This is a genomic window from Mycoplasma sp. NEAQ87857, assembly GCF_009792315.1.
Taxonomy (GTDB): domain Bacteria; phylum Bacillota_I; class Bacilli_A; order Mycoplasmatales; family Metamycoplasmataceae; genus Mycoplasmopsis.
Window position 1 is genome coordinate 230,686 of record NZ_CP045542.1, and the last position, 57,671, is coordinate 288,356.

The window sequence follows — 57,671 nt, forward strand, 5'->3', positions numbered from 1 at the left end:
ACCAATTAAACCTATAATTTTACCTTGTTCAATAGTTAAATTCACATCATTTAATACAGCTTTATTTTGATATCCAATAGTTAAATTATTTATTTTGATCATAATGATTGATTAATAACATTTCAAAATTCCTGCTCAGAGTCATTGATTACTTTATAACCATTAAACCCTTGAGTAGGTCCTCAAGGATCATTGATTTGAGTAAAAGCTAATGCAATTGCATCTGCCACTTCTTTTTTTATCCCCTTTGCAAACACACCTACATTATATGGTAATTTATCAGTTACTGTTAAAAAGCTTATTCTTCCAAATTTAGAATCTAATGGATATTTATCAGGATTTTTAACTTTGTTATATCCATAAAATCCTTCGTTTTCAAAGTAAATTTTAACATCACTATTTGGTTCGCTTAATTTTGCTGCAATTGCATCTCCTTGAGCCATTAGTTGTTTTAAAGAGATAAATTGATTAGGAAAATTCTTTTTTAATAATGCTTGAGGAAGTATATATTTACTTCCGCTAGAAGATTTACCTATTCCTAGTTTATAACTAATGAACTTTTTATAATCTTTATTGTTTCAAGCTTCAATAATATCTTTTGTATCTTGCTCATTAGCTAAAATAGTAATTAAACCTCTTTGATAAGGTACGTTTTGATGATCATCATAAGCTCTAGTATAAATAGTGCCATTTCAACCCATACCATTCTCTTTATCATTTCATTGTTCTCTAGGTATTTTAGTAAATACTTGATATTCATTTTTAGCTATATTTTCTAAATCCTTTAAAGTTTGATTACTTGCATTAACATCACCTTTAAATTTTTTAGTTAATGTTTGGAGTTTAATTAATAAACCACTTTGTTTTATTTCTTGTTCTTTAGAATATAAGCTTCCTGTAGATACAAAAGCAAAATCTATTTCACCTTTATTTAGCTTATCTCTAATTGAATCATAATTACTATCACTAGTATTAATAATTTCAATTTTAAATTTTTGACCATTGTTTTTTAATTGATTATTAAGTAATGTGGTTAATTGTTGAGTTAAATCTTTATTTTGATCACCTAAATCTAAATTAAGCTTATATACTTGCTTTTCATTAATGTTGTCGTTTGAATTTTTTGCACAAGAAAAACTAACTACTGATGTAGTTATAATGGTACTTGTTGCTAAAAAATATTTAATAATATTTTTAAATTTCTTCATAAAAATAAAAAAACCTTTCTAAATGAAAGGACAAGAAAAAAATGAACTCGCTACGCTAGTATTAACTAGATCAGCTAATAAGAGTATTTCTCAACTTGAATTTAATTCAAGTACCCCTGTCCTTGATAATATTATAATAAATTTTAGAAATCTTATTAAGCTCTATAAAGAAAAATTACCTAAATTTTATTTTATGTAATAGCTCAAAATAATGAATATTTTAAGTTTATAATATTAATATCATTAATAAGCATATAGGAGGTTATTGTAATGAAAGTTAAAGAATTAGGTCAAGTATGAACACCTAAAAACATAGTTGATAAAATGATTAATTTAATAACAGTAAAATCTCCTAATTTAATACTTGAACCAAGTTCTGGAACAGGTATGTTTTACAATGAATTAATTAAGAAATTTAACAATGTTATTGGTGTTGAAATAGATCCATCAATTGCTCATAAAAACGCTATAATAGCATCATATTTTGATACAAACTATCAACCAGATGTAATAATCGGTAACCCTCCTTATGTGGATTTTAAAAATATACAAAATCTTCCAAAATCTAATTTTTTAATACATAAACCAAATCTTTATTTATTTTTTATTGAAAAAGCACTTAATGACTTAAAACAAAATGGAGAACTTATATTTATAGTTCCATCAGCTGTTTTTACTTCAACAAGTTCTTATAAATTAAACGAAAAAATATATAAAGAATATTCAATAACTTATTTTGAGTTAATTGATGAAAACGTCTGACAAAATGCATCAGTTCCTACTGCAATTATAAAAATAATAAAGACTAAAAATCACATAGATAAAATTAATTATTTTTATTCAAATGGAAAAATTTTGTTTGGTGATAAACCTAAACAAATGGATGGAATAATGATGGTAAAAGTAGGTGGAGCAAGTGGTTTTAATTCATCTTTGAAAAAAGGTGATGTTCCTTTTGTTGTATCTCATACCGAAAGGACTAAACAGTTAAATTATATTGAATACCAACCTAAAGATTGAATAAGAGCTGTACCTAAACCTCCTAAAGATTTTACTTATCAAATTTTTGTAAATTGCAAAACAAGAAATAAAAATCCTTTTTATATTTTAGAAAATGAACCTGCTAATTTTATAAATTATGATGCATCAGTTTTATGTTTATTTGTTAATTTAGATTTAAATGAAACTAAAATGCTTGTTAAGAAATTAAACAATATAAATTGAGAAATGTTAGGAATAAAAAGAAGTGGAAGATTCCACTTCTCACAAAGCATATTGTCAGCTATAGTTTCTAAATAATAAATTTATTTTTTAAAATCAATAAACACATCATGAAATTCATTTAAGATATTTGCTCTTCTTTTTATTGATTCGTATAAATTACCTAATAAAAACTCTTTAGACTCTTCAAAAGTTCTTTCAATTCTTTCGTCATTTTCAGATCATTTACATTGAAATGGTAGATTATTGCCGTTAGGTGTTAATGTCTTTAATCTCTTTAAAGAATTAAATACTATTTTTTGAGTATCAGATTTATCGAAAATAATGAAATAATAGTCTGTATTGTTGCTTTTAATATTGGCTGATAATAATTTGAAATATTCATTTCAATTATTTGGACAATTCTCACTTGTTAATCCTGTAAGAGCAAAAAATAATCCTTCTTTTGAACTAATGTTATCAGCTGATCCTATATTAAAATTAGAAATCTTTATATTGATTGGACAATAGAATGAATTGTCATTATTTTTAATAATAATGTCATATCAATATCTTGCTCTTGGTTGTTCATATATTTTTAACTCTCAATTCTGGAATATTTCTATTTCTTTATATGAACTTAGAATTAAATTGATAATTTCTTTTTCGTTTTGGATTGAATTAACCCTTCCATCAATATCATCTGTTGAAAAATGAAACTTCTTGGTTTTTAAATAATTTATTAGTTTTTCAATAACTAAATCATAATCATTAATGGTGTATTTCTTATTATTCATATAAAAATTATACTATTTTAAATTGCTTAAATATCGCTGTAATAACAGCAATATTTAAGATTATTACATTAATTATTACTGTTAATAGGTAATATTATTAAACAAAAATTTACAATATATTCTTAATATCTAATACACAATTGATAAGGTATTGGTTGAATTTAGTAAAATTATTATATGAAAGCAAGATTTAAAGAAGTACCACTAACGTTAAATTCAGTTGCATTAGGAACAATTGGGCTTGCAGGTGCTGCTGATTTATTAATACAAAAAATTCCTAATTTAAATGAAGTTCAGGCTTTTAGATTCACTTTGTTTGTCTATATTTTTTGTATTGCTCTTGCGTTGTTTTATATGATTATTAACGCTATCAAACACATTTATTACTATAAAAGTGTTAAAGAGAATCTTAAAAAACCCAATACTATTGGCTCATTTGGAATTAATTTTTTATCAACCTTAGCAATTAACAACGGTATTAGTTGAATTATTAATAAATGTGCTAGCGATGAAATTAAACATCAATTATTGTATATACCTAATTTAATAGTAATATTAGTTGTTATTGCACAATTTATTTATTCAATTTACTTCATTAAAAATATTTTAATGAAACCAGCTAATTGACAAGGAGAAGTTTTTACAACCTGATTTGTACCTTTGGTAGGTATATCAATTTGTATTACACATATTCAAAACTTAGGGAATATACTTCCGTTATTATTTTTTCAAATAATATGATTTTGAGCTTTTGCATTCTTTATTTGATTTTTTCCTTTAGTTTTATATAAATTCTTTTTCAAACCTCATCCAAATAGTGCAGATATTCCTTCAATGGCAATATTTGCTTCTCCAGCAAATTTAATGGCATTAGGTTTTTTAGTAGCTTTTGATCCTTCTAGCACAGTTAAAACAGTGTTTAATAACCAAATCTTTTATAATATTATTTCTGTTTATTTATTTTGTTTATCTTCAGTAGGAATAATGATTTATATGGTTATATTGGCTAAAACTTTAAGATTACATAGATTAAAAATGTCTTGAAGTGCTTTAACCTTCCCTGCAAGTATTTCTGCAATAGGTACTTTAAAATTTGCTGATTTATTTTTCCATTCAAGCAATACTAACTTTATAGGAATTAATGAATTCTTTACTGCTGTTGCTGTGGTTTTATTCACTATTTCTTTATGTGTTGTAGCTTTTATTAATATTATTTATTTAGAACTGTTATTTGAAAAGTTAATTTCTAAAAAGAAATTCAAATATTAAAAAAATGATAACTTCAAGTTATCATTTTTTAATAAATTTCTTCTTTGTCAAAATCAATATTTTCTTGATTGGGTTGATGTTTTAATTCATCTAAAAGCACACTATCGCTTTCATTAGTGTTATTATCATCTTCAGTAGAATTTAGTGTTAATAAAATTTCTTTACCTTCAAAAACACTTGTAAATACTTCTAATTCAGTGGTTTGGGTAGTAATAGGATTGACTAAATCTTCAAAATAAATATTTTGAGCTTCATATTTTTCAACATTTAAACTAGTTCATTTTTGGTATTGTTTTAATGATGAATAAATGTAATGATTATCATTGATATAAAAAATATCATCATAAATAAATAATCTTGTATCTTGAGTATCAACATTAGGTATTTTATTACCATCAATTAATTTTTTAACCCAAGGATTTACTGCTCTTTTTAATACTGCTTGAGTTCTTCCACCTTCTAATTGTGAATAATTATCAAAAAAGTGTACTTTATTAAAGTATTTTTTAACTATTCCTAAATGAGTAGTAATAAAAACTAAATCAAAATGATGCTTTTCACTTAGTTTAAATAATATTTTTAAAAAAGCTAATCGCACTTCTTTATTTAATTCATGCTTATCATCTACCACAAAAATAATTTTTATTTTATTTAAAATATCTTTAAATAATTTTAACTTAGTTTTATCAACAAATTGTAATTCGTTGTATGGTTTTAGATAACTACCTAAAGGTAAAGAAATAGTGTTTAAAACTTCAATAAAATTCAATATAGTTACATAACCTTGAATAAACTTAGATTTCTTTTTTGTTCTAATTGAACAAAAATCAGATACTGTATAAACAAAATCACTCATTCATAAAGTATTTGTAAAGAAATCATAATACCTTTGAAGCATAATAAACGCTTGAGATTGATATACTTCATTTTTTTCAGGTAATCTTTCAATAATTTTATTTAAAAATTTCTTTAAATTATGAATTTCTTTTTGAGTGTTTGATAAATTAGTATTAATTCTACTTAATTTCAGTTCTTTAGATTTAGCTATTTTATTAAATAATCTTAATTCAGATTTTTTATTTCAAGCTAATTCAGCATTAGCGTGTTTAATTTTTTGTTGAAATTCACTTGCTAGAACTTGTGATTGATAATTAGGTAATTGCTTAAATTTTTTATGTTTTAATTCTTTAATTTTTTGTTTTAAGCCATTAATAATATTAATATATTTAAGATATTGTTTATGCGAAATACCAACAAATTCAGATATATTAAATTGAAATTCACTATTAATAATTCACTTTAAATGTTTTAATTCTTTAGCTTTGTTTTTATTAAAGAAAATATTGTTATTAATAAATATTTTAATTTTATTGGTCAATTCTCTATTTAAATGAAGTAATTCTTCTTGACCTAAATACATTAATTTATGATAATTTTTCTTTAATAAATGCAGCACTTTTTTCTTGGTAAAAATATCTTTATATATTTCAATAGTATGACTAGGATTGTAAATATTTACTTTTTTAATTTTTAAAATATTAATTTCTTTTTGTGTTTTAGAAATGAAATAATTTAATAATTCTGTGGTTTTAGTTTTAATTTTATTTAAATGCTCTTTATAAAATTTAATTTCAATTTTGTAATCTCTAATTTTTAAATCATTAGCTATTTTTTGTAATGAACTTGAATTAATTGCGTTCATATATTTAAGCTTTAATTCACTGTCAAAAATTAATTTCTTTTGAACATAGCTTGTAGTAGTTTCATAAGTTTCTAATAAATTAGAGTGATTTTTATCTATATCAAGATAAAAATCAATATATGATTTAAATAAATCTTCTTGATAAACTTCTACTATTTCAATTAATCTTTGAAATAGGTCCATTAATCAATTATAATTAACACTATTTTTATTATTTTTAATTTCATTAATTAATAATTTCACACCTTTAATAAAGTTTTTATTAACATCCATAATCACTTGACCATGAGTAGTTAATAAATTAAAAAAAGTATTTTTTAATAATGGTTCAAAATTATTAACTAAAAATTTAGCTTCATTTCTTTTTTTCTTATCAAATCGTTTATCTAAGCAAAATTGATAAATCTCATAAATAGGTAAATCATTATTTTCGTTTTGGATAATATCTTTAAATTTTAAACTGGTAATTTTATTAAAAATAGTATCCTTATCTAAAATAATTTTAGTTTTATTAACATTATCAGAGTTTTCAAAGAAAACTAATGACAAGTTTTTGTTGTACATTAAATTAGCTCAAAAAGTATCAAAATTTAAAAATTTATTATTTTCATTAATGAATAATGCTGTTTTATCATTCTTGTATAAGTGAATTGAAGGAACAGACATAAAAACTTTTTTACCTTCAGATTCTTGTTCAATAAAAAGATTGCTAATTGATAAAATTCTATTTTTATATTCTTGCATTCTCATCCTTAATATGATAAATTCGCATTTTTATTGATTAATTTTGCTACTACTAAATATGAGTAATAAATAACAAAAACATTAAATCATATTTTAATTGGACTAATTAAAATATGTTGTGAAATTCAAGTATATATGTTTGATAAATCACCATTTCCTAAAGTATATAAATCTCCAATAGATAATAAAGGAATATTAATTAATTCTAAAAATGATGAAAAAACAATAATTGGAACAAAAATTTTGTATTTTTTTAATGACATTTTAAATCTAGCTACCACAATAAATATAATCATAGCACCCATACCAGCAGTCATTAATGCTACTAAAGCTCATCTATTTTTTACAATTCCATTGCTAATTCATTCATCTTTAGTTAAATAACCAACATAAATGAAAATAAAGCTAATAACAATTGAAATAAATAAAACACCATTAATTAAATAAATATTAGCTAATAATCTATCTGAACCATTTTCACTAATAAAAGTTTTTTTATTATTTAATGTAATTATTTTTTGAGCGTATTTAACTTCTGCTTTTGTATCTTCTTTGCTTTCAGCGATTCTTAATTTTGAGGCTAATTTATGAATTTTTAAATTAATATTATTAATTCTAAATGTGACAGAAAAAGCATTATTAATAAACTGCATAAAATACATTCCAAAAATACCTGAAACTAAACCATTTATTGCAGTTGCTAAAGAATAAATTGGACTATAACCTACTGGTGGAACGAATAAAAGTGAAATTAAATCACTTATAAATCCAACCAAAAATCCAATTAAAGGACCAAAAATAAACCCGGTAATTTTTACTGGTAATCCAATAAAAGCAAATTTATATGACGAAATATTAACCCAAGGGATAATTTGTGATGAAACAGTAGTGAAAGCTACTGAAATTGCAATTAAAATTGCAACAAAAACCATTTTTCTAATGCTTCATTTAGGAAAAATGCTAAAATCACTCAATTTCGCTTTTTGGATAATTTTATTTATTTTATTCATAATTAAATTTTATTATTAATAATGAAAAACTTAAATAATTCATTAATTATTTATTTGACCCTTGATTTGATTTTTATTAAGATCAATATCAATAATATTTGCTTTTATTATTTGTCCTGGATAATAAGAATCATATATATCATTATCATTTAAATTTAACTTACTAATATGAATAAATAAGGTTTGCTTAATTCCAATATAAACAAAAATTCCAAAATCTGTTACATTTTGCACAGTTCCATCAACAATATCACCAATATTTAAATTATCTATAGTTAAAATAGTATCTTTTAAAATAAATCCAGTTTTATTATTATCAAATATTTTATTAGGATTTTCTAAAGCACTAATAATAAGTTCTATTTCATATTTTCTATCAGGATATTGCTTAAAAATTTCTTGTTTTAAAGCTGAATAATCTTGATTTTTATCATTGATTTTAATCTCATATTGCTCAATTAACTTATTAGCAAAATCATAAGAATCAGGATGAATTGCAGTTTTATCTAAATAATTATCTGAATCAAAAATTCTTAAAAAACCTATAGCTTGCTCATATGCTTTTGGTCCTATTCCTTTAACTTTTAATACTTGTTTACGATTTAAAAAGTTACCATTTTCATTACGATATTCAACAATATTGCTTGCAGTTTTTTCACTTAATCCTGCAATATACACCAAAATATATTTACTAGCACTATTAAGATCAACACCAATTTGATTAACTACTTTTTGAACTTTGAAAGATAAATAACTTTCAAGCTCTTTTGCATTAAGATCATGCTGATATTGTCCTACACCTATAGATTTAGGATCTATTTTAACTAACTCATTTAATGGATCAATAAATTTTCGACCGATATTAATTGCACTTCTTTGTTCAACATCTAAATTCGGAAATTCTTCTATTGCAATTTTAGAAGCAGAATAAACACTAGCTCCAATTTCTGAAACTATAGCATATTTAACACTTAATTTATGTCCTTTAATTACTTTTGCAATAAAAGCTTCAGTTTCTCTTGAAGCTGTTCCATTACCTATGACTATAATTCCAATTTGATACTTCTTAACTAGTTCTATTATTTTTTTACTTGAATTAATATAATCATTTTTAGGATAATTAGGATAAATTTTATCAACAGCTAATAATTGTGATTTATTTGATAAAGCAGCAATTTTACATCCATTAACAAAAGCAGGATCGATAGCTAAAACATTGTATTCTTGCATTGCAGGAGCTTTTAATAAAGTTTCTACTGAATTAGCAAATATATTAATTGCTGATTTTTCTGCTTTAGCAAATAATTCATTAAATATTTCTCTTTCTACGCTTGGTAAAATCAACCTTTTTAAAGCATCATTAATCGCATCTAAAATATTATTTTTATTTTTACGAGTTTTATCAAATATTTTTAATGCCATAGTCACAAAATAATCTTGTTTATACTCAAAATTAAGCTTAATTATATTTAATTTCACAGCACGATTAATCGCTAAAATTTGATGATTTTTAATTCAATTAATACTTGAATTAAAATCATAATAATTTTCAAACTTTTTATTATCATCTAAATCTTGATTTTTTAATTTAGTTGTTAATTTACCATATTGATAAATATTTTTCTTAATTTGTTCTCTTAAATCATTGTTTTGAGAAATAATTTGTGAAATTATAAAATTAGCTTGTTCAATAGCAAATTCTACTGTTTTTATTTCTTTAGATAAATATTTTTTTACTGCTATTTGAGGATTAAATTTAAAATTAGTATTATTTAAAATTTCATTAGCTAAAGGTTCTAAACCTAAAGCAATAGCCATAGAAGCTTTAGTTACTTTTCCAATTTTAAAAGGTTCATATAATGCTTCTAATTCATTTTTTGAAGTAGTTGAATTGATTTTTTGTTCTAATTCTTTAGTTAATAATTTTCTTTCATTTAAAATCTCAATAATGCTTTTTCTACGTTTATCTAATTCAAATTGATATTTATAAACTTGTTCAACTTGGTAAATTTGTTCTTCATCTAATCCATTGGTTACATCTTTTCTATATCTTGCTATAAATGGTACAGTATCTCCGTTTTCAAGCATTGTTAAAACAGTTTGTACTTGTTTTGGTTTAATATTTATTAATTTTGCTACTTCTTCTATTATCATTATTTTTTCCTATTATTTTTTTAAATTTTTTCATTTCTTTTTTGTTTTTAATTTTAATTACACTAAATATATCTTCAATTTTTTGGATATTAACTACTGGTAAAAATTTTTGAGATTCATTAATTATTAAATTAATTTCATTTCTAATATCTTTAATATTAGTTAATCTAACATGTGTTTCAGAGTTTTTAATATCAATTATTGTGGTATCAGCAAACACAATAATTGATGCTGTAGGTATTTCTTCACCTATAACATCATAAATATGTTGAATATGCTTCTCATTTTGTAAAATTGGATTTTTGACTTTTATTTTTTTATGTTTACCTGAGCTTAATGTTAAAAATTCATTTTGAGATTCTCCGGAAATAGTTCCATCATAAGCTTTATATTCTAATACTGCAATCATAGATTGAGTAACTAATAGTCCATCAAATTCAAACATTTTTGATTTAAATGAACAAACTCCTCCAGGTATATAAATGATATTCTTATTTTTAATTTCTTTTTCTATTATCTCTTGAACAAATTTTTCAAATAAAAAACCTACACTCTTGTCATTTTTAATTTTAAAAAAGAAACGTCATATAGCAAGAGCGATTAATATGACTAAAATAAGAGAATATACAACCAACATAATTATTGTTATATCGTTAGTAGGTAAAATAATTGATGACTCTTTACTAGCTGATTTTATAAGTGATAGTATCATTTTTCCTTTCTCTACAAAAACAAAAAAGACCAAATTGGTCTTTAATCATTTTTAGAAGTAGTCATATTTTGACTCTTATAGTTTTTGTAATTAATAATTTTTACAACAAGTGGGTTAACTAAGTTTTGAGTTAATCCTTGAACAAAAATGTAAAATACTGGAGCAAGTAAGTCAGCGATTAACATTGCAGCAGTTCCTAATACAACTCCTTTAAAGTATTCTTCATTTGCATATTTGGTTAATGAATCACCTGGAATACCAAATCCTAAGTCTGGATTTGCTGATGCAATTGCATTAAATGCATGACCACCTGAGTTATGGAATACTAATGCAGGAATTTGTTGAGCTAAACCTCTAGCTGGGTTAATGGCAGCAGTTCCTCCTAAAAGTCCCATTCAAACACTCATTGAAATAATGAACATAATGAATAAATCTCTATATTTGTTGTTAATATTTGGTGAGAAGATAGGGAATAATAATACTCCTGTCATAACTAATTCAACAAAAACAATTCAAGCTACCCCAGCAGTTAATGATGAATGATTAGTTGTTGTGCTAAAAGCTTTTTTAGCAGCACCTAAAGCATCAATTGGTGAGTTTTCAATACCTACACCACTAGTAGCATGACCTATACCATAGATTATAAATCCAGCAGTTATACCACCAAGAAATTGAATAACTATTTTATAAATGGTGTAATATCCATTGTTGGTTCCGTTTAAGTATCTAAACAAACTAACTGAAGGGTTTAAATCACAACTTCAACGAAGGAAGATGAATAAAACTAATCCTACAGCTACAAAACCTGCGTAAAATCCAACAATAATTGGATGAAGTAAATATTCTTCAATTACTTCTTTACCTACATAAATACTTAATCCCGCAAGTGCTAATGATAATAAAATAGTACCAATGTATTCAGATACACCATGAATTAATCAAGTTCTTAAATCTTTAGGTTTTTGAGCATTTTCTCTTCTTTCTTTAGTTAATTTGTAAAAAGAAAAGAAACTCTTAAAAAATGTTCAAAAGTCTTTAGCAGCTCCTTGCTGTTTTGTCTTATCCATTTTTTACCTTTCCATTTTCCATAATAGATAAAGCGTTTGTAAAATCACCTTTTTCAGCAGCATCAGCATTGTCTAATGTTGCTTTAGCAATTTGTGTTAAAGCTAAATCTGTTAAGAAAGCTTGGTGAGAAGTAATTAAAACATTTGGCATTTCAATTAATTCTTTTCATTCTGGGTCTAATTCTTTTAAATCATCAATTCTAGCTGAAACATCTTCGTAGAATCTACCTTCTTCACGTTCAAGAACATCAGTAGCTAATCCACGTAATTTTCCACTTTTTAGTCCTTTTAATACAGCTTTAATATCTAAAATTTCTCCTCTAGCTGTATTAATAATGATTGCACCTGGTTTAATTACTTCAATAGCTGCATCATCAATTAAATATCTTGTTGATGGTAATAAAGGACAGTGAATTGAAATAAAATCACTTTGTTTTAATAAATCTGTAATAGAAACAAATTCAATTCCTAATTGATCTGCTAATTGTGGGAAGTTTTCTTGTGCAAAAGCGTCAAATACAATAACTCTTGCTCCTGTTGCTTTAGCGATTTTAATAAATGTCTGACCAATTTTACCTGAACCAATAACTCCAATAGTTGAGTTTCCTACACAACGTCCATCTAATCCGTTTAATGAAAAGTTGTATTTTTTAACTCTATCATGAGCTACTAATAAGTTTCTGTTTAAGCATAATAAATCAGCCATAGCAAATTCACCAATACTTTCAGCTGAATAGTTAAAAATTCTAAATACTTGAATTCCTAATTCATTTGCTTTTTTAAGGTCAATTTTATTGTATCCCATTGATCTTTGGAATCAGAATTTAACACCTAATTTAGATAAAACTTCTAAAATTACTTTATCTCCATAAGTATTAACAAAACCGCAAACTGCATCATATCCTTTAGCTAATTTAACAGTATCTAAATTTAAATTTTCTTTGAAAAATGTAATCTCGTGTCTTCCTTGATTATATTCTTCGAAATATTTGATGTCATAATCTTTTGCATCAAAAAAAGCTATTTTCATATTAATCTCCTAATTAGTGTAATTAATAATATATTATTTTATATTATAAAGTTTTTATTTTTAAAATAAGTTATATGTGATTTTATAAATAAAAACAATGGAATTAATTCCAAAATAAATTTAGTTCATTTTTAGTTCACTTTTTATAGAAAATTATTTATAAATTAGGAGCAAAAAAATGAACGAAATAATTTTATATTTAACCCATACATTAAAGGGTAATAGTTATTTAATTTATGAAAAACTTAAAAACATAAATATTATTGATCCAGATAAAATCAAGTCTTTAAATTTGCTTTATAAGCAATTTAAAATTAATTGATTAACTATTTTAGACAAAAATTATCCTATTAAACTTTTTGAGCTAAATTATCCACCTTTTGTAATTTTTTATCAGGGAAATTTAGACTTATTAAATCACAAAAATATAATTTATATTGCTGGAGATAATGTTGATTATAATGCCTTAAATTTTGATGATTTAAATAGCATTAAAAATGATTGTGTATTAATAACAAATAATTTTAAAAATAGTATTGAACCTAAAATTATTGATTATTTTAATCAAAATAATGGAAAAATTATTTACATCGCAAAAGAAGGTTTAGATACATTTAAAATAAACAATTTTAACCCTAACAATAATTTAATTTTAAGTGTTTATCCTTTATTTACCCATCCTAAAAAAGATTATTTTAAAGAAATGAATCTATTAATAAGTTGTATTGCAGATTCTTTACTAGTTTTAAACATAAAAGAACAATCATCAATCTTATCTTTAAGCTCTTATTTTCAAGATTTTAATAAAGAAATTTATTATTTATGCAAAACACCAGAAGAACATGCAATTAATAAATTAATACTTAATGGAGCTAGGGTGATATCTGGATTTTATAATTTAATAAGTATATAAAAAATAGCCTTTAAGGCTATTTTATATAATTTATTTTTGTCTTTCAGGGTATACAGAAACATACTTTCTGTTTCTTCTGCTTTCGTATTTAACATATCCTGTTATTAATGCAAATAATGTATCATCTCCACCACGTCCAACATTTGTCCCAGGCAAAATTTTTGTTCCTCTTTGACGATAAATGATTGAACCTGCTGTTGCAAATTGTCCGTCACCTAATTTAGCACCTAAACGTTTACTGTGTGAATCACGACCGTTACGGGTAGATCCACCGGCTTTTGTGTGTGCCATTTTCTAATTAACCTGCAATTCCTGTAATTTTTACACGTGTATATGGTTGACGGTGACCTAATTTTCTTTTGTGAGTTGATTTTGCATTATGACGGTAAACAACGATTTTTTTCGCTTTACCTTGTTTTTCAATAACACCTGTTACGATAGCATTTTCTAAGTAAGGTTGCCCAATTTTTTCATCAATAAGTAATACTTTATCAAATTTTACTTCTTGACCTTCTTCACCTTCGATTTTTTCGATGAAGATTGTTTCACCTTCTTTAACTAAAAGTTGTTTCCCACCTGTTTCGATAATTGCTAACATGCAATACCTCCATAGTGTGGCTCGTCCTTAAGGTGGTAATATAACACTTTAAAACCTTTTTGGAACGGTTACATGAAGTAACGTGTTAATTATATACTATTTCATAAGTTACACAAACTTAATTTATTCCAATATTTCTTATAAAATAATGGGATAAATTAAGTTTTTATTTAAGAAAACACAACTAAATTTAGTTGTGTTTTGTGGGTTAAAAAGTAATATAGTTATCAACTGTAGGTTTTACAACTTTAGGTGTAGGCATTTCTCATTTATATGTGGCATTTTTATCTTTTATTTCACCTGTAGGTGCAGTAGCTGTTTTAATTAATCCTACAATTGGTGTAACAGCTGTTGCGATTGCTCCTATAGCAGTAATAAGTCCTGTGATTGCAAAACCTGGTGTTAAATCGTTTAATTGTTTGTTATCTAGTTTCTTTAATTCATCTATTTTCATAATGTCCTCCTAATATTTAAATAGAATTTAAATAAATAAGAACAAAAAAAGAACAATAAAGCTTATTGTTCTACAAATTGTGTATTAAATTTTCCTATAATTTTATTAACTTTAGTCATATTGATTCAAATATTAGGATCGATTAACTTAAAGTCATGAATTAAGTTATTACTTTCTAATAATAAAACTACAGTTTCAATTTGATATGAATATTTTCCTGTATAACCTGATTTAAATCTTACTATTCTATAACTATGTCAGTAATTAATAAGTTTAAAGTAAGCGATGATTTTATGTGGTTCACTTGAAATAATTGTTAGCTTAATCTTTTTATATTTAGGATAAAGTAGATTAACTACTATAGTTGAAAATAAGATATAAATAAAGGTTGATATCTCTCTCATTCCAATAATAACATGACCATAGTTAGGCTTAACAAACGCATAAATAATTAAAAAGGTTATTGCACTTGTTATAGCAACTATTGACAAGATATTTCCAACACTTTTTTTGCTTTTTGTTGAAAAATAATAAGCAATAATATCAGTTCCACCAGTAGAACCTCCTGCTTTTCAAGATAAAGCAATTCCGCTTCCAACTAAAGTGGCTCCAATAATTCCATAAACTAAAATTGGTCAAGTTTTACCTGTGTGATATCAATATTGTAAAGCTTCAGGTGTAGAAATAATTGGTTGTTTTGAAGGAGGAGTATCTAAAATGAATTTAAGTAACTCATAACCACTTTTATTAGTGTGAAATTCTGCTTGTAAAGTTGGAACTAATCTATTTCATTCATCAGTTGAAATTCTTCCTATCATTCCTGAATTATATGATTCTTGGAATTTATCAGCAGAATTAATAATAATTGCATTTGTATCTTGAAATGGTGGTTTATATAAATACTCTCTTACATCATAAGGTTCAATAGGTACTAGCTGTATTTTACTTGTAAAAAAGTTTTGAACTGAATTAGTAGTAAAAATAAAGTTAATTCCTATTTGCATTATCATAAACGCTATTGTTAGCCATAAAAAACTCTTTTTGATTTTTCAACCGAAAATCAAAAATAAAGGAACATTTAATGCTAAATAAATCAAAGCAAAATAAGGTCTAATATGTGGAAAAATATATTGTAAAATCGTAGGAATACCTGTAATCCCTGAAGGAATTGTATCTGCACGACTTAAAAACATTTGAATTCCACCATTAAATATTAAAGCAGCAATAAATAATAAAAATAATCTTAAACCATATCTTTTCCAAAATAAAGTAAAGGTTAATTTAGCTTTTTTATTATTTGATAAATATTGACCCATTTTATATTTAATAATTTCAGAGGTTTCTTCAATATTTTTATTATCTAGTTTATTATCAAAATTAAGATTATTCACATAACCAAAACTATCTAAAGTTGCATTATTTTTTTTAAAATGTTGCAAGTTTTTGTATTTATCTAAAATATTTTTAGTTGAAATTTCAACCTTTTTAATTTTGATTTTCTTACATTCTTGCTCTTTAGTGTTATCACTATTTTTCATAACAATAATTTTATATTAAATTAAAGAAAATAAAAAAACTAAACAACTAATTATTGTTTAGTTTTTTTGCTTTTTATCAATTGCATATTCGTAAATTACTTTAACAATTGTTAAAGTAATAATTGAACCAATTGAAAAGAAAATGCTAGTGTCAGCAAAATTAAATGTTCCTGTATCTTTTCAAGGTAAATAAAATATATCTTTTACTCCTTTTTGAAATCTAAAGCGGTCAATAGCATTACCTAAATCACCAGCCATCATAATACCAAATACCATTACAAATAAAATTGCAAAATTAAAATGATCAAGATCTGAAAATAATGGTGTTAGTAATAATATCACAACAATTATAATGCTAAGTGTTTGAATCAAACCAATGTTAGCATCTTCAATAAATGTAACACCATCATGTCAAACACTTCTTATTCCTATAATTTTATAATCTTTAAAAGTTGATGGATCATTTTTATTTCACTCTTTATTTGGATCAAAAAGAAATTCTTTGGTTAATTGATCAATTAATAAGAAAATTGTAAAAGTTGTTAGCAAAATTGCATATAGCACTAATATTTTTTTTCAATTAGTTTTGATGTTATTAATAAATGATTTAAAAGCATTTATTAATTTGAGTTTAAATTTATTTAATAATGTAGGGTTTTGCATTTTATTCCCCTTTTGGTAATGATTGAATAATTTCAAAACATTCAGGACATAAATCATCTTGAATTAAACTTGGTTTGAAATGGTTTCAACAACGTAAGCATTTTTCTGATTCAAATTTTCAAACTTTGTTAGATGAACCAAAACGAACTTCTCCAACCATTAATAATGTTTTCAAATCTAATGATTTAATAAATTCACTAGTTGTATTAATTTCAATAGCAACTTCATTACTACGTTTAATTGTTTGGTTTTTAATTTCTTGTTCAATTAATACATTTACCGCATCTCTTAAATCAAAAAATTCTTTGTATTGCTCTAATACTTGTTTGTTAACCTTGATCTCATCTTTATTTTCAAATGATTCAAGCATAATAGATTCTTGTTTATTGGTTTTATTAAAGAAACCATATGCTTCTTCAGCGGTAGTTGGAATAATTGGAGCTAAAGCTATTAATAAGAAATCTAAAATTTCATATAAATTAGCTAATACCATTTGTCTTTCGGTATTATCTTCTTTACGAACATATAAAATATCTTTAGTTACTGATAAATAAAAGGCTGATAATTCAACAACATAGTTATTAATTAATTTAATTACATTAATAAATTTGTAATCATCATACGCTTTAATAACTTTAACTTTTAATTCTTTTAATTGTTCTTGAATAAATAAATGAATTCCATTACGTTCTACATTAGAATAGTTGTAATTATTTAAGTTACCTAATAAGAATTTGATGGTGTTTCTTAATTTACGATAAATTTCAGCATTTTGATCTAAGATTTGGTTTGAAATATGAACATCGTTTGAGTATTCACTATTTGCAGCTCATAATCTTAAAATATCAGCACCTTTTGATGAAACTACTTCTAAAGGACTAATCACATTACCTTTAGACTTAGACATTTTTTCACCTTTACCATCTAAAACAAATCCATGAGAAATTAAGTTTTTATATGGACTTACACCTTTATAAGCTACTGAGTTTATAATTGAAGAGTTAAATCATCCACGATATTGATCAACTCCTTCTAAATATAAATCATATGGTGATTCAATTCCATCAGCGATATTTGTTGCAATCGAAGAAACTCCTGAATCAAATCAAACATCCATAATATCCATTTCTCTAGTGTAGCCTAAACCTCTATAAGCTTCAGGTAATAATTCATCTGTTTCTTTAGCTCATCAAATATCTGTACCTTCTTGTTCTACAAGGTTAATTACATAATCAAAGATTGCTTCTTTAATTACTGGGTTTTGATCTTTATCATAGAAAATAATTAATGGGACTCCTCAAGTTCTTTGTCTTGAAATAGTTCAATCGTGTCTATTTTCAATCATTTGCATTAAACGATCTTTAGCTCAATTTGGATAAGTTGTTACATTATTTTTAATTTGATTTAGAATTTGGTCTCTAATTTTGTCAATAGATACAAATCATTGAGGTGTACCACGATAAATAATAGGTAAATGAGTTCTTCAATCATGAGGATATGAGTGTTTAATTCTTTGGAAACAAAGCATATTATTACCTAAAAACTCTGAAACTTTTTTGTTAGCATCATCATAAAAAATACCATCAAAATCAGTATTTGTACCAAAGATATATCCCTTATCATCAACGTGCATTATCATTTCTAATTTATGAGCTTTTCCAATCATAAAGTCATCTTCACCAAATAAAGGAGCTATATGAACTAAACCAGTTCCACTATCAGCACTAACATGATGACCTATTACAACAGGAGCATTGTGTTTTAAAATCGGAGTTTGATAAGTTGCTAAATTAGCGATATCTTTACCAAAGAAAGTTGATACAACTTCTTCATTTTCTCAATTTAATTTAGTTTTTAAATCTTCAAATAATGCACTTGCAACTATGTATCTTTGATTATTAGCTTTTACTACAAAGTATTCTAATTCTTCTCCTACAGCAACTCCTGCATTTGCAATTAATGTTCAAGGAGTTGTGGTTCATATAATTAATTTATCATCTTTGTTGATTAATGGAGTTTTTGAATCAACAACATTAAATGCTACATAAATTGATGGACTAACGACATCTTGATATTCAACTTCAGCTTCAGCTAAAGCACTTTGACTACTAGGTGATCAATAAACAGGTTTTAATCCTTTATACACTAAACCATCAAGCACCATTTTCTTAAACACTTTTAATTGTTTTGCTTCATAGTTCTTATCTAAAGTGATGTATATATTTTCTAAATCACTAAGTAATTGCAATGTACTAAATTGTTTCTTTTGTTTTTCAACTTGTTTTAATGCATATTTTGCAGCTTTTTTTCTTAAGATGTATGGGGTTAATTCATCTTTGTTGATTTTTGATTCAACTAACATTTTATGCTCAATAGGTAATCCATGAGTATCTCATCCCGCAACAAAAGGTGAATAGTATCCTTGAAGTGATTTATATCTAACAACTATATCTTTAAGAATTTTATTTAAAGCATGACCTACGTGTAAATCTCCATTAGCGTAAGGGGGACCATCATGTAAAATAAATGATGTGTTATTTTGATTTTTCTCCAATACTTTTTTATAAATTTGATTATCTAATCATTGTTTACGAAACATTGGTTCTTTAGTTACTAAATTAGCTCTCATATCGAATTTAGTAAAAGGCATATTTAATGTTTTTTTATAATCCATTATTTCTCCAATCATATTAATAAAATTAAATTAATTATATAAAAAAATAACTCTATTTTATCAACTTTTCTAGCGAATAAAATAGAGTTATTTTTGGTGGCCCCGGCAGGAATCGAACCAGCGACACACAGAGCTTCAATCTGTTGCTCTACCAACTGAGCTACAGGGCCAAAATGGCGGTCCAGACGGGGATCGAACCCGCGATCTCCTCCGTGACAGGGAGGCGTATTAAACCACTTTACCACTGGACCATGGTTGCGGAGACAGGACTTGAACCTGTGACCTTCGGGTTATGAGCCCGACGAGCTGCCAACTGCTCCACTCCGCTATATTAAAATAAATTGTTTGTTTAGATCTCATTACGATGGCGGGTGATGAGGGATTTGAACCCCCGCGGGCCGTGAAGCCCCTGCTAGTTTTCAAGACTAGTCCCTTCAGCCGGACTTGGGTAATCACCCGTGGTGGACCTAACAGGATTCGAACCTGTAACCAACCGGTTATGAGCCGGTTGCTCTAACCGTTGAGCTATAGGTCCGAAGCTCAAAGTATAATTTTGTTTTTGGTAGCACCGAAGAGAGTCGAACTCTTGACCTTCCGGGTATGAACCGGATGCTCTAACCAACTGAGCTACAGTGCCATAATGGTGGAGAGTATGGGATTCGAACCCACCACCTCCTGCGTGCAAGGCAGGCGCTCTAGCCAAATGAGCTAACCCCCCATTAAATGGTGAAGAAGACAGGATTTGAACCTGCGACCACTACAGCCCAAATGTAGTGCTCTACCAAGCTGAGCTACTTCTCCACTTTGCCTCTAGGCAAATACTATTATACACTATTTATTAAATTACGAAAAATATATTTTTAAATATGTTTGTCGTGAAATTATTATAACACAAATAACGAAAACTATAAATTATTTTTTTAATTTTTTAGTCCCTTAACATGTGCTTTAATATTTTACCATAAACTCATAAAACACTATGGTGATTTTTACGAAAATTCAAAGAGCATTCACTAAAAATCTATAACTTATACTTAAGAAGAAATTTTATTTTATTTACCTCTTTTTACTTTTTATTATTTTTTTAAAAATATGGTAAAAAATAGTATTTTTTCATAAAAAACGTCTATATACTAATGTTTTACAAATTCTTGCTTATCGAAAATAATATAATTTAAATGTGTAGGATATTATACACACTGTTTGCACATATGGTTTAACACTATTGAAACATAATATGTTTTCAATAAATCAAATATCACATACGAGCAAACTTAATTCTATATATAAAACAAAATAAACTCAGTGAATATATAGAATTAAAGATCGGATATTAAAATGAACACTTTAAAACAAATAAAAACTTGGTTTTTAGTAAATGTTATCGATAAGAAAAAGAATGTAATAATATTTTTTGTTATTCAATCTTTGCTTTCGTTTGCATCTCTATTTGTACTACTTTTAGAAGCTAATAACCTAGTAAAGTATTATGGATTTATACCTAAATCAAAATACATAGCATTAATTGTTTTGATATCTATTTGCATATTCTTATTAGTAATTCTATCTTGGAAAATTACAGGAAATATTATTTTCTTAACTAAAGTTGTTAAAAATGACCAAAACCCATTTACGTCATTATATTATGCAATGATATATTTTAAATATTTTAAAGTTTCAAGAAGAAGAAGAATTAATGTATTAAATTCATTCTTAGTTACAGAAGATCCAATTTTAAATAAAGTTTTGGATAATTTTAAAAATAGTAATTATGTTTTACAAGATAGTTATGCTATAACTATTTCAAATAAGTGAAATTATAGAAAATCAAATGACTTAGATTTTGTAGCAGCTGATGGAGATGACAAAATCGAGACATTGTTAACAAATTCTAATCACACAATTAATGATAAATTATTTTTCCAAGGAACAATTGATAACACTAAAGTTGAATTAATTAAAACTAAATACATTCCTAATAAGTATATAGAAGATAAAAATTGTTTAAAAGTAGTTAATAATACATGATTATTTAGCTCAAAATTAGTGCAATTGATTCAATACTTAAATTCAAGCACTCCTAATAAAGAAAAATGTATACAACTTTGTAACGATTTAAATCTTGCGTTATCTCTTTTAGATCATGATCAAAAAGTAAAGCTTAGCAATACTGTTGTTGATGCTATTACTTCAAACCTTAGTTTTTGATTCTTTATCAATAAAAATCTTGATCAATTAAATATTAATAACAATCAAGAAATATTAACTAAATTTAATGAACTTTTTGATTTAAATTCAATGCTTGATTACTCAATTCTTTTCAAATATCTAAGTGATATTTTAAAAAATAAAGAAGTTAAATATCATTTTGATAAAGTCGCTAAAACTCTTGCAAAAAGAAATGATATTTATAATACTTACTTAAGCATTACTAATAAATATGATTTAAATTTAATCAACACAACTTTAACATTTGAAAATGAAGATCAATTAAATGACTTTTATAAAGAGTTAAAAATTGACAAAACTATTAACCTAGAAAATCCTTTTATTACTATTTACCCTTCATCAAATACTTCTGTTGATATAAGAAAGGTTTTATATGCAATATACTTCACAAAATAAGAAATATAACTTAAACAGTATTGATGATATCAAGATGTTTAATAATGTTTATTTCTCATCAAGAGCTAAAATAATTCCTGTAATAGTAATCATAATTTTGTTATCATGTGAATTGGTTTTTATGACTTTATCAATGCAAGATACTATTAGGTTATATATCAACGAAGGTAAATATCCAGGAAATTCTTTCTTCTATCTTTTTATTCCTTTATATATTCTTGCTTTTGCTTTTTACTTCTACTTTTGAACTATTAATGTTATTTTTTGAATCATATTAAAAAAATCAAGGAAAGAACAACCTCATAGTCTATAAGGAATTTCAAGGGAATACTTATCTCTGAGGAGGCTTCCCACTTAGATGCTTTCAGCGGTTATCCTTTCCGTACTTAGCTACCCAGCTATGCTTTTGGCAAAACAACTGGAACACCAGGGGTACGTCCACTCCGGTCCTCTCGTACTAAGAGCAGCTCTCATCAATATTCCAACGCCCACATCAGATAGGGACCGAACTGTCTCACGACGTTCTGAACCCAGCTCGCGTACCGCTTTAATTGGCGAACAGCCAAACCCTTGGAACCAACTCCAGCTCCAGGATGCGATGAGCCGACATCGAGGTGCCAAACCTTGCCGTCGATGTGATCTCTTGGGCAAGATAAGCCTGTTATCCCCAGGGTAACTTTTATCCGTTGAGCGACTACCGTTCCATAACGTATAGCCGGATCACTAAGTCCTGCTTTCGCACCTGCTCGACTTGTAGGTCTCGCAGTCAAGCACACTTCTACCTTTGCGCTCTACATACGGTTTCTGACCGTATTGAGTGTACCTTTGAACGCCTCCGTTACCTTTTAGGAGGCGACCGCCCCAGTCAAACTACCCACCACGCACTGTCCCCCTACTGGATAACAGTAGCAGGTTAGAAACTCAACATACCAAGGGTGGTATTTCAAGGACGACTCCTTTAAGGCTAGCGCCTTAATCTCATAGTCTCCCACCTATCCTACACATGTTAGGCCAAGTTCCAATACGAAGTTGTAGTAAAGCTCCATGGGGTCTTTTCGTCTTGATGCGGGTACCCGGCGTTTTCACCGGGACCATAATTTCACCGAGTCCAATGTTGAGACAGTTGAGAGATCATTGCGCCTTTCGTGCAGGTCAGTATTTAGCCGACAAGGAATTTCGCTACCTTAGGACCGTTATAGTTACGGCCGCCGTTCATCCGGGCTTCACTTCAACGCTTCGCATAAGCTAACGCATCCGCTTAACCTTCGGACACTGGGCAGGCTTCACCCCCTATACATCACCTTGCGGTTTAGCAGAGAGCTGTGTTTTTGATAAACAGTTGTCCCTCACAATTTACTGTGGCCAACTTAATGTTGGCGCCCCTTCTCGCGAACTTACGGGGTCATTTTGCAGAGTTCCTTAACATTGGTTTTCTCGCGCGCCTTAGAATACTCATCTTGGGAACGTGTGTCCGTTCTCGGTACAGGTACCATTTACTTTATAACGTTTAGAAGCTTTTCTTGGAAGCATGAAATCACACAATTAAAACAAAAGTTCTATGCATCGTAGATTCCGGTTATAGAATGCGCATTTAACTACATTCACCAGTCGCTACTTACCCCTAAATCCAATAATAGGTAGTGCTATCCTTCTCCGTCACTCCATCACTTGTAAAAGGTAGTACAGGAATATTAACCTGTTATCCATCGAATACGCTTTTCAGCCTCTCCTTAGGTCCTGACTAACCCTGGGTGGACGAACCTTCCCCAGGAAACCTTTCCCAATAGGCGTTGAGGATTCTCACCTCAAATCGTTACTCATACCGGCATTCTCACTTCTAAGCGCTCCACTAGTCTTCACAGTCTAGCTTCACCGCACATAGAACGCTCCTCTAACGTACTTTCGTACCCGTGGCTTCGGTATTGTGTTTTACTCCCGTTACATTATTGGCGCAAGGTCTCTTGACTAGTGAGCTATTACGCACTCTTTAAAGGATGGCTGCTTCTAAGCCAACCTCCTAGTTGTTTATGAAACCTCACAACCTTTCTGACTTAACACAATTTTGGGACCTTAGCCGACGATCTGGGTTGTTGCCCTCGCGAGCCGGGACGTTAGCACCCCGGTTCCGACTGCATGATAATACACAATGGTATTCGGAGTTTGATTATAGTCAGTACCGCTAGGCGCGGCCATTCCATATTCAGTGCTCTACCACCAAAGTTTAACATCACACGCTAGCCCTAAAGCTATTTCGAGGAGAACCAGCTATCTCCAAGTTCGATTGGAATTTCTCCACTATTCACAAGTCATCCGGGCACTTTTCAGCGTACTACGGTTCGGTCCTCCACTTGGGGTTAGCCAAGCTTCAACCTGCTCATGAATAGATCACATGGTTTCGGGTATATATCAACATACTAAACGCCCTATTAAGACTCGATTTCTCTACGGCTCCGCTTTTTTCCACTTAACCTCGCATGTTAACATAACTCGCCGGTCCATACTGCAAGATGTACGCCATCACCCATTAACGGGCTCTGACTACTTGTAAGTAAGTAGTTTCAGATTCTATTTCACTCCCCTCCCGGGGTTCTTTTCACCTTTCCCTCACGGTACTAGTTCACTATCGGTGTCTGGTTAGTATTTAGCCTTACCGGATGGTCCCGGCAGATTCAGACAGGGTTTCACGTGCCCCGCCCTACTCAGGATACTACCAAAAGTCTTTACCATTTCGCATACGGGAGTATCACCCTCTATGCTTAAGTTTCCCAACTTATTCTGCTATGATAAAGATTTGTAACTTTATGTAGGTAGTCCTACAACCCCAACATAGTTGGTTTGGGCTCTTCCACGTTCGCTCGCCGCTACTGATGGAATCATTATTTATTTTCTCTTCCTGTTGCTACTAAGATGTTTCAGTTCACAACGTGTCTCGCAAATGGAACTATTTTATTCATTCCATAGCAACTAGACATTACTCTAGTTAGGTTTCCCCATTCGGAAATCCCCGCTTCGTAGCTTATATCCAGCTCCACGAGGCTTATCGCAGGTAATCACGTCCTTCATCGACTTCCAGACCCAAGGCATCCACTACTCACTCTTACTTATTTAAAAGTTGTTTTTCAATATTTACCTATTGTTGATGTATATTCAAAGACATTTCAATAAATTATTACATTGTAATAATTACTCGGTATCAAAACAAATTGACATATTAATATATAAATTTGTTGATGTCGTTGTAATATCTTTACTATTCAGTTTTCAAAGAACATAGAGAGAAAATTCTCTCAAAACTAGATATATCTATCGGACTATTATCAATAGTACATGACATTCTTGTAACATTTAAGCTGTTTTTATTAAAATAGTCTGGTTAAGGTTAATCGTTAAAACGATCATTGTACTCCGTAGAAAGGAGGTGATCCATCCCCACGTTCTCGTAGGGATACCTTGTTACGACTTCACCCCAGTCACCAGTCCTGCCTTAGGCAGTTGTCTCCGTAGTTAACAAAACCGACTTCGGGCATTACCAGCTCCCATGGTGTGACGGGCGGTGTGTACAAGACCCGAGAACGTATTCACCGTAGCGTAGCTGATCTACGATTACTAGCGATTCCGACTTCATGTAGTCGAGTTGCAGACTACAATCCGAACTGAGAATGGTTTTTTGAGATTTGCTCCACGTCGCCGTATTGCGTCTCTTTGTACCATCCATTGTAGCACGTGTGTTGCCCCACTCGTAAGAGGCATGATGATTTGACGTCGTCCCCACCTTCCTCCCAATTACTCGGGCAGTCTCCTTAGAACATTTAACTAAGGACAAGGGTTGCGCTCGTTGCAGGACTTAACCGAACATCTCACGACACGAGCTGACGACAACCATGCACCATCTGTCATTCCGTTAGCCTCCACTATATCTCTATAGCTTTGCGGAAGATGTCAAGAGTGGGTAAGGTTCTACGCGTATCTTCAAATTAAACCACATGCTCCACCGCTTGTGCGGATCCCCGTCAATTCCTTTAAGTTTCACTCTTGCGAGCATACTACTCAGGCGGATGATTTAATGCGTTAGCTGTGCCGATGGTTTCCATCAGCTAATCATCATCGTTTACGGCGTGGACTACCAGGGTATCTAATCCTGTTTGCTCCCCACGCTTTCGTCTCTCAGTGTCAATATGTGCCCAGTTAGCTGCCTTCGCCATGTTGGTGTTCTTCCTAATATCTACGCATTTCACCGCTTCACTAGGAATTCCGCTAACCTCTACACAATTCTAGTATGCCAGTATCCAACGCGATTTGGGGTTGAGCCCCAAGTTTTGACGCCAGACTTAACATACAACCTACAGACGCTTTACGCCCAATAATTCCGGATAACGCTTGCAACCTATGTATTACCGCGGCTGCTGGCACATAGTTAGCCGTTGCTTTCTGACAAGGTACCGTCAAGACAAAGGCATTTCCTCCTCTGTTTTTTCTTCCCTTATAACAGCAGTTTACAACCCGAAGGCCGTCTTCCTGCACGCTGTGTCGCTCCATCAGACTTTCGTCCATTGTGGAAAATTCCCTACTGCTGCCTCCCGTAGGAGTCTGGGCCGTATCTCAGTCCCAGTGTGGCGGATCAGTCTCTCAACCCCGCTAAACATCATCGCCTTGGTAAGCCATTACCTTACCAACTAGCTAATGTTCCGCACCCCGATCCTCTAGTGAAGCAAACGCTCCTTTTATATTAAAATCATGCGATTTTAATAAGTATCCGGCATTAGCGCTAATTTCTCAGCGTTATTCCAATCTAGAGGGCACGTTAAGTACGTGTTACTCACCCATTCGCCGCTAGGTTCAAAAGAACCTCGCTCGACATGCATGTATTAGGCACACAGCCAGCGTTCATCCTGAGCCAGGATCAAACTCTCGAAAAAATTGACTGTCATGTATTGTATATATCTAGTTTTCAAAGAACTTTCTTTAGCAATTTGTTTGCTTAACTATTATAACAATAAAAACAATTTTTCAAAATATTTTTTTGTGATTTTTTCTAATAAAAAATTCATTAAATTTTTGAGTTCTCTTGTTTAAATAGTCGTGAGGTTATTATATACTAAATTTTTAAATTTTGTTAAAAATAACAAAAAAAGAAACGCCATATTATATTTAATAATTTTGTTTTATATAAATTAACTTAATACATTATTTGATATATATTATTAACAAGGTTAAATGAATAAAAATAAAAAACAAGCTTAGCTTGTTTTTGTAATTATATATTAAGAATAATTTAATTTGTTTGATCAATACAAATATAAATAAAGGATTATAACATTCCTTTGGTTTTTAAAGTTTTTAATGTTTTAGCACTTACTCTTAGTGTCATTCTTTGACCATCAATAGTAACTCTAACTTTTTGAAGGTTAACATTAAATTTTCTCTTTGAAGCATTCATAGCGTGTGAACGCTTATTTCCTGATTGAGGTCCTTTACCTGTTAAGACGTCTTTTCTTGCCATTAGGAGCTCCTTTCTAAAGTAATAATTAGCTAATTAATTATACATATAATCTACATTATTGTATAAAGCACATAGATTATAACAAAAAAAAACAATTTACAAAAATAGTTTTATTTTGCTAAAAATTAATAAAATAAGAGTATGAGCTTTTTTAAAAAAATAATAAATAAAGTTTTTCGTAAAGAAGAAACAAAAACTGTTGAACAGGTAAATAAAGAGATTAAAGAAAAACAACATTCAGAAGTAATTAATAGTGATAAGTTTAAAAAATATGAATCAGGTTTAAATAGTAGTTCAAGTTTTGGTAAAAAAATATTAGAACTACAAAACAAATATCATCAAATTAATGAAGAATATTTTGAAGAACTTGAAGAAATATTAATTATGTCAGATATTAACTTTAAATTAGTTGAAGTTATTATTGAAAAAATTAAAAATGAAGTTAAATTAAACAAAATCACCGATACTAAATTAATCGGTGAAATTATTGCTGATCAAATGTTTGTTATATATACTAATGACTCTATTATTGATACTAATTTAAATTTTAAGGATGATAGATTAAATGTTTTTATTTTTGTTGGGGTTAATGGTTCAGGTAAAACTACTTCAATTGCAAAAATAGCTAATAAATATGTACAACAAAATAAAAAGGTATTAATTACTGCAGCAGATACTTTTAGAGCTGGAGCAGTAAATCAATTAGAAGTTTGAGCTAATAGAATTAATGCAGATATAGTCAAACCTAAAAAAGAAGGACAAGATCCAGCCTCAGTAGTTTATCAAGCTATGGAAAAAGCAAAAAATGAAAATTATGATTTAGTAATTATAGATACTGCAGGTAGATTACAAAACAAAGTTAATTTAATGAATGAGCTTCAAAAAATGGTTTCAATCATTACAAAATTCGAACCTTCTGCTCCTCATGAATCGTTATTAGTACTTGATGCAACTACTGGACAAAATGGATTATCTCAGGCTAAATCTTTTAAAGAAGTTGCAAATCTTACTGGTATTATATTAACTAAAATGGATGGAACTTCTAAAGGTGGAATAGTTTTATCAATTAAAGATGAATATAATTTAGATGTTAAATATATTGGTCTTGGAGAAAAAATCGATGATCTTCAAGAGTTTGATTTAGATTTATTTATTTATCAAATGACTAAGGATTTAATTAATGAGCAATAAAAAATCAATCGAAAATGTTTCACGCTATATTGATTTATTTGAAAAATATCAAAATTTACTCACTCAAAATCAAAAACAAGTTTTTATGCTTTATTACTATGAAGATCTTTCATATGCAGAAGTTGCTAAAATCACAGCAACTACAAGAACTGCTGCATATGATGCTTTAAATAAAGCTATTAAAAAATTAGAAAAACTAGATAAAGAATTAGGTACAGATGCCTAATTCTTTTATTTTTAGCAAATAAAGCATAAATGTGCTAAAATTTAAAATACTATGAGTAAAAAGAAAGATTACTATGAAATTTTAGGTGTAGATAAAAATGCTACAACCAAAGAAATAAAAACTGCTTATCGTTCATTAGCTAAAAAGTACCATCCAGATAAATTAAAAGATGGTACTAGTGATCAAAAAATGCAAGAGTTAAATGAAGCTTATGATGTTTTATCAGATGATCAAAAAAGAAAAGCATATGACACTTATGGTCATGATGGAACTAATGGTCAACAAGGGTATGGAAATGGATTTGGAGGCTTTGGCGGATTTGACGCTGGAAGCTTTAGCGATATTTTTGAAAATATTTTTGGTGGATTTGGTGGTTCAAGAACCAAATCACAAAATTCTCCTCAACGTGGGGATGATTTACAAATGATCCTTGATATTTCATTTATGGATGCTATCCATGGAAAAACTGTTGTTAAAAAGCTTGATAAATACGAAACTTGTTTAACTTGCGCTGGAAGTGGTGCTAAAAGTGCTAGCGATGTTATTAATTGTGATGAATGTAATGGTCATGGAATTGTACAAAAAGTATCTAATGGATTTTTTGGGCAAACTGTTCAACAAATTATTTGTCCAAAATGTAATGGTTCAGGTAAAACAATCTTGCATAAATGTCCTAACTGTAAAGGTAAAAAATATAATAAGATTACTAAAGAAGTATCAATTGACATTCCTGCAGGATGCTCTGAAAGCTTAAGATTAAGATTAAATGGTTTTGGTGGATTAGGATACAATGGTGGTTCTAATGGAGATTTATATATTGGAGTTAGAATTAAACCTCATAAATTCTTCCAACGTGAAGGAAACAATATTTATTTAGATTTCCCAGTTTCATTTATTGATTTAATTCTTGAAAACACAATAACTGTACCAACACCTTATGGTCCAGTAAAAATTAAACTAAAAAGTAATTATAAAAATGATCAAATTATTTCTTTACCTTCAAAAGGTGTTAAAGGTAAATATTCAACCGGAGATTTAAAACTAAAATTAAAAGTTATTGTTCCTGATCTTAAACGTAAAGAACTTAATGGTTTAAAAGATGTTTTAAAAGATATTAATGATCACAGCAATGATGATTTTGTAAAAGCTGTAGAAAAAGAAAAATAATAAAAAATAGATAAGTAATATGCTTATCTATTTTTTATTACATTAATTTAATTAAATATTTTAATTTATAATATAAATCTATGATAGATAATAAATATACTGCAGATAGCATTACACAACTTAAAGGTCTTGAAGCTGTAAGAAAGCGTCCTGGGATGTACATTGGTGGTACTGATGTGCATGGTTTACATCATTTAGTTTGAGAAATTATTGATAACTCAATCGATGAAGCTCTTGCAGGTTTTGCTAATGAAATAAATGTAACTTTAAATACTGATGGATCAGTTTGTGTTAGTGATAATGGTAGAGGTATTCCGGTTCAAAAAGCTAAAGGTCAATCAAAAACAGCTGTAGAATTAGTATTTACTGAATTACACGCTGGAGGAAAATTCAACTCTGGAGCTTATAAGACTTCTGGAGGTCTTCATGGGGTTGGTTCAAGTGTTGTTAATGCTTTATCAACTAAACTTGTTGCTATTGTTAATCGTGACGGTAAAACTTATGAAACAATTTTTAATCAAGATAAAATTGTTCAAAGAACCAAAGAAATTGGTGTCTCAAACCAAACTGGTACCACAGTTTGTTTTTGACCTGATTATAGCTTCTTTAAAAAAGCTAAATTAAGTTTTTCTAAAATTTCTGAGCGTTTAAAAGAAAGTTCGTTTTTAATTTCTAATTTAAAAATTACTCTTGAAGATAAAAATACTTCAATTAAAGAAACTTATCAATATCAAAATGGTTTAGAAGCTTTTTTAGAGTTTATTAACGATTCAAAAATTAGTATCAATAAACCTGTAGCTTATATAGATACTAAAAAAGAAATTGAAGTTAATTTTGCTTTTCAATGAACTGATTCATATAATGAATTAATTTTAAGCTTTGTTAATAATGTTAAAACCAAAGATGGCGGAACTCATGAAACTGGATTAAAAAGTGCTATAACTAAAACTTTTAATGATTTTGCAGCTAAAGAAGGTATTTTAAAAGGTAAAAATACCTTTGATGGTGAAGATATAAGAGAAGGATTTAGCTGTATTTTATCACTTAAAATTCCTGAGCATTTATTGGAATTTGTTGGACAAACCAAAGAGAAATTAGGTACTCCTGAAGCTAAAAATGTAGTTGAAGAAATAGTATCTAAATATTTAGAAATGTGAATTGCTGAAAATAAACAAACAGCTAAAAAAATTCTAGAAAAAGTTAAACGTGCTTATGATTTAAGAATTGAAGAACGCAAAAGAAGACAAGAACTTAGAAAATCTAAAAAAGTTTTAAAAGATAAAATTGTACTTAGTGATAAATTAACTCCTGCAACTAGCAAAAAAGCTGAAGAAAAAGAATTATTCTTAGTCGAAGGAGATTCAGCTGGTGGTAGTGCTAAAAGTGGTAGAGATCGAAAATATCAAGCTATTTTACCTCTTAGAGGTAAAGTAATCAATACCGAAAAAGCTAAATTACTCGATATTTTAAAAAACAATGAAATTAGCACAATTATTAATACTATTGGTGCAGGTTTTGGTAAAGAGTTTGATATTAAAAAATCTCAATATGGCAAAATTATAATAATGACTGACGCTGATACCGATGGTGCTCACATTCAAATTTTATTACTTACTTTTTTCTATCGTTTCATGAAACCTTTAATTGAGCAAGGTAAAATTTACATCGCTCTTCCACCTTTATATAAAGTAACTTTAAAAAATAATAAGCAAATTCATTATGCTTGAGATGATGAGCAATTAAAAGATATTTTAGATAATATCAAAGGTGCTTATGAACTTCAAAGATATAAAGGGTTAGGAGAAATGAATGCTGATCAGCTTTGAGAAACTACAATGGATCCTAAATCACGAACCTTAATTCAAGCAACCATTGAAGATGCTTCGCTAGCAGAAAGAAGAGTTAGTGTCTTAATGGGAGATAATGTAGCTAATAGAAAATTATGAATTGATAATAATGTTGATTTTAGTAATGAAGATGATTTTATAGATAAGATTGCATAATCTTATCTATTTTTTATTTTCAAAGCTTTAAAGTATAATAGAGACTATGAATAAACCAAAAATTATATTTATTGATCTAGATGGTACTACAATGGATACTAAAGCAGAAAAGTGATTCCAAAAAAGACCATCGGAATTTACTAAAGAAATTGTTAAACAAGTTTCACAAACCATTCCAGTAGTAGTTTCAACAGGAAGAGGTGTTAATCAAAGAACTAAAGAAATAGTTGAATCTTTAGGTTCAAGCAATTATATTGCTTGAAATGGAGCTCAAACAGTTATTGATGGAGAAGTGGTTTCTAAAGAAGTGATTAATGATGATTTAGCTCAAGAATTATTTAATGAAATAGCTAAAAATAATTGTTTTGTTGTATATAACTCAAACCCAAGAGAGCAAGCTTTTGTTAGAAATAAATTGTACAAAATGGTAATGGGATTTGGAAAACATACAGCTAGAATTTATAAAGAATATAATAATGATTTTCCAGTTTATAAAGCTTTAATTTGATCTATTTCAAAACGCAAAATTAGAAAATTAGCTGATAAATGATCAAAACAATTTGAAGGAAAATTAGAAATTGCTCTAAGTGGTAGTTCTAATAGTATTATTGAAATTACTAGAGCAAATGTTTCAAAAGGTGATGCTGAAATTGCATATTGTCAAAGATTTAACATCGATCCAAAAGATGCAATTCACATTGGTGATTCTTTAAATGATGCTTCTACTAAAGGTAAAATTGGTAAACTTGTAGCAATGAAAAATTCAGTTCCTGAATTAATTGCAATGTCTGATGAAGTTACAGAATTTACTTGTGATGAATCAGGTATGGCTAAATACATTCAACAATTTATTAAAGATTAAAAAATTAGGTTCAATGACCTAATTTTTTTAATTCATTTTAAATCAAGCTAAATGCTTTTGAATTTTTATATAAGTTTTATTGTTTGAATTTTTAATTTTATTTAAACCATTAATTAATAAATTAATATTATGCTCATTTAATTCAATAGAATTATTAAAAAATATTTTGCAATATCTTATAATGCTATAAAAATCATATTTGTGATTAACTTGTTTAATTAAATTAATATCAAAATATAAGTGATTGCTTAATTTATTTAATAAATCTTTCTTATGTTTTGGCATTTTATGTGATTTTGAGCAACTATTTGCCGCTTGAATTAAATATGAATAATTATCATTGTAAAATTGCTCAAAAAGTAATTCTTCATTAATTAATATTTGATTTAAATATTGATTTAATTCAAATAGTGAAATTATCATTTTCTTAAATTGATTAATATTTAATATTTTTTGATCTAAAATAGAAAAATTCAAAATATCATAGCTCATTACTTTACGATATTCATAAACTTCGATTAATTCTAAATTCATTTTTATTAATTTATTCTTAATTAAACTATTATCTAAATTTCTTTCTTGATAATTGAAAATTTGAAAATAATCTTTAATAATAGTTTTATTGTTGATTTTGTCAAAAACCAATAATTTTAAATTATTATTTTGCAATCAGTCTTTAACTGGTAATCAGCAATGAAACTCATTTTGAATCAATAGTTCAAAATAATGTTCAATCATAAAATTGCTCATTTTCTCAACTTTAAAACTATATGCTTGATTATTTTGATTATTTAAATAAAGTGTATCTTTATCTAAATAAAATGTTTTTATAAATATACTCACATTATTGGTATTAATATTTAATCTAGTTATTCTAAAACAAATTGAAATTTGATTATTAGTTAGATGAAATATTTCATTAAAATGTGTGCTTACAATTCAATTCGCAAGATCTCGATCATTAAAAACAGTTGTATCAAGTTCCTTAATATGATAATAATATTTGTAACAAGTTTTATATTTATTTCAATGGTTTATATCGATATTAAAGATTTTGTTAATATTTTTAATCTGGTACATAAAATAAAAAGAGCTTGTGCTCTTATTATTTAACTGAAATATATTTGGTTACTAAGTTGTATTCTTCATTTTGATATGTTTTTAAGAATCTAAGACCAATTTTTCTAAATAAAATTATTAGCATAATTTTATCAACTGTAATATCTGCTTGATTTTGAGTCATAGCCATTACTTTAGCACCTTCTTGTTGAATTTCTTCATTTGAAATACTAAAATCAAACTCAATTAATAAGATATTGCTTCATAAATAATTAGTTAATCCTGCAAATAAATCTGCTTTTAATTTTTCAGGATCAATTTCTTTGTAAAAAGAAATCATTCTTTGGAATTCATAACTAAAAATTTCTTGATTTACTGATACAAAACTATTTTTTTGCACCATTTCTTTCAATACTTCTTCACCATATTTAACTAATGCTTCATCAAAACTTTCTTCATGCACTGCATCAACAATAATTTTTTTAGCATCTGCCAATGTTTTTGCACCTTTTAAGTTTAATTGAGCTACATTTTCATCAGTAATTGGTTGAGCTTTATATTCATAAATAGCAAGAATTTTAACTTCTACATCAACTCCGCTTGGATCTTTAATAACTGCGTTTTGACCAACTTCTTTATCAATTAAATTGCTAAATAAATGCTTAGTTTGTTCATTAACTAATACTTTTCCCACACGATCTTCTTTAGTATTTGGATCAGTAATAGAAACTTCTACTAAATCATTTTCTGCTACTTTGGTTCTATCTGATTTAACTTCAAATTGATATTGTTGAACATAAGTATCAGCAAATTCTAGTGATTTTTCATCAAGATCTTTATCATATTCAAATTTAGCTTGTGGTTTGAAATTAACATCTAATTTATCAAACTCATCAAAATAATATGATCTAGCTTCTACAACTAATTCATCCACGGTTAAAACACTATTTAATAAAACAGGAGCAAAATAAACTCTTTTATGTTCTGAATCTTCTTTAGCCTTGTAATATTTTTTATCTAATTTAGACTTAGCTAAAAATGCTGCATTTTCAAGAATTAAAGCTTGATTTACTTTGCTTTTATCATCTTTATATACTTCATTAAGCATATTTAAGGTTTCATTTTGATATTTAATTCACTCTTCTTTATTAAAATTAATTAATTCACTATCAAATTTCATTTTTTCTCCTTAGTGGTATTATTATTTAAATTTTACTAATTTATTCTAAACTTTAAAAACATTTAGCACTTAAATAAATAACCTTTATAATTTTATTTATGAATAACATAAATAAAAAACCTGAGCAAAAAATTATTGAATTAACTAATTTAATTAATGAGCATAATAATAATTATTACAATTTAAATCAACCTACAATTTCTGATCAAGAATATGATTTATTATTAAGAGAACTTGAAGAATTAGAGTCATTATACCCTGAATTTATTCAACAAAATAGCCCAACAATTAATGTTGGAGCATTTGCTAATAGCAAATTTCAAAAAGTAACACATAAAATACCTATGCTTTCTTTAGCTAAAGCTTATTCAATTGAAGATATTGAAAAATTTGTTGATAATATAACTAAAATTACTAAAAATTCAAATCCAAAATTCTCAATTGAACCTAAAATTGATGGTTTATCAATTAATTTAAAATATCAAAATGGTAAATTAATTCAAGCATCAACTAGAGGAGATGGAAAAATAGGTGAAGATGTTACAGAAAATATTTACCAAATAAACTCAATTCCAAAATTTATTAATTATTATCAAGATTTAGAAGTTAGAGGTGAAGTATTTCTTGGAAAATCTAATTTTTTAAAAATTAATAAACAATTAGAAAAAGAAGGTTCAAAAACATTTGCTAATCCTAGAAATGCAGCAAGTGGAACTTTAAGACAATTAGATTCTAAAATTGTTAAACAAAGAAATCTTAATGCTATTTTGTACGATGTTGCTCAACCTTTAGAACATAATTTAACTTCTCAAATTCAAGTAATTAATTTTTTAAAAGATTTAAATTTTAACACTAATGAATATAGTTACTTAGCTAATTCATTTGCTGATTTAAAAACTAAAATTTCTGAATTTAAAGATCTTAAAAATACATTTGATTATGATTGTGATGGTTTAGTTATTAAATATGATGATATTAATCAATGAAATAAATTAGGTTTTACAGCTAAATTCCCTAAATATGCAATAGCTTTTAAATATGAAACTGAAGAAGCTATAACAAAAATTGTAGATATTAAAACCACAGTAGGTCGTTCAGGTAAAATTACTTATGTTGCACAATTAGAACCAATTGAATTAAATCAAACCACTGTAACATTTGCAACCTTGCATAATTATGATTTTATTTATAATCTTAATATTAATATTAATGATGAAGTTAAAGTTATTAAATCTGGAGAAATTATTCCTAAAATTATTGCTTTAGTTTCAAAAAATAGTAATGATATATTACCTAAAACTCTAAATTGTCCAGCTTGTGAATCAATTTTAGAGGAAATTGATGATAATGTTGATCAATTTTGTTTAAATCCTAATTGTGATGAGAAAAAAATTAAACAATTAGTTCATTTTGTTTCACGTCAAGCTTTAAATATTGTTGCATTAGGAGAATCAACTATTAGACAATTTTATGAGATTGGTTTAATCACTGATTTTATTTCTATTTTTGATTTAAAAAATAAAAAAGATAGTATTTTATCATTACCTTTATATCAAGAAAAGAAAACTCAAAACATTATTGATGCAATTGAAGCATCAAAAAATATTACTCTTCAAAAAGCGTTATTTGCTTTAGGAATCAAGCACATTGGTTATCAAGTTGCTGGTTTAATTTCTAAAGAAATTGATAAATTATATGATTTAATTAATTTAAATTTAAGTATTTTAGAAACAATTAATACTATTGGTACCAAAATTACCTCTTCTATTGCAGAATACATTCAAGATTCTAATAATCAAGAATTATTAAAACAGTTAGATGAAATTTTAATTTATACAAATCAAACTACATCAAATAGTCAAAAATTAGAAGGTTTAATTTTTGTAATTACAGGTTCATTATCTAAAGATCGTAATTATTTTAAAGAATTAATAGAAAACAATGGCGGAAAAGTAACTAGTGCTATTAGCAAAAATACTAATTATTTGCTTGCGGGAGAAAAATCTGGAAGCAAATTAGCTAAAGCACAAAAATTAAATATCTCAGTCATTAATGAAGAGCAATTTAATGAGTTAATTAAATAATGCAAGTTTTTATTTTTGTTTTTATTACTTTTATTAGTATTTTAATAGGTTCATTATTAATTAAATTCTTTCCCAAAATTAATAATCGATATACTCAAATTGCTTGATCATTAATATTTTTAATATATTTCATAATCTTTAGATATTCAATTGATATTAAAGAACTAATTACTATTTACCAAGATAATAATCCTAGTTTAAACGCAAGATATAGTGGAATTATGTCTAGAATATTCTTTTTAGATTGATGCCCCGCTTTTGCTTTGTTAATTAGTTTTGCATATTTATTTGATAATAAGGGTAGAGTTATTTACATTTTTAGTATTATGTCTATAGTTGGTGGTTATATTACTTTACCTACCATCCCTTTAAGTGAAACTATTGATCATATCACTTTAAAATACTTATTTATAGGTACCGATGTTAATCGTTTATATTTTTTAATGCATTGATATCTAGCAGTAAGCGGTACCATTAGTTTTATTTTTTATACTAAACCTAAATATAGTGATGTCATTTATGCACACATTACTGCAGCTTTATACTTTATTTATGTAGCATTTATTTCTTTATCTTTAGATGTATTACACAATGTAACAGGAATTAGAGAAAGTGATTGAAGACCTGGAGGGGAATATGAAAATGTAATCCCAATCCTTAAAGTTGATTTCCCATATGTTATTATTGTTGGTTTTGGTATGGCGTATATTTTTATTAACTCATCTTTATTAATTAAAGCAGCTTTACACAAACACAAGAAGCATATTTATCATTATTTTAAGAATATAAAAAAATCATCCTAGGATGATTTTTTTAATTATATGTTGAATGTTGAATATTCAACCAATAAATAGGGCAAATTGGAATTATTTATTTCTTTTAATTTCTTTAAGTCTTGCACTTTTACCTTTACGATCTCTCATAAAGTATAATCTTTTTCTACGAACTTTATTTGAACGAACAACTTCGATGTGTGCGATTAATGGTGAGTGAAGAGGGAAAGTTCTTTCAACACCAATTCCATATGACATTTTTCTAACTGTAAAAGTTTCTCTTGAACCAGATTCTTTTTTAGAGATTACTAATCCTTCAAAAATCTGAATTCTTTCTTTTTCTCCTTCACGAATACGTACGTGAACTTTAACATTATCTCCTGTTTGGAATTCTACTAAATCTGTACGTAATTGTGATTTTTCAACTAACTCTAATAAATTATTTCTCATCTTTCATCCTTTCAATTCTTTCAAAAATGTCTGGTCTATTTTTCAAAGTTTTTTCTCTTTGAGCTTTTTCTTTTCATTCTTGAATTTCTTTATGATTTCCACCAAATAATACTTCAGGAACTTTCATTCCTTTATATTCTCTTGGTCTTGTATATTGAGGATAATCTAATCAACCTTTTCCTTGAAATGAATCAAATGTATGTGATTCTTCTTTTATAACTCCAGGTATTAATCTAACAATACTATCAGCCATTACCATTGAAGGTAGTTCTCCACCAGTTAATACATAATCACCAATTGATAATTCTATATCCACTAATTCAACTACTCTTTCATCAAAACCTTCGTATCTACCGCTTATAAAGGTGATTTGATCTTGTTTTGCTAGTTCATTGGCTATTTCTTGATTAAATACTTTACCTTGAGGTGAAACTAATATTTTATATCCGCCACGATCTTTTAATGAATCTAAAGCTAAATCAATAGGTTCTACTTGAAGTAATAACCCATGACCACCACCATAAATTTCATCATCAACCTTACGATGTTTACTTTGACTAAAGTTTCTAAAATCTACAACATCAAAACTTATTAATTTCTTTTCGATTGCTTTATTAATGATACTTTCATTAATAAAAGGTTCATAATAATTTGGGAAAAGTGTTAAAAAGTTGATTTTCATTATTTTTTAAGTTCTTCAGTTAGTTTGTGAGCTCTGAATAAGTTAGCAACTGTCATTGTTGGTTGTGCACCTTTTTTGTATCATGCAGCTGTTTGTTCTTTATTTAAAACAAGTTCTTTAGTTGTAGGATTGTAGTGTCCAAGTGCTTCAATAAATTTTCCATCACGAGGAGCTCTAGCGTCAGCTACAACAATTTTGTAAACTGGTCTAAATTTGCTCCCCATTCTTTTTAATCTAATTTTTACCATATTTGTCCTCCTATTTGCTGTCAAGCATAAGTGCTTGACACTTAATTTGCCTTTATATTATAAAATATAAAATAAAAAACACAACTAAAAAAATTATTTTGTGTTGTGTTTTTTATTAATTATTTTAAAATTGCTCCTAAACCTTTTTCTGCTTCTAATTCTTGATTAACTCTTTCGTCAGATAATTTTTTAACTCTTTCTTTAATTTCTTCCACTTTGCTATCATAAGCGCTTCTAATTCTTTGTTTTTCTTCTTTTGTTTTAGCACTTTCTAACATTCTGTCTCTAATTTCAGCTTCTTTTTTAGTAAGTAATTCAATTAATTTATCTTTCTTGCTTGAACAAGCAACAGCGATAATTGGTGTTGCAGCAACTGCAACTGTTGATAATGATAATAATAATTTTTTCATTCGTTTCTCCTTAAAATATACGTATAATAACTTAAATATTAATATGGTTATGGTTTTTTTAAATGAAAAAATTATTTTATAAAACAATAATGCTTGAAATCCTAATATATTGGATATATATATATATATATGAATACAGTATTCAATATAAATAAGATTTATTCAACTATAAATGTTTTAAATTAAGGTTAAATTATTTATTTTAAATTGTTTTTGATGATCATTTCTTGCTTTTTAATATCAATAAAAGCTTTATTTCCATAAGGTAAAATCATCTTTGGATAACTATGGCCAAAATTAAAATTGTAGTAAATAGTTAAATTACTATCACAAAATACTTCTTGATATATTTTGATATATTCATCAAAATATACTTCATTTTGAGGTTTACCTATAATAATGCCACTAGCATTATTAAATAAACCTTGTTCTTTTAATGCAATAAGCATCAATTTTAAATAATCAGGATTTGATTTAGATTCTGAGGTTTCAAGAAAGATAATTTTATTTTCTTTTAAAGCTATATTATCTAATAATTGATATTTTAAATTAACTTGCTTTTTTTCTAAATATCTAGAACCAGAAACTAATTCGTATAAACTTTCAATACATCCACCATATAAATAACCTTCTAAATAATCATCTCCTTGGATTTTAATTCATCCATTTTGTTCTTGATGCATTATTCTAGAAGTATTTAATTCAGTTGGACTAAAATTAGTCCTTTCTTCATATCAAACATTACTAGGCTGATAAATTCAGTCTTTATCAGTAAATAAATTATTAAATGATTTAAGTGAATAATCAAGCATTTTAGCATCTAATTCTGCAATACAAGTTAAGAAAGAAAGTCCATAATAACTAGTAATTCCTATTTTATTTAACATCAAATGATTTATAGAGCTATCAGAATACCCTAAAAAGATTTTAGGGTTATTTTTAATCGCATTAATATGATTTTGATTATCTAATATGTAACCTATAGTTTTATAAGTATCATCTCCACCTATAGCCGAAAGAATTATTTTAGTATCAGTATCTAAAAATGATTCTATTAAGTCTTTAGCTCGTTCATTAGGGTTATTCTTGATAAAGTCAATTCCTTTTAAACAAGAATTAGAAAAATTAGGTCTAAGACCTAATTTTTTAATCCGTTTAATTCCTAGAGCATATTGATGAGCACAAAAAGGTTCACCTAAAGCTCCAGATGACAAGCTAACAACAGTTAGTTTGTCATTTAATTGTAATTTCTTCATTTATTATTTATAAGGAATAATGTGAATATGTGTATGAAATACTTCTTGACCTGCACAAGGTTCATTATTCACTTGTAATTTATAACCCTTAGCTTGATTATTAATAATTAAATTATTAGCTAATTCTTTAGCTTTAGATACTAAATAAATAAAATCATTATCATTGATATCAATTAAATTTTTTGAGTAATTTTTAGGAACTACCAAAAAATGACCTGGTTGTTTTGGATTGATATCATAAAAAGCAATAACTAAATCATCTTCATAAAGAATTTTTGCAGGAATATCTTTATTAATTATTTTGCTAAAAATTGTTTCCATTATAATCCTTATTTATTTTGTTCTACAAAAGGTAATTTATTAATTTGTTCATTAATTTCTTTTGATTTACCTTCTTTTAAAGAATAACCAAGTTTAACAAATGCTTTTTGAGCATTAGTTAATAATGTATTATCTTCAACAGCAAATCATGTTTGGATTTTAAGTAATTCATCTTTTAAATACGAATCTTTAAAACTTAATTTTTTAACCGCTTTATTATCTACTGTAAATTCTGACATTGAAGGAAGTAATAAATTCATATATGACATAAAAATAGATTGTGTATCTTTAGCATTTGAATTTAATACACTTAAAGGTTCTTTTAAAACACCTACATTTTGTTCAATAGTTACTGGAACCAATTGTCCTTTTTCAGTATTGTAAAATCCTGAATAAACATTATTATCATTGTTATCTGAAACTAAAGCAGTAGTATTGTAATCTGGATTATTATTTAATGATTTAACTCCGACAAAACCTAAAAGATTTTGCTCATACACTTTATTTTTAGGAGATAAATAGAAGTTATCAAAAGTAACTTTATTAATATCTTTGCTACCTAAAAAATCATTGTATTCAGTAGTATTTTTAAATGTATAACCATAGTTATTTAATATGTTAAAATTACTGTCATTTTTATATTCTCATAATAATGCATATTTTTTATCTAAAGTATAAGAAATTAAATTAAAGTAATTTAAATCATATTTATCTTTATTTTTATCAAATTCAGTTGAATTAATTTTTTCTAATTGGTCTTTATTATTAATTTCAAAATATTTATTAATTAATAAAACATTATTAATAAAACGATATAAGGTAGAATTTTTAGCATTGTATAATGCTAAAAATACATCTTCATTTAATTCATTAGGATTTGCAGCAAAATTATTTACAACCATTGCAACTGATGGATCAATAATATTAATTCCATCTTTTTGCATTTCAATTTGTTTTGCTAAAAATTGATCATCTTTAAATAATGAAAGTGAATAATAAGCTTTAAATACTTCATAAGCTTTTGCTTTATAATCAGCATTTGCTAAGAATTTTTCTTTGATTAATTTTTCTTCAAAATTTGTGTTAGCCAAATTAACATTGTATAAACTAGCTAATGTTTGAGCTGTTCAAAATTCAGTAGCATATTCAGGAATTTGCTTATTTTTAAACTCATTATCTTGCTTAATTTTATCAAGTGAATCTTGGGTTTTACCACAAGCAACTGATAATGATGTAAATAAAGGAACAATACTTAATGAACTTAATCATAATAATTTATTTTTTAATTTCATTATTTTCCTCCTTTATTTAAAACATTTAATTCATTTAATGCATTCTTAATTACGTTTTTAGCATTTTGATTACCTGAAGTTAATTTAATACTAATTTCTCCATTAGCGATACTAAAGTTTAAGTTATTTTGCTCTTTAGTTTGATCTTTTAAGTATTTTGAAACGTTAGATAAAATCTTAATATTATTAACCGCTTTTAATGATTCTTGAGTTGATTTACTATATTTAATTAATTTAACAATTTCTTGTTTTTCTTTAGTTTTATCAGCATCAGTTTTTGTATCTTTTAAAAGATCTTTTAATAAATCTGAATCAACTAGTTCATCATTAGAATTTAATTTAAAAACATTAGCAATTAATTGGAATTCATTAAAGTCCATTGATAATGTTTTATTAACATTAAGATATTGAGTTTTTTGGTTTGCATAAGCTTCTAAATCAGATTTTAATAAATTAATATATCGCTCTTTGTTTAAAAACTCAGTTCTAATTCATTGTGGTTTACCATTGTTAAAAACAATGTATCCTCCACCATTATCATTCATATCACTTACTTTGAAGAAGCTACTAAATGTGTTTTGTTCATTATTGGTGCTGTTGAAGTTAGGTAAATAACTAGTTTGTAAATATTCATTCATTAAATCTTTATTATTAGAAATTTGTTTAATGAAATCTTCAATAACATTATTAATTTGTTCTACTTTAATTTGCCTTGAAATATCTGTTTTTGCTTTAATAGCATTAATTTTATTTTCTCATTCAGTAGGCAATTTTAATCAATTAGCAAAACTAAAGCTTGCTAATTGAACAGTACTATTATTTTCACCTTTTAATTGGTCAATAATTGAACCAATACCTACACTTGCATCATTAATAAGAATGCTATCTAGTGATTGAATTCCACTAGTGCCTAAATTAGATACTTTATTATTAGTAGAACCTTTTAAGAAAATATTATACTCTTTAGTTTGTTGACTTAAGTTATCATTAACAATATATTTACTTGCAGGTAAATATAGTTGTTTCATTTTATCCAAATAAGGAACAACTGTATTTTCTTGTTTATCATCATTGTTATATGTGTAAGAAAGTAAAAATTGTAAATAATTCTTATCATCTTGATCAAAAGTTCAATTTGGAACTATTTCACCTTCTTGTTTTCCTGGAAGCGGAATAATTGTATTGATTAATAATTTATTTGAATCAAAGTATTTTGATATTTGACTAATTGGTGACATATATGCAGGTACATATGATTCGGTTTTTAAAATTTTAATATTATCATTTGAGCTATTAGCAAAATATAAAACGTTGTTATTATCGTTTCAATTATCTAAAACACTACCATCTTTTAAATCTGGGAAGATTAAATCACCTTTTTTAACAACAATTTTTCCTCCACTAATCCCTGTATTACCTAAACTATTTTTTGTTTCAATATCGCTGCTTGCTGTTTTTAATCAAGATTTATTAGCATCAATAATTTGAATTCTAAATCTTCTAGTTGCTTGTTTTTCAACTTCTTTAAAAGTTAAATATTCTACAGCTTCATCAATTGTTTTGCTATTACCATTTTTTTCATTAGCTAAATATTTATTAAAGCTATCTTGTCATCCTTGAGGTCTTTGAGTTTGAAATTTAATTTTTTGATCTAAAATTGCATTTCTTTGTTTAGTTTTAATATCTTCTAATGAAGGTAAAGCAATATTAGTAATTCTTGGTTCATTATCTTTTAAGGTAGCATTAATTTTAGCTTGATATTGAATTGAGTATTGTGCTTCTTCTTGATATCAGTAAAATACTAATTTACGATATAACTTATCAATATCTTTTTTAATTTCTTTATCATTGTTGTCTAATCTAGATACTAATTGACCAACACTAATTTGATTATTATTGTTTGAATTATTTTGATCATTAAACCCAATTACTGAAACGCTTGAATCTAAAGGCTGAACGTAATTAATTTTATTATTAGCAATACCTAAAGGGATTGCAATTGCACCAATTACACCAACACCTAAAGCACTCAAAATAGCAATTGAGAGTTTTTTTCTTTTTGAACGATTAGTACTTTGTTTAGCATGTTTTTGTTCATGTTTATCATTTAATTCACTTAAACGTTCAAAGAATGATTTTTGATTTTTTGCCATACATCTCCTATATTCCTTATTAAAAATAATTTATTTTAATTAGGTAATTTTTATGTTAATTATATCAAATTATAATTATTTATTATGCTTAGATAATTTGCTAGTTAATAAAAAATACATCAAATAATTGATGTATTTTAAAGTTTTATTTTTTGTATGCTTTAACTGAATATTTGTATTTAAATCATTTGGTCTGCTTGATTTTATGCAATACAAGCACTTGACCAATAGTTCATATTCCAGCAAACATTCAGTACAATTGAACCCCAGCAGTAAAGATTATTGTAATTACTGTGAAGACAATTAACATAATTCTTTGAGTACGTTCTGATTTCTTTAAAGCTTCGACTTCTGCAATAGTTGTTCTTTGACGTAATCTCTTACGGTTAAGTAATTGCGGTAATAATTGTGATAACAATTGTACAACAACCGCAGCAACAATAACTCATAAGTAAACTCAATTTCCTTGTAATAAGCTTTGTCATGATGTGGTTGAGAAATTAATTCCTAATCATTCTGTGGCTTTAATTTCAGGTAGTCCTTGAATAACCCTTCACATCGCTAAGAAAATTGGAATGGAAATTAACATCGAACCAAAAGTATCTAAAGGATTTAAATTATATTTGCTATATAAAGAAGAGATTTCTTGTTGCTTACGCATTTTCATCGCTTTATTATTTTCGAAACCTTTGTACTTAGCTTCTATTGAAGCTTTTTTAACTTTTAAATCTTCTTGAACTGATTGTGTCATTGTAGATTTAAATGTAATTGCAAGTGATAATAAACGAGTAAGAACAATAGCTATAATTAATGAAATAATTGAAGCTCACCCGTTTAAATCAGGCATTGATTGACGAATAGATTGCATTAATCTTGCAAGTGGAAAGACTAATAAACCAAAGAATGGACCAAATTCTCAAGCTTCTTTTCAAGAAGTGATTGGTCTTTGAGACACATCACCTCTTAACACTAATGAATCTACAGGGTTTAATCCTTTGATATTAGCAATTCCAACTTTTCCATTATTAGTAATATTAATATTATATGAAGTTGCAAGTAAATAATTTGTTACAACATCGTTGTATGCTTGAAGAATTTCAACTTGTTTTTTAGGTAATTTAACTTTTAATAATGTAGTTAATTTGAAATAATCACCAGAATATTCTAAGTTAGAATTTTGTGCTTTTTCAAAATTTTGAACTTTAGAAACTAAATTATTTGTGTTTAATTCTGATAAATTAATTAACCCACTTCTAAGAGCTGTAATTTTTGTTTGAATATCTGATATTTTTTGATCTTTATCCGCAAATACAAAGTTGTTATTTGCTTTTAATTTTTCTAATAAAGCAGATATTTTTTCCATTGTTTCAACAGTAGCAATATATTTATTTACAGAAGCTTTAAACTGATTAACATCAGCTTCTTTATCTTTTCCTGGATTATTTTTAGCAAATTCATCATTTAATTGGTTTAATTTTGTTTTTACTGCTTCTACTTTAGTTAAAGCTTCACCAGTAAGTTTAAAATTACCAAAATTTCTAAATTCATTATATGCAACAAGATCTTCTGAACTCATAATTTCATCAATATATTGAGCAAATGTTATTTTATTTGTTCTATCTTTATTAATTTCATTATAAATTGTTGAATTTTCTCCAAATGAATATCTGTATAACATTTGAAGAACATCGTTTGCATATTGAATATTAGCTCATACAGCTTTATCAATTGTTGAATTAGCTTCATTATAATTATCAACTGTAAATAAACTACCTCTAAATGCTACATTATAGTAATTATTGTCTATTAATGCAGGTTTTTTATCTTTACCTAATTCATACTCGAATAATGTTGAATCAGGTTTTCCATTTGAAGGTAAAGTAATAAAGTATTTAATTTCTGTTGGTACATATAATCTAGTATATGACTCAGTAGTTTGATTTTTAAATAAGTATTTACCATCTTTTGAAATAATAAATGGTAATTGATCTTTTATTTGATTATTATCTTCAGAAATTAAACCTTCTGCTTTTAATCTATCTAATACTAATTTATTTGCTTGGTTATTTTTTGGTGTACCAATTACTCTAATAGAAGAGTTGAAGGTATCATATTTACCATATTGACCATTATTATCTTTTGTTTGTTTAATTAATTGTTCAATTAATTTAACATTAAATTGTTTTTCATTAACGTGGAAGTTAATATCATTATTTAAACTTAAGACATCAAGATTAATATTTTCATCTTTATTATCACTTATTTTTATTTTCTTTTCATTGCTTATGAATGTATTAACTCTTGGAGCTATATCATTTTTACTTTTATAAAATTCAGTTCCATTTCCTACAGAACCTGAAGTTTTAACTGTAAAACTTTGCACACAACCTGTTAAAGTTAATCCAAAAATAAGAATATAAAAAATGATTTTTAATCATTTAAGTACTTTCTTTAATATTTCTTTTCTTTTTTTAACAGGGTTGTTATTATTGGTAAAATAATTAAATTGTTTAGATCTTGCCATTTTTCCTAAATTTCTCAAAGAGTTTATTTATTTCATCTTTTTTAGTTTTAAAATCAGAAACAACAAAATCTTTGCGGGCAATAATTACAAATTCATAATTTAAATCATAAAGATTTAAATCGTGTAAAATTGCTCTTAATTGCCTTTTATAAAAATTACGACCTACAGAATTAGCGAATTTCTTAGGTACAGTAATACCAATTTTTAAACTAGTTGATTTTTTGTAATAAACAATTAAAAATCTATTTAAAAATTGTTGTTTAGTATTGATTACTTGATTAAATTCTCAATTCTTTTTTAGTCGATATTCTTTTTTCATTATTATTTAAACTTTAATTATTTGTCTGAAACTGTTAATCTTTTTCTACCTTTAGCTCTTCTGTTTGCTAATACTTTTCTTCCATTAGCAGTTTTCATTCTAGCTCTAAATCCGTGAACTTTAGCATGTTTACGTTTGTTTGGTTGATAAGTTCTTTTGCTCATTTTTCCTCCTTTATATAAATAATATAAGCGTGCTTATATTATACAATAAAAATAATTATTAATTACTTTTATTTAAAGCACCAAAAGCACTATATAGTATATATAAAAGTTAAATAAATACAAATTTTACAATTTTAAATTGTGTATAATTTACACAATAAAAAGAGGTGATATGCTAGATTTTAAACATATATTAAATAATGAAAAAAAAGTTAGACAAAATTTAATTAATCGTGGTTTTAATATTGAAATTTTTGACCAAGTGGTTGTTTTATTAAAAGATCGTGGTTCATTTATGAGCAATGAACAAGCTAAAAGAGCAGAATTATCTAAATTATCAAAATTATTTGGTCAATTCAAAAATCAACCTGAAGAATTAGCTAAATTAAAAGATCAAATTGCTACTATTAAGCAAGAATTAGAAACTTTAACCACCCAAACCAATGAAATTAATAGCAAAATTAATGAATTAATTTTACAAATTCCTAACGAACCTTTAGATGAAGTACCTGTTGGTAAAGATGAAGATGAAAATATTGTAATTAATACTTATGCTGATTTAGGAAGAAAGTTAGTTAAAGATGTTTTACCTCACTATGAAATTGCAAAACAATTAGATATCATTGATTTTGATCGTGCAACTAAACTTTCGGGTTCTAGATATGTAATTTATAAAAATAAAGGTTCTCAATTAGTTAGAGCCTTAATTAACTTTATGTTAGACCTTCATGCAACTAAAGGTTATAATGAATTTAATACACCTGTTATTGTTAATTCTTCAATGCTTTATGGTACAGGTCAATTACCTAAATTTAAGGAAGATTTATATAAACTTGAAGGTTTAGATCAATATTTAATTCCTACAGCTGAAGTTACATTAACCAATATTTATAATCATGAAATAGTAGATTTATCTACTCCTTTTAGAGCCACAGCTTATACTGAATGCTTTAGATCTGAAGCAGGAAGTTCTGGAAAAGATACTAAAGGTATCATTCGTCAACATGAATTTAAGAAAATTGAGTTAGTTAAAGTAACAACTCAAGAAGATGCAATGCGCGAATTTAAATTAATGCTAGAAGATGCAAAAGATGTCTTAAAAGCATTAGAAATTCCATTTAGAGAGCTACAATTATGTACTGGAGATATGGGATTTAGTGCTAGAACTACAGTTGATTTAGAACTATGATTACCTTCAGAACAACGTTTTAGAGAAGTTTCTTCAGTAAGTTATATGGGAGATTTTCAAGCTCGTAGAGCAATGATTAGATACAGAAATAGCGAAGGTAAAACTGAATATGCTCATACAATGAATGGTTCAGGTTTAGCTGTTGATAGAGTTATTGCTTGTATTTTAGAACAATACCAAAATCCAGATGGAACTATCACCATTCCTACTGTTTTAAGAAAATATATGAATAATCAAGAATTGATTAAATAAAAAGATGAATTGTAAAATTCATCTTTTTTGTTAGCTATATTGTAGTTTTAAGGGTTGCTCTTTAGCTAGAATTTTATTTTTTACAAAATAATATCTAGCACTAAATAACCCCACCACAAATCCATAAGCTGTCATATAAGTTAAAGTTATAGTTAATCATAAAGGTAAATGTCATTTACCATTAAGTAGCTTTCTAACACCTTTATAATCACCCTCATATCAGTCTTTGATTTTTACTCCTGTTACATTTTGGTCAATATTTAAAACATAAGCATTAAAAATAACATAAGCAAAAAATATTAATGCAATAATATGAATTGCTAAAAGATCTTTTTTATAAACAATGTTTTTAAAGTTTACAAAGGCTAAACTTCCAAAAACAATTAAGAATCAATGCATTAAGAAATATAATCTATTTTCATTAGTTCCAACAAATACTCACTTAGGTGTAAAATATTGATCTTTTTCAATAGTTGCAATTAAAGGCATTACTATTAATCCACCTAATATACAAAATGGACTTACTAAAAAAGCTCAACGCTTAGTTTTATCTAAAATCATTGATACGCATAATGCTATAGAGAAAAATGGACATAAATCCATAAACAATGATTTACTTAAAGTATAACTTCGAAACATTGTTATTGTGTCTTCAGGATACTTATCTTTAAATCATTCAGGTATCATAGCGTTATTATTTAAAGCTTCTAATAAAAACTTTCAGTTTTGACTAAATCTTAATATAATAAAATATGTTAGGAAAAATATTCCTATCACAATACGTAGTCAATACTTATCAAAAACGTTATTATATTTCTTATTTAACCATAAGGATAATATTACAGATACTATAGTTATTAAAACTATTGGTATTGTTAATTCTAAATAATGCATAAAATAAGTATATCAAATTATATGAATTGAGGTATTATGCAAAAAGTCTTTGCTTATGATTTAGATGGTACATTATTAATGAAAGATAATACAGTTCATCCATACACTCAAAAGTGCTTAAAAATGGTTCAAGATAAAAACCATATTAATGTAATAGCAACTGGTAGAGGTATTAAAAAAGTAATACCACTCATTGAGAATGGGATTATTAAAAATATGGATTATATTGTTTTTTCAAATGGTGCAGGTATTTATAACATTCAAACCAAAGAAATACATTTAATTAATAACCTAGATCCTAAAATATTTGATATGTTATATCAAAAAGCATTACAATATAATTTAATTTTAACTATTGATACTATTAATTACAATGGAACCATATTACCAAACAATGATTATCCAAGATGAATGTCAAAAGAACAAATTATGGATATGAATATTTTGAATGTAGCTTCATATTATGAAATTAAAAGCTTAATTCATACTCAACCTAATTCAGTAACTCAATTAGCTTTAAGAAATCCTTTAAAATTAGCAGCTCAAATTACTGATGAAGTTAAAAAATCAATTGATTTAGATAAATATGAAGTATATTTAACCAACTCAGTTTATACTGATGTTAATCCAAAAAATACTTCAAAATTAAATGGATTAAAATATTTATTAAAGTTACTTAACACTAATACTGATTCATTAATAGCTTTTGGAGATAGTGGTAATGATGTACCAATGCTATATGAAGCAAAAATTGGAGTTAGTTTAGGTAATGGAACCAAAGAAGCAAAGGAGGTGTCAAACTTAATTATAGGTGATCATGAAAGCCCAACTATTGGGCACACAATTTTATCACTTATTGATTAAAAAACTACTATGATACAGAATACTTTTTATTTTAAAGAATCATCAAATCTATTAAATGAATTATTTCATCCTAAGTGATTAACCAATCTTATTTATGGATTTGAAATATTAACAGTTATATTAATTATTTCTTTAAGTCTTCCACAATTATTTAAGTTACTTAAAGATAAAAAAACTGGTGAAATTAATTTCGTTTCATTTTGAATTTTCCACTTTGGAATTTTATTCTGAGTTCTTTATGCTGCTACTTTTAGGGGTAATTTAATTAATGTTATTATTGCTGATGGTATAGGTGTATTTGTTAATGGGATAATGACTTATTTACTTTATTATTACAAGGATGATTTTAATAAATCAACCAAAAATAAAGCACTTATTTTAGTAATATTTACCTGAGTTATGAATATTGCTTTAATAGCAATTTATATAATAAATCAAACTAAAGATAATACCTTAACTGTTTCACCACAGTTTTCATTAGTTGTTTCATTAATTGGTCCTTCATTTACAACTTTAGCATTTACTCCTCAATTAATTAAATCATTTAAAACCAAACAATGACAAGGTGTTTCTTATTGAATGTTTGTTTTATATGTGGTAAATAACATTGTTTGAATTATTTGATGAATTTTAAAAATCTATGATGACAAAACTTATGGTGCGGGAGATCAATTTGTTGGATTAATTGGTGGATTAATATGACAAATTATTTCATTACTCATATTCTCGGTTCAACTTGGATTTACTTTATATGATAGACATTTAATTAAACACAACAAAAAAGTAATTAAATAAAAAACTTATAGCTTAAGCTATAAGTTTTTATATTAAATTTCGTCATTATTCCCTGTAATAGCTTGATAAATTTGGTGAGAAAATTGTTTTCCGAATAATATTTTTAAAATATAAAATCCAAAATCTAAAGCTGCTCCTGCAGATTTAGCTGTAAAGATTTTATCAGTTGTTTTAGTAATATATGCTTCTTTGCGATTTGATGTTTGAAATTCTTTAGATCATTCAGAAGGATATGATGAATAAGGGCTATTATTTGGAATTAATTTATGTTCTAATAAAACATTAGGAACATCACAAATAGCAAATAAATATTTATTATTATCAATAAAATATTGAACTAAATTTAAAGATGTTTGATCTTTTCTTAAAATTTGAGCCCCTTGACCTCCTGGAATATATAAAGCATCAAATTCATCTGCATCAATTTTATTAGTTGTTTGAATATCATTAACTAATTGTGCTTGACCAGATACTTTAATACCTTCAGGATTATAATAAACAATTTTTTTGAATTTTTTACTACGTTGAAGAACTAATAAAACAGAAGCAAATTCAATATCGTTGAATTTATTTTCTAATAAAACTAATAAATTCATTATTTTCTCCTAATAACTTTTTTATAAATTAAAAATAATATTAAAGCTAAAGGTAATAAAACTACTAAAACAAAGATAATGATATAGGTTTTTAATCAAGCTCTATTTTCTTGTTTTTTACTTGCTTCAATGGTTGCAAAGAAATTTGCTGCAACTTCACCTGATAAATGATTTTTAAGAGCATTTAATCTTTTTAAATCATAAATTTTAAAGATAGTGAATAAAAGACTAACTCCACCAATAACCCCTAATAAAGAGTAGGCTAGAACTTCAACATTTCCAAATCATTTATCAAATACATTATGAAATTTAATATCTAAAAAGAAATTAAATGCACCACTTGTTCCTTCTTTACCAATAACAATATGTTGATCTTTTAATAGAAAAATCAATAAAGTAAATAAACCAAAATATGTAATAAAGAATAAGAATAATCAATTTAATCTTAATTTCTTAAATACTATACCTTGATAAATTTCATAAAACACTGAATATGTTGGCGTATCTTTGTGTTCAATATTTTGTCTAATTTTTCTTTCTGTTGCATTTAAATTTTTGTATTTTAAAATGTTTTTAATTAAAAATACAAGTGAAATTAAAAGTGCTGCACCAATTAAAACATATCACCCTATTCCTAAAGATGCTGATTTATCATTGTCAATAACTACCTTTTTGGTATTTAATACAAAATTAATTACTCCTGCTACAATAGAACCAATAAAGAAAGTTAAATAAACTAAAATGCTAAATAGTCTAATTTTTCTCTCTCTAACTAATGTACTATAAAGATCTGAGTTAATTTGATTATTCTTATCAAAATAAGTGTGTTCTTGAGTTTTTAATAATTCATTTACTTCTAATGAATTGTTCTCTATAGCTTCCACCTGTTGATCATGTGGCATTTTTGCTTTAAACATAATTTCTCCTTTTAATTGTTGTTTGTTAAGAAATTATTAATTATTTCTTGAGCATTTATTGAATCTAAAACATCAGCAGGTATTATATCTTTTAATACGCTATCAGTCATTTTTCCAAAAACTTCAGTAGCTTGTTTTGAATCAAATTCTTTATTAAGTTTTTTAACAACACTAATTATTTCATTAACTTCTTTGTTATTTTTGTTATTAGTTAAGAAGTTATTTACTTGTTTTTCAACATCTTTAGTTAATGATTCTTTAATTTTTTGAGCTTGTTGTTGTGCAGGAAGTGAATCAAATGATGAATCTTCTTGTTTTAATTTATTAATTACACTGCTTTTAATTTTTTGTACTTCAGTTTTTAAATTATTGACATTTTTTTCGTTTTTCTTTAGTTCTTCTTTTACTACGTTTTTAATTATTTCAGTTGTAGCTTCTTGTAATCTTGGTTCTTCAATAATTCTTTTTAATTCTTTAACACTTGCTTCATTTTTAAGATCTTTAGAATTTAAAATTTGGTTAAATAATTTTTCTCTTCCTGATGCAGATGTTAATTTACTTACAAGTTCCTGAGTTTCAAAACTAAATAATCCTGCTCAACTAGTACCTTTACCAAAAGTAATAATTTTTAATGCTGATCCTGTAAATGAGTTAAATGTTTTATTTTGACTTGATAATAATAGTGGGTTTGCAATAGTAGAAGCATAAGGTATTGTTAAAGCTGCTCCTAATGACCCAGTAACAAGTCTTTTTCATAGTGGGAAACGTTTTCTAGCTCTTGTATAATTAATAATTAATGTAGTTATAAATACAATAATCATTAATATTGTGTAAGTTATATATGCAATTAACACAGCTAAAAATGAAGATAGTGAATTTGCTGGGAGAAATTCTCTTCATTTTGCGGGTACTATTGCTATAACTTTGTCTATTAATAATCCTGGTAAAAATAATGAAGTAATACCAGTGATCAATATTGCAATTCCTATCCCAATAAGAAATTTTCATTTTAATCACATTGAAATTAAAAATGTAATTAAAACTAATCCTATAAATATTAATATTGCATATGTAGGAAGAAATGCAAGAATTTTTTCTAGTTCTTTAATTGATTTTCCTGCTTCTGCTAAAAGCGGTTGTGTCGTTTCTTTCATTGTTCTCCTTATTTTTTATAAATATTTTGCATTTTTATTTTTTAATCATGGTGATTTTTGTTTGATACGATCAATAAATAATTTTCCATCTAAATGATCTAACTCATGTTGGAACACAATAGCTAAATATCCACTAAGAGTAAAACGCATAAATTTACCTTCGTTGTAGCTATATGCTTCAACAACGATTTTTTCACTTCTATGCACATATCCTTCTTGATTTGGTCAATCTTCAGGAACACTTAAGCACCCTTCACCTTCTGCTAAAGCGATTTTTTTATCGCTTTTATAAACTAATTTAGGGTTAAATAAAACATCTTTAAATAAAACTTTATGATCTTCTGTTTGAACAAAAACATAAAATGCTCTTTTTAAAATTCCATATTGTACAGCTGCTACTCCAACTCCTGGTCTAAATTTTGTCCCTTCTGTTTGTGAATCATCAATGTGATAAATCATTCTTTCTGCTAATTCTTTATCTTCATCGCTTAATGGAAGAGCTACTTCCTGCGATCTTTTCCTTAAAACTTTTTCAGGTAATTCTGTTAATACTATATTAAATTTTTCCATATTATTTATATTATATAATATTAACTATATTTAAGTGGAGGACTTGTGATTTATTCTATTTTTATTAATATTGCTTTTTTAATTTTTGGTTATTTGATTGGATCGATAAATTTTGCTATTTTAATCGGTCATAAAACCAAACAATTGGATGTAAGAGATTATCATTCAAAAAATGCTGGAGCTACTAATTCTACTAGGGTTTTAGGTAAGAAATTAGGTTTAATTATTTTAATTTTAGATATCTTAAAAGCTTTAATTCCTGTTTTAATAGTAAGGTCATTAATTTATGCTTTTCCTATTGGTGAATATTTATTTTATTTATTTCCTATAATTACTGGATTTGGAGTAGTGGTGGGTCATATTTATCCAGTATTCTTTAAATTTAAAGGTGGAAAAGGTGTTGCTTGTTGTGTTGGTGTGTTAATTGCAATTAATTCATTATTACTTTTAATTGCTGCAGTTTTCTTTTTTGGAATTATCTTTTTATTCAAATATGTTTCTCTTGCAAGTATATCAACCGCAGTAATTATGACTATTTTTGTATTCATCCCTTGATTTTCATCTTCAATACTAGGTTGAACCACAATTAATCCATCATTATTTTATGTTAATGGAATATTTTACATATTATCAGCTGCATTGTTAATTTATTCTCATCGTAGTAATATAATAAGATTAATTAACCATCAAGAAAGAAAAATAAAATTTTAATAATTCAATAGTTCTAATGGACTATTTTTTATATTTTTTATTCATAAAATTCTTTAAATCGGTTCAAAAACAATCGATATATATATATATATATGCAACATTCATTATAGAGAACATTTCCTTATTTCTAGTGTATAAATAAACTAGAACACATTTAAGTGTCAATATAGAAGAAGGAGATATATGAACTCATTAAAATCAAAAATTCAAAAAGCGTGATGAGCTAATATGGTTCTTTGAATCATTTCAGTTGTATTTACCATTTTTTACTTTATTCCATTTTTATACTTAGTTAACCTTGTATTTAGTTGAATATTTGGTCTAGGATTTTTCATAGCAATGATTGTATTAGGAGTTTTCTTAAATAAAGCTAAAAATTCAAGTGTTCCTCAAAGGATTAAATCTGCTGCTAAAACATCAAGTGTTATTTTCTTTGTTTTATCAGGTATCCAAGTATTTACATTAATCCTTGGATCAATTCCACTTATTGGATTAGCTGCAGCTGTTATTAACTTTATTGCATTTATTATTTGAATCGTTGCAATGGTAAAAGCTCGTTACACATATAAAGAAATGAGCGAACGTTCAGAATAATATATCTAAATAATCTTCATATGAAGATTATTTTTTTATTAATTATTGTCAAAGTATTAAATTAACTTATTATTAAAAATTTTAAAATTACAATGTAAATTTTTGAAAAAGTTAAAAAAGAGCATTTTAAATGCTCTTTTTATGTTTTTTTTGTTAAAACTTGGAAATCCTGCAGGTTTGGTGGTAGGTCTAAATGTTGATTCATTTCATTCTTTAGGAATATATTTTGGTTTGATTATCTCTTTCCCCTTTAACAATTCTTTTTTAAAGTCTAAATTTAAAAATTCAATGCCATTTAGTTTAAAGTTTTTAAACTCATCATCTGATAAATAAAGACCTATTGCTTGATGTTTAATTTCTTGTATTGGTTTAATATCATCAAGATTGGTTATATTAATCCTGCGACCTCAACTATTTTTAACACCATTTATAATTTTATTTTCAACAAATGAATATGTATCTATGTCTTTTCTATTATGTATCCCTACATCTTTTACTAAGTATAATGTATTTTTATTAAATAAAGGTGTAATGTAATTTAAATCAGTTATTAATCGATGATCATAAAATGATGTGTGTTTGTATTCTAAATCAATAATGAGAATGTTTTTCTCTTGGATATTGCTTGAGTTTCCATATGGTAATGACACATATTCATTTATATGTTTCTTAATATTTTCTTTAGATATGAGTAATAAATTAATTTTTAACTCAGGATTTGTATTTTGTATTTTGTTAAAGATTTCTGGTTGATAAAAATAAACACCATCATTATTTCCGCTGTTAGGTGGTAAATGAAAGACAGAGATATTATTTCATTCGTTTTTTGTAATTAATGCATTAGATGAAAATTCAAATCTATCAATATAATTGCCGGTAAAATAATTTATATATGTTGTTTTATTGTTCGATT

Annotated in this window: 51 protein-coding genes, 8 tRNA genes, 2 rRNA genes and 1 riboswitch (2 of these 62 only partly in view); of the genes, 16 read left to right on the top strand and 45 right to left on the bottom strand. The window is 26.7% G+C overall.

Features of this window, described 5'->3' with window-relative positions; translation table 4 throughout:
- Positions 1–102, bottom strand: partial view of an ABC transporter ATP-binding protein gene (locus GE118_RS00870; protein WP_158763583.1) — the beginning only. It extends 621 nt beyond the left edge of the window; the window shows 102 of its 723 coding nt (coding positions 1–102); the start codon lies at positions 100–102; its stop codon lies off the left edge, out of view.
- Positions 90–1,208: an ABC transporter thiamine pyrophosphate-binding lipoprotein p37/Cypl gene (gene cypl / locus GE118_RS00875; protein WP_158763584.1), complete on the bottom strand. Its 1,119-nt coding sequence runs from the start codon at positions 1,206–1,208 to the stop codon at positions 90–92. Before cypl ends, GE118_RS00870 begins: the two co-directional genes overlap by 13 nt.
- 30 nt (positions 1,209–1,238) lie before the next feature.
- Positions 1,239–1,336: riboswitch (TPP riboswitch) on the bottom strand.
- 142 nt (positions 1,337–1,478) lie between these two features.
- Here cypl and GE118_RS00880 point away from each other — a divergent pair.
- Positions 1,479–2,507 (top strand): N-6 DNA methylase, encoded by a 1,029-nt coding sequence (locus GE118_RS00880; RefSeq protein ID WP_158763585.1) that lies wholly within the window; start codon positions 1,479–1,481, stop codon positions 2,505–2,507.
- A 5-nt stretch (positions 2,508–2,512) separates the two neighbouring features.
- Here the strand turns inward: GE118_RS00880 and GE118_RS00885 are convergent, their stop codons facing one another.
- Positions 2,513–3,205 (bottom strand): restriction endonuclease, encoded by a 693-nt coding sequence (locus GE118_RS00885; RefSeq protein ID WP_158763586.1) that lies wholly within the window; start codon positions 3,203–3,205, stop codon positions 2,513–2,515.
- A 177-nt stretch (positions 3,206–3,382) separates the two neighbouring features.
- Between GE118_RS00885 and GE118_RS00890 the strand changes: the two genes are divergently transcribed.
- Entirely contained in the window at positions 3,383–4,474 is a 1,092-nt protein-coding gene (locus tag GE118_RS00890) for a hypothetical protein (RefSeq protein ID WP_158763587.1), read from the top strand.
- A 28-nt stretch (positions 4,475–4,502) separates the two neighbouring features.
- On the opposite strand, the gene GE118_RS00895 is transcribed toward GE118_RS00890, so the two are convergent.
- From GE118_RS00895 to GE118_RS00920, 6 genes are read right to left on the bottom strand one after another with little or no spacing between them, the layout of a single operon-like run.
- Positions 4,503–6,920, bottom strand: coding sequence for an MAG1360 family OppF-related protein (locus GE118_RS00895; protein WP_158763588.1), 2,418 nt, complete (start codon positions 6,918–6,920; stop codon positions 4,503–4,505).
- An 8-nt stretch (positions 6,921–6,928) separates the two neighbouring features.
- On the bottom strand, positions 6,929–7,930 hold the full coding sequence (locus tag GE118_RS00900) for an ECF transporter S component (protein WP_158763589.1): 1,002 nt from the start codon (positions 7,928–7,930) through the stop codon (positions 6,929–6,931).
- A gap of 42 nt (positions 7,931–7,972) precedes the next feature.
- Complete coding sequence (locus tag GE118_RS00905) at positions 7,973–10,084, bottom strand: Tex-like N-terminal domain-containing protein (RefSeq protein ID WP_158763590.1); 2,112 nt, start codon at positions 10,082–10,084, stop codon at positions 7,973–7,975.
- Positions 10,047–10,796 (bottom strand): nuclease-related domain-containing protein, encoded by a 750-nt coding sequence (locus GE118_RS00910; protein WP_158763591.1) that lies wholly within the window; start codon positions 10,794–10,796, stop codon positions 10,047–10,049. The genes GE118_RS00905 and GE118_RS00910 overlap by 38 nt, the downstream gene beginning before the upstream one ends.
- Positions 10,797–10,837: 41 nt before the next feature.
- Complete coding sequence (locus GE118_RS00915; RefSeq protein ID WP_158763592.1) at positions 10,838–11,863, bottom strand: aquaporin; 1,026 nt, start codon at positions 11,861–11,863, stop codon at positions 10,838–10,840.
- Entirely contained in the window at positions 11,856–12,893 is a 1,038-nt protein-coding gene (locus tag GE118_RS00920; RefSeq protein WP_158763593.1) for a 2-hydroxyacid dehydrogenase, read from the bottom strand. The genes GE118_RS00915 and GE118_RS00920 overlap by 8 nt, the downstream gene beginning before the upstream one ends.
- Positions 12,894–13,071: 178 nt before the next feature.
- Between GE118_RS00920 and GE118_RS00925 the strand changes: the two genes are divergently transcribed.
- Entirely contained in the window at positions 13,072–13,806 is a 735-nt protein-coding gene (locus GE118_RS00925) for a DNA-processing protein DprA (RefSeq protein WP_158763594.1), read from the top strand.
- A gap of 30 nt (positions 13,807–13,836) precedes the next feature.
- Here the strand turns inward: GE118_RS00925 and rpmA are convergent, their stop codons facing one another.
- From rpmA to GE118_RS00995, 14 genes are all read right to left on the bottom strand, one after another.
- Complete coding sequence (gene rpmA, locus GE118_RS00930) at positions 13,837–14,097, bottom strand: 50S ribosomal protein L27 (protein WP_158763595.1); 261 nt, start codon at positions 14,095–14,097, stop codon at positions 13,837–13,839.
- A 7-nt stretch (positions 14,098–14,104) separates the two neighbouring features.
- The gene (gene rplU, locus GE118_RS00935) at positions 14,105–14,404 is read right to left on the bottom strand and encodes a 50S ribosomal protein L21 (protein ID WP_158763596.1); all 300 of its coding nucleotides are present in this window, start codon (positions 14,402–14,404) and stop codon (positions 14,105–14,107) included.
- A 208-nt stretch (positions 14,405–14,612) separates the two neighbouring features.
- Positions 14,613–14,858 (bottom strand): hypothetical protein, encoded by a 246-nt coding sequence (locus GE118_RS00940; protein ID WP_233262755.1) that lies wholly within the window; start codon positions 14,856–14,858, stop codon positions 14,613–14,615.
- Between the two features lie 62 nt (positions 14,859–14,920).
- The gene (locus GE118_RS00945; RefSeq protein WP_158763597.1) at positions 14,921–16,396 is read right to left on the bottom strand and encodes a YitT family protein; all 1,476 of its coding nucleotides are present in this window, start codon (positions 16,394–16,396) and stop codon (positions 14,921–14,923) included.
- 57 nt (positions 16,397–16,453) lie between these two features.
- On the bottom strand, positions 16,454–17,059 hold the full coding sequence (locus GE118_RS00950; RefSeq protein ID WP_158763598.1) for a signal peptidase II: 606 nt from the start codon (positions 17,057–17,059) through the stop codon (positions 16,454–16,456).
- Between the two features lies 1 nt (position 17,060).
- Positions 17,061–19,733: an isoleucine--tRNA ligase gene (gene ileS, locus GE118_RS00955; protein ID WP_158763599.1), complete on the bottom strand. Its 2,673-nt coding sequence runs from the start codon at positions 19,731–19,733 to the stop codon at positions 17,061–17,063.
- Between the two features lie 94 nt (positions 19,734–19,827).
- A tRNA-Phe gene (locus GE118_RS00960) sits at positions 19,828–19,903 on the bottom strand.
- 4 nt (positions 19,904–19,907) lie between these two features.
- Positions 19,908–19,984 (bottom strand) — tRNA-Asp (locus GE118_RS00965).
- Position 19,985: 1 nt separating this feature from the next.
- Positions 19,986–20,061 (bottom strand) — tRNA-Met (locus GE118_RS00970).
- Positions 20,062–20,098: 37 nt separating this feature from the next.
- Positions 20,099–20,191, bottom strand: a tRNA-Ser gene (locus tag GE118_RS00975).
- 1 nt (position 20,192) lies between these two features.
- Positions 20,193–20,268 (bottom strand) — tRNA-Ile (locus tag GE118_RS00980).
- A gap of 25 nt (positions 20,269–20,293) precedes the next feature.
- Positions 20,294–20,370, bottom strand: a tRNA-Met gene (locus tag GE118_RS00985).
- A 4-nt stretch (positions 20,371–20,374) separates the two neighbouring features.
- A tRNA-Ala gene (locus GE118_RS00990) sits at positions 20,375–20,451 on the bottom strand.
- Between the two features lie 6 nt (positions 20,452–20,457).
- Positions 20,458–20,534 (bottom strand) — tRNA-Pro (locus tag GE118_RS00995).
- Between the two features lie 537 nt (positions 20,535–21,071).
- Here GE118_RS00995 and GE118_RS01000 point away from each other — a divergent pair.
- Entirely contained in the window at positions 21,072–22,358 is a 1,287-nt protein-coding gene (locus GE118_RS01000; protein ID WP_370452049.1) for an MAG4530 family protein, read from the top strand.
- Between the two features lie 270 nt (positions 22,359–22,628).
- Here the strand turns inward: GE118_RS01000 and GE118_RS01005 are convergent.
- The 3 genes from GE118_RS01005 to rpmB all read right to left on the bottom strand — a co-directional run bounded on the left by GE118_RS01005 (position 22,629) and on the right by rpmB (position 27,858).
- Positions 22,629–25,469 (bottom strand): 23S ribosomal RNA (locus GE118_RS01005).
- A 300-nt stretch (positions 25,470–25,769) separates the two neighbouring features.
- Positions 25,770–27,274, bottom strand: a 16S ribosomal RNA gene (locus GE118_RS01010).
- Together the 16S and 23S rRNA genes form the textbook arrangement of a ribosomal RNA operon.
- A 392-nt stretch (positions 27,275–27,666) precedes the next feature.
- Positions 27,667–27,858, bottom strand: a complete 192-nt coding sequence (rpmB, locus tag GE118_RS01015) for a 50S ribosomal protein L28 (RefSeq protein WP_158763601.1) — start codon at positions 27,856–27,858, stop codon at positions 27,667–27,669.
- A gap of 141 nt (positions 27,859–27,999) precedes the next feature.
- Between rpmB and ftsY the strand changes: the two genes are divergently transcribed.
- The 5 genes from ftsY (at position 28,000) to GE118_RS01040 (ending at position 33,307) form a co-directional block, all read left to right on the top strand.
- On the top strand, positions 28,000–29,049 hold the full coding sequence (ftsY, locus tag GE118_RS01020; RefSeq protein ID WP_158763602.1) for a signal recognition particle-docking protein FtsY: 1,050 nt from the start codon (positions 28,000–28,002) through the stop codon (positions 29,047–29,049).
- A complete protein-coding gene (locus GE118_RS01025) occupies positions 29,039–29,275 on the top strand; it encodes a sigma factor-like helix-turn-helix DNA-binding protein (RefSeq protein WP_158763603.1) in 237 nt (78 codons plus the stop codon). The genes ftsY and GE118_RS01025 overlap by 11 nt, the downstream gene beginning before the upstream one ends.
- 51 nt (positions 29,276–29,326) lie before the next feature.
- Positions 29,327–30,442, top strand: coding sequence for a molecular chaperone DnaJ (dnaJ, locus tag GE118_RS01030; protein ID WP_158763604.1), 1,116 nt, complete (start codon positions 29,327–29,329; stop codon positions 30,440–30,442).
- A gap of 80 nt (positions 30,443–30,522) precedes the next feature.
- Positions 30,523–32,445 carry a DNA topoisomerase IV subunit B gene (parE, locus tag GE118_RS01035; RefSeq protein ID WP_158763605.1) on the top strand — a complete coding sequence of 641 codons (1,923 nt, stop codon included), beginning with the start codon at positions 30,523–30,525 and terminating at the stop codon, positions 32,443–32,445.
- A gap of 46 nt (positions 32,446–32,491) precedes the next feature.
- Entirely contained in the window at positions 32,492–33,307 is an 816-nt protein-coding gene (locus tag GE118_RS01040; protein WP_158763606.1) for an HAD-IIB family hydrolase, read from the top strand.
- Between the two features lie 27 nt (positions 33,308–33,334).
- Here the strand turns inward: GE118_RS01040 and GE118_RS01045 are convergent, their stop codons facing one another.
- Both GE118_RS01045 and GE118_RS01050 read right to left on the bottom strand, forming a co-directional pair.
- The gene (locus GE118_RS01045) at positions 33,335–34,387 is read right to left on the bottom strand and encodes a hypothetical protein (protein ID WP_158763607.1); all 1,053 of its coding nucleotides are present in this window, start codon (positions 34,385–34,387) and stop codon (positions 33,335–33,337) included.
- Between the two features lie 25 nt (positions 34,388–34,412).
- Positions 34,413–35,546, bottom strand: coding sequence for a trigger factor-related chaperone (locus tag GE118_RS01050; RefSeq protein WP_158763608.1), 1,134 nt, complete (start codon positions 35,544–35,546; stop codon positions 34,413–34,415).
- Between the two features lie 98 nt (positions 35,547–35,644).
- Between GE118_RS01050 and ligA the strand changes: the two genes are divergently transcribed.
- Complete coding sequence (gene ligA / locus GE118_RS01055) at positions 35,645–37,630, top strand: NAD-dependent DNA ligase LigA (protein ID WP_158763609.1); 1,986 nt, start codon at positions 35,645–35,647, stop codon at positions 37,628–37,630.
- Positions 37,630–38,433, top strand: coding sequence for a DUF5378 family protein (locus GE118_RS01060; protein WP_158763610.1), 804 nt, complete (start codon positions 37,630–37,632; stop codon positions 38,431–38,433). The genes ligA and GE118_RS01060 overlap by 1 nt, the downstream gene beginning before the upstream one ends.
- Before the next feature lie 63 nt (positions 38,434–38,496).
- Here the strand turns inward: GE118_RS01060 and rplS are convergent, their stop codons facing one another.
- The 11 genes from rplS to rpmH form a co-directional block, all read right to left on the bottom strand.
- Complete coding sequence (rplS, locus tag GE118_RS01065) at positions 38,497–38,853, bottom strand: 50S ribosomal protein L19 (RefSeq protein WP_158763611.1); 357 nt, start codon at positions 38,851–38,853, stop codon at positions 38,497–38,499.
- Positions 38,843–39,535 carry a tRNA (guanosine(37)-N1)-methyltransferase TrmD gene (gene trmD, locus GE118_RS01070; protein ID WP_158763612.1) on the bottom strand — a complete coding sequence of 231 codons (693 nt, stop codon included), beginning with the start codon at positions 39,533–39,535 and terminating at the stop codon, positions 38,843–38,845. Before trmD ends, rplS begins: the two co-directional genes overlap by 11 nt.
- Positions 39,535–39,783 carry a 30S ribosomal protein S16 gene (gene rpsP, locus GE118_RS01075; RefSeq protein ID WP_158763613.1) on the bottom strand — a complete coding sequence of 83 codons (249 nt, stop codon included), beginning with the start codon at positions 39,781–39,783 and terminating at the stop codon, positions 39,535–39,537. Before rpsP ends, trmD begins: the two co-directional genes overlap by 1 nt.
- Positions 39,784–39,902: 119 nt before the next feature.
- Positions 39,903–40,193 (bottom strand): Vmc-like lipoprotein signal peptide domain-containing protein, encoded by a 291-nt coding sequence (locus GE118_RS01080; RefSeq protein ID WP_158763614.1) that lies wholly within the window; start codon positions 40,191–40,193, stop codon positions 39,903–39,905.
- Positions 40,194–40,390: 197 nt separating this feature from the next.
- Complete coding sequence (locus GE118_RS01085) at positions 40,391–41,449, bottom strand: S66 peptidase family protein (protein ID WP_158763615.1); 1,059 nt, start codon at positions 41,447–41,449, stop codon at positions 40,391–40,393.
- Between the two features lie 3 nt (positions 41,450–41,452).
- The gene (hinT, locus tag GE118_RS01090; RefSeq protein ID WP_158763616.1) at positions 41,453–41,770 is read right to left on the bottom strand and encodes a histidine triad protein HinT; all 318 of its coding nucleotides are present in this window, start codon (positions 41,768–41,770) and stop codon (positions 41,453–41,455) included.
- A gap of 8 nt (positions 41,771–41,778) precedes the next feature.
- Entirely contained in the window at positions 41,779–43,062 is a 1,284-nt protein-coding gene (locus tag GE118_RS01095) for a HinT-interacting membrane complex lipoprotein P60 (protein WP_158763617.1), read from the bottom strand.
- The gene (locus tag GE118_RS01100; RefSeq protein WP_158763618.1) at positions 43,062–45,215 is read right to left on the bottom strand and encodes a HinT-interacting membrane complex protein P80; all 2,154 of its coding nucleotides are present in this window, start codon (positions 45,213–45,215) and stop codon (positions 43,062–43,064) included. The genes GE118_RS01095 and GE118_RS01100 overlap by 1 nt, the downstream gene beginning before the upstream one ends.
- A 145-nt stretch (positions 45,216–45,360) precedes the next feature.
- Positions 45,361–47,739, bottom strand: coding sequence for a membrane protein insertase YidC (yidC, locus tag GE118_RS04350; RefSeq protein ID WP_233262756.1), 2,379 nt, complete (start codon positions 47,737–47,739; stop codon positions 45,361–45,363).
- Positions 47,726–48,058, bottom strand: coding sequence for a ribonuclease P protein component (rnpA, locus tag GE118_RS01110; RefSeq protein WP_158763619.1), 333 nt, complete (start codon positions 48,056–48,058; stop codon positions 47,726–47,728). The genes yidC and rnpA overlap by 14 nt, the downstream gene beginning before the upstream one ends.
- 17 nt (positions 48,059–48,075) lie before the next feature.
- Positions 48,076–48,222 carry a 50S ribosomal protein L34 gene (gene rpmH / locus GE118_RS01115; protein WP_027333701.1) on the bottom strand — a complete coding sequence of 49 codons (147 nt, stop codon included), beginning with the start codon at positions 48,220–48,222 and terminating at the stop codon, positions 48,076–48,078.
- 172 nt (positions 48,223–48,394) lie between these two features.
- Between rpmH and serS the strand changes: the two genes are divergently transcribed.
- Positions 48,395–49,663, top strand: coding sequence for a serine--tRNA ligase (serS, locus tag GE118_RS01120; RefSeq protein WP_158763620.1), 1,269 nt, complete (start codon positions 48,395–48,397; stop codon positions 49,661–49,663).
- 30 nt (positions 49,664–49,693) lie between these two features.
- On the opposite strand, the gene GE118_RS01125 is transcribed toward serS, so the two are convergent.
- Entirely contained in the window at positions 49,694–50,557 is an 864-nt protein-coding gene (locus tag GE118_RS01125) for a DUF5378 family protein (protein WP_233262757.1), read from the bottom strand.
- A 21-nt stretch (positions 50,558–50,578) separates the two neighbouring features.
- Here GE118_RS01125 and GE118_RS01130 point away from each other — a divergent pair, with 21 nt between their 5' ends.
- Positions 50,579–51,421: an HAD hydrolase family protein gene (locus GE118_RS01130; protein ID WP_158763622.1), complete on the top strand. Its 843-nt coding sequence runs from the start codon at positions 50,579–50,581 to the stop codon at positions 51,419–51,421.
- Between the two features lie 9 nt (positions 51,422–51,430).
- Positions 51,431–52,216 carry a PQ-loop domain-containing transporter gene (locus GE118_RS01135; protein ID WP_233262758.1) on the top strand — a complete coding sequence of 262 codons (786 nt, stop codon included), beginning with the start codon at positions 51,431–51,433 and terminating at the stop codon, positions 52,214–52,216.
- Between the two features lie 32 nt (positions 52,217–52,248).
- Here GE118_RS01135 and GE118_RS01140 read toward each other — a convergent pair whose 3' ends face one another.
- The 4 genes from GE118_RS01140 to def are packed head-to-tail and all read right to left on the bottom strand — an operon-like array spanning position 52,249 to position 55,453.
- A complete protein-coding gene (locus GE118_RS01140; protein WP_158763623.1) occupies positions 52,249–52,812 on the bottom strand; it encodes a DJ-1/PfpI family protein in 564 nt (187 codons plus the stop codon).
- The gene (locus GE118_RS01145; protein ID WP_158763624.1) at positions 52,812–53,729 is read right to left on the bottom strand and encodes an MSC_0882 family membrane protein; all 918 of its coding nucleotides are present in this window, start codon (positions 53,727–53,729) and stop codon (positions 52,812–52,814) included. Before GE118_RS01145 ends, GE118_RS01140 begins: the two co-directional genes overlap by 1 nt.
- Before the next feature lie 11 nt (positions 53,730–53,740).
- Positions 53,741–54,883: a hypothetical protein gene (locus tag GE118_RS01150; RefSeq protein WP_158763625.1), complete on the bottom strand. Its 1,143-nt coding sequence runs from the start codon at positions 54,881–54,883 to the stop codon at positions 53,741–53,743.
- A gap of 15 nt (positions 54,884–54,898) precedes the next feature.
- A complete protein-coding gene (gene def / locus GE118_RS01155) occupies positions 54,899–55,453 on the bottom strand; it encodes a peptide deformylase (RefSeq protein WP_199267019.1) in 555 nt (184 codons plus the stop codon).
- Between the two features lie 45 nt (positions 55,454–55,498).
- On the opposite strand from def, the gene plsY reads away from it, so the two are divergent.
- Together plsY and GE118_RS01165 are read left to right on the top strand one after the other, a co-directional pair.
- A complete protein-coding gene (gene plsY, locus GE118_RS01160) occupies positions 55,499–56,164 on the top strand; it encodes a glycerol-3-phosphate 1-O-acyltransferase PlsY (RefSeq protein ID WP_158763626.1) in 666 nt (221 codons plus the stop codon).
- Between the two features lie 183 nt (positions 56,165–56,347).
- Positions 56,348–56,758, top strand: coding sequence for a hypothetical protein (locus tag GE118_RS01165; RefSeq protein ID WP_158763627.1), 411 nt, complete (start codon positions 56,348–56,350; stop codon positions 56,756–56,758).
- A gap of 56 nt (positions 56,759–56,814) precedes the next feature.
- Here the strand turns inward: GE118_RS01165 and GE118_RS01170 are convergent, their stop codons facing one another.
- Positions 56,815–57,671 carry the 3' portion of a hypothetical protein gene (locus tag GE118_RS01170; protein ID WP_158763628.1) on the bottom strand. The gene runs 616 nt beyond the window's last position, so only the last 857 of its 1,473 coding nucleotides appear in the window; the start codon falls outside the window, past its right edge; it ends in the stop codon at positions 56,815–56,817.